The sequence below is a fragment of the Streptomyces sp. NPDC048197 genome (genome assembly GCF_043202395.1).
GTDB classification, from domain to species: Bacteria; Actinomycetota; Actinomycetes; order Streptomycetales; family Streptomycetaceae; genus Streptomyces; species Streptomyces siderophoricus.
Window position 1 is genome coordinate 1 of the sequence record NZ_JBIDAJ010000004.1, and the last position, 57,671, is coordinate 57,671.

48 protein-coding genes and 1 pseudogene are annotated in these 57,671 nt (G+C 71.0%); 34 read left to right on the forward strand and 15 right to left on the reverse strand.

Annotated features, from left to right (window positions below):
- Window positions 1–184 precede the first annotated feature (184 nt).
- A complete protein-coding gene (locus ACGF4C_RS07105; RefSeq protein WP_393563952.1) occupies window positions 185–931 on the forward strand; it encodes a phosphotransferase family protein in 747 nt (248 codons plus the stop codon).
- Between the two features lie 164 nt (window positions 932–1,095).
- On the opposite strand, the gene ACGF4C_RS07110 is transcribed toward ACGF4C_RS07105, so the two are convergent.
- Together ACGF4C_RS07110 and ACGF4C_RS07115 are read right to left on the reverse strand one after the other, a co-directional pair.
- Window positions 1,096–2,022 (reverse strand): AraC family transcriptional regulator, encoded by a 927-nt coding sequence (locus ACGF4C_RS07110; protein WP_393563954.1) that lies wholly within the window; start codon window positions 2,020–2,022, stop codon window positions 1,096–1,098.
- Window positions 2,023–2,120: 98 nt separating this feature from the next.
- Window positions 2,121–3,044 carry an NADP-dependent oxidoreductase gene (locus tag ACGF4C_RS07115; RefSeq protein ID WP_393563956.1) on the reverse strand — a complete coding sequence of 308 codons (924 nt, stop codon included), beginning with the start codon at window positions 3,042–3,044 and terminating at the stop codon, window positions 2,121–2,123.
- Between the two features lie 236 nt (window positions 3,045–3,280).
- Here ACGF4C_RS07115 and ACGF4C_RS07120 point away from each other — a divergent pair, with 236 nt between their 5' ends.
- From ACGF4C_RS07120 to ACGF4C_RS07165, 10 genes are all read left to right on the forward strand, one after another.
- Window positions 3,281–4,150 carry an LLM class F420-dependent oxidoreductase gene (locus ACGF4C_RS07120; protein ID WP_393563958.1) on the forward strand — a complete coding sequence of 290 codons (870 nt, stop codon included), beginning with the start codon at window positions 3,281–3,283 and terminating at the stop codon, window positions 4,148–4,150.
- A gap of 679 nt (window positions 4,151–4,829) precedes the next feature.
- Window positions 4,830–8,327 carry an amino acid adenylation domain-containing protein gene (locus ACGF4C_RS07125; RefSeq protein WP_393563960.1) on the forward strand — a complete coding sequence of 1,166 codons (3,498 nt, stop codon included), beginning with the start codon at window positions 4,830–4,832 and terminating at the stop codon, window positions 8,325–8,327.
- Window positions 8,324–9,694, forward strand: coding sequence for a lysine N(6)-hydroxylase/L-ornithine N(5)-oxygenase family protein (locus ACGF4C_RS07130; protein ID WP_393563961.1), 1,371 nt, complete (start codon window positions 8,324–8,326; stop codon window positions 9,692–9,694). The genes ACGF4C_RS07125 and ACGF4C_RS07130 overlap by 4 nt, the downstream gene beginning before the upstream one ends.
- Window positions 9,691–10,047, forward strand: a complete 357-nt coding sequence (locus ACGF4C_RS07135; RefSeq protein WP_393563963.1) for a cupin domain-containing protein — start codon at window positions 9,691–9,693, stop codon at window positions 10,045–10,047. Before ACGF4C_RS07130 ends, ACGF4C_RS07135 begins: the two co-directional genes overlap by 4 nt.
- Window positions 10,044–11,567: a class I tRNA ligase family protein gene (locus ACGF4C_RS07140; protein WP_393563964.1), complete on the forward strand. Its 1,524-nt coding sequence runs from the start codon at window positions 10,044–10,046 to the stop codon at window positions 11,565–11,567. The genes ACGF4C_RS07135 and ACGF4C_RS07140 overlap by 4 nt, the downstream gene beginning before the upstream one ends.
- Complete coding sequence (locus tag ACGF4C_RS07145) at window positions 11,561–12,388, forward strand: thioesterase II family protein (RefSeq protein ID WP_393563966.1); 828 nt, start codon at window positions 11,561–11,563, stop codon at window positions 12,386–12,388. The genes ACGF4C_RS07140 and ACGF4C_RS07145 overlap by 7 nt, the downstream gene beginning before the upstream one ends.
- Window positions 12,385–13,743 carry an MATE family efflux transporter gene (locus ACGF4C_RS07150; protein WP_393563968.1) on the forward strand — a complete coding sequence of 453 codons (1,359 nt, stop codon included), beginning with the start codon at window positions 12,385–12,387 and terminating at the stop codon, window positions 13,741–13,743. Before ACGF4C_RS07145 ends, ACGF4C_RS07150 begins: the two co-directional genes overlap by 4 nt.
- Before the next feature lie 237 nt (window positions 13,744–13,980).
- Complete coding sequence (locus ACGF4C_RS07155) at window positions 13,981–15,684, forward strand: cholesterol oxidase substrate-binding domain-containing protein (protein WP_393563969.1); 1,704 nt, start codon at window positions 13,981–13,983, stop codon at window positions 15,682–15,684.
- Between the two features lie 230 nt (window positions 15,685–15,914).
- A complete protein-coding gene (locus tag ACGF4C_RS07160; protein ID WP_393563971.1) occupies window positions 15,915–16,796 on the forward strand; it encodes a hypothetical protein in 882 nt (293 codons plus the stop codon).
- Window positions 16,797–16,966: 170 nt separating this feature from the next.
- Window positions 16,967–17,275 (forward strand): hypothetical protein, encoded by a 309-nt coding sequence (locus ACGF4C_RS07165; RefSeq protein WP_393563973.1) that lies wholly within the window; start codon window positions 16,967–16,969, stop codon window positions 17,273–17,275.
- 84 nt (window positions 17,276–17,359) lie between these two features.
- On the opposite strand, the gene ACGF4C_RS07170 is transcribed toward ACGF4C_RS07165, so the two are convergent.
- Window positions 17,360–17,701 carry a hypothetical protein gene (locus ACGF4C_RS07170; protein WP_393563974.1) on the reverse strand — a complete coding sequence of 114 codons (342 nt, stop codon included), beginning with the start codon at window positions 17,699–17,701 and terminating at the stop codon, window positions 17,360–17,362.
- 615 nt (window positions 17,702–18,316) lie between these two features.
- Here ACGF4C_RS07170 and ACGF4C_RS07175 point away from each other — a divergent pair.
- Window positions 18,317–27,658 carry an Ig-like domain repeat protein gene (locus ACGF4C_RS07175; RefSeq protein WP_393563976.1) on the forward strand — a complete coding sequence of 3,114 codons (9,342 nt, stop codon included), beginning with the start codon at window positions 18,317–18,319 and terminating at the stop codon, window positions 27,656–27,658.
- Between the two features lie 21 nt (window positions 27,659–27,679).
- On the opposite strand, the gene ACGF4C_RS07180 is transcribed toward ACGF4C_RS07175, so the two are convergent.
- Window positions 27,680–28,552 (reverse strand): NAD(P)H-binding protein, encoded by an 873-nt coding sequence (locus ACGF4C_RS07180; RefSeq protein ID WP_393563978.1) that lies wholly within the window; start codon window positions 28,550–28,552, stop codon window positions 27,680–27,682.
- 119 nt (window positions 28,553–28,671) lie between these two features.
- Between ACGF4C_RS07180 and ACGF4C_RS07185 the strand changes: the two genes are divergently transcribed.
- A complete protein-coding gene (locus tag ACGF4C_RS07185) occupies window positions 28,672–29,367 on the forward strand; it encodes a helix-turn-helix transcriptional regulator (protein WP_393563979.1) in 696 nt (231 codons plus the stop codon).
- Between the two features lie 146 nt (window positions 29,368–29,513).
- A complete protein-coding gene (locus ACGF4C_RS07190) occupies window positions 29,514–30,251 on the forward strand; it encodes a hypothetical protein (protein WP_393563981.1) in 738 nt (245 codons plus the stop codon).
- A gap of 69 nt (window positions 30,252–30,320) precedes the next feature.
- Here the strand turns inward: ACGF4C_RS07190 and ACGF4C_RS07195 are convergent, their stop codons facing one another.
- A complete protein-coding gene (locus ACGF4C_RS07195) occupies window positions 30,321–30,647 on the reverse strand; it encodes a hypothetical protein (protein WP_393563983.1) in 327 nt (108 codons plus the stop codon).
- Between ACGF4C_RS07195 and ACGF4C_RS07200 the strand changes: the two genes are divergently transcribed.
- The 3 genes from ACGF4C_RS07200 (at window position 30,634) to ACGF4C_RS07210 (ending at window position 33,060) form a co-directional block, all read left to right on the forward strand.
- Window positions 30,634–31,542, forward strand: coding sequence for a S8 family peptidase (locus ACGF4C_RS07200; RefSeq protein WP_393563984.1), 909 nt, complete (start codon window positions 30,634–30,636; stop codon window positions 31,540–31,542). The two genes, ACGF4C_RS07195 and ACGF4C_RS07200, sit on opposite strands and share 14 nt — an antisense overlap.
- Before the next feature lie 130 nt (window positions 31,543–31,672).
- Window positions 31,673–31,801, forward strand: a complete 129-nt coding sequence (locus ACGF4C_RS07205) for a hypothetical protein (protein ID WP_393563986.1) — start codon at window positions 31,673–31,675, stop codon at window positions 31,799–31,801.
- A 41-nt stretch (window positions 31,802–31,842) separates the two neighbouring features.
- The gene (locus tag ACGF4C_RS07210) at window positions 31,843–33,060 is read left to right on the forward strand and encodes a PP2C family protein-serine/threonine phosphatase (RefSeq protein ID WP_393563987.1); all 1,218 of its coding nucleotides are present in this window, start codon (window positions 31,843–31,845) and stop codon (window positions 33,058–33,060) included.
- A 33-nt stretch (window positions 33,061–33,093) separates the two neighbouring features.
- Here the strand turns inward: ACGF4C_RS07210 and ACGF4C_RS07215 are convergent, their stop codons facing one another.
- The 4 genes from ACGF4C_RS07215 to ACGF4C_RS07230 form a co-directional block, all read right to left on the reverse strand.
- Window positions 33,094–33,528, reverse strand: coding sequence for a hypothetical protein (locus ACGF4C_RS07215; protein WP_393563989.1), 435 nt, complete (start codon window positions 33,526–33,528; stop codon window positions 33,094–33,096).
- A gap of 39 nt (window positions 33,529–33,567) precedes the next feature.
- A complete protein-coding gene (locus tag ACGF4C_RS07220; RefSeq protein WP_393563990.1) occupies window positions 33,568–34,074 on the reverse strand; it encodes a hypothetical protein in 507 nt (168 codons plus the stop codon).
- Between the two features lie 96 nt (window positions 34,075–34,170).
- Window positions 34,171–34,719, reverse strand: coding sequence for an SRPBCC family protein (locus ACGF4C_RS07225; RefSeq protein ID WP_393563991.1), 549 nt, complete (start codon window positions 34,717–34,719; stop codon window positions 34,171–34,173).
- 75 nt (window positions 34,720–34,794) lie between these two features.
- On the reverse strand, window positions 34,795–35,391 hold the full coding sequence (locus ACGF4C_RS07230; protein WP_393563993.1) for a TetR/AcrR family transcriptional regulator: 597 nt from the start codon (window positions 35,389–35,391) through the stop codon (window positions 34,795–34,797).
- Window positions 35,392–35,633: 242 nt separating this feature from the next.
- Between ACGF4C_RS07230 and ACGF4C_RS07235 the strand changes: the two genes are divergently transcribed.
- From ACGF4C_RS07235 to infA, 6 genes are all read left to right on the forward strand, one after another.
- Window positions 35,634–36,050 (forward strand): hypothetical protein, encoded by a 417-nt coding sequence (locus ACGF4C_RS07235; protein ID WP_393563995.1) that lies wholly within the window; start codon window positions 35,634–35,636, stop codon window positions 36,048–36,050.
- Window positions 36,047–37,645: a caspase domain-containing protein gene (locus ACGF4C_RS07240; protein WP_393563997.1), complete on the forward strand. Its 1,599-nt coding sequence runs from the start codon at window positions 36,047–36,049 to the stop codon at window positions 37,643–37,645. Before ACGF4C_RS07235 ends, ACGF4C_RS07240 begins: the two co-directional genes overlap by 4 nt.
- A gap of 293 nt (window positions 37,646–37,938) precedes the next feature.
- Window positions 37,939–38,151, forward strand: coding sequence for a hypothetical protein (locus ACGF4C_RS07245; protein ID WP_030410179.1), 213 nt, complete (start codon window positions 37,939–37,941; stop codon window positions 38,149–38,151).
- A 34-nt stretch (window positions 38,152–38,185) separates the two neighbouring features.
- A complete protein-coding gene (locus ACGF4C_RS07250; protein ID WP_393563998.1) occupies window positions 38,186–39,877 on the forward strand; it encodes a DUF6895 family protein in 1,692 nt (563 codons plus the stop codon).
- Between the two features lie 231 nt (window positions 39,878–40,108).
- A complete protein-coding gene (locus tag ACGF4C_RS07255; RefSeq protein WP_393564000.1) occupies window positions 40,109–40,906 on the forward strand; it encodes a GNAT family N-acetyltransferase in 798 nt (265 codons plus the stop codon).
- An 86-nt stretch (window positions 40,907–40,992) separates the two neighbouring features.
- Window positions 40,993–41,217 (forward strand): translation initiation factor IF-1, encoded by a 225-nt coding sequence (infA, locus tag ACGF4C_RS07260; protein WP_030410176.1) that lies wholly within the window; start codon window positions 40,993–40,995, stop codon window positions 41,215–41,217.
- 126 nt (window positions 41,218–41,343) lie between these two features.
- On the opposite strand, the gene ACGF4C_RS07265 is transcribed toward infA, so the two are convergent.
- Window positions 41,344–41,553: a hypothetical protein gene (locus ACGF4C_RS07265; RefSeq protein WP_393564002.1), complete on the reverse strand. Its 210-nt coding sequence runs from the start codon at window positions 41,551–41,553 to the stop codon at window positions 41,344–41,346.
- A gap of 128 nt (window positions 41,554–41,681) precedes the next feature.
- Here ACGF4C_RS07265 and ACGF4C_RS07270 point away from each other — a divergent pair, with 128 nt between their 5' ends.
- The 3 genes from ACGF4C_RS07270 (at window position 41,682) to ACGF4C_RS07280 (ending at window position 45,285) form a co-directional block, all read left to right on the forward strand.
- Entirely contained in the window at window positions 41,682–44,600 is a 2,919-nt protein-coding gene (locus tag ACGF4C_RS07270) for a tetratricopeptide repeat protein (RefSeq protein WP_393564004.1), read from the forward strand.
- A gap of 76 nt (window positions 44,601–44,676) precedes the next feature.
- Window positions 44,677–44,958, forward strand: coding sequence for a hypothetical protein (locus tag ACGF4C_RS07275; RefSeq protein ID WP_393564006.1), 282 nt, complete (start codon window positions 44,677–44,679; stop codon window positions 44,956–44,958).
- Between the two features lie 108 nt (window positions 44,959–45,066).
- A complete protein-coding gene (locus ACGF4C_RS07280) occupies window positions 45,067–45,285 on the forward strand; it encodes an EF-hand domain-containing protein (protein ID WP_201808806.1) in 219 nt (72 codons plus the stop codon).
- A 79-nt stretch (window positions 45,286–45,364) separates the two neighbouring features.
- On the opposite strand, the gene ACGF4C_RS07285 is transcribed toward ACGF4C_RS07280, so the two are convergent.
- A complete protein-coding gene (locus ACGF4C_RS07285) occupies window positions 45,365–46,099 on the reverse strand; it encodes a sulfite exporter TauE/SafE family protein (protein WP_393564008.1) in 735 nt (244 codons plus the stop codon).
- A 463-nt stretch (window positions 46,100–46,562) separates the two neighbouring features.
- On the opposite strand from ACGF4C_RS07285, the gene ACGF4C_RS07290 reads away from it, so the two are divergent.
- Together ACGF4C_RS07290 and ACGF4C_RS07295 are read left to right on the forward strand one after the other, a co-directional pair.
- Window positions 46,563–48,152: an IPT/TIG domain-containing protein gene (locus ACGF4C_RS07290; protein ID WP_393564009.1), complete on the forward strand. Its 1,590-nt coding sequence runs from the start codon at window positions 46,563–46,565 to the stop codon at window positions 48,150–48,152.
- Between the two features lie 111 nt (window positions 48,153–48,263).
- Entirely contained in the window at window positions 48,264–48,773 is a 510-nt protein-coding gene (locus ACGF4C_RS07295; protein ID WP_393564011.1) for a hypothetical protein, read from the forward strand.
- A 119-nt stretch (window positions 48,774–48,892) separates the two neighbouring features.
- Here ACGF4C_RS07295 and ACGF4C_RS07300 read toward each other — a convergent pair whose 3' ends face one another.
- The 3 genes from ACGF4C_RS07300 to ACGF4C_RS07310 all read right to left on the reverse strand — a co-directional run bounded on the left by ACGF4C_RS07300 (window position 48,893) and on the right by ACGF4C_RS07310 (window position 51,528).
- Window positions 48,893–49,393 carry a DUF3291 domain-containing protein gene (locus ACGF4C_RS07300; RefSeq protein ID WP_393564013.1) on the reverse strand — a complete coding sequence of 167 codons (501 nt, stop codon included), beginning with the start codon at window positions 49,391–49,393 and terminating at the stop codon, window positions 48,893–48,895.
- Between the two features lie 31 nt (window positions 49,394–49,424).
- A complete protein-coding gene (locus ACGF4C_RS07305; protein ID WP_393564015.1) occupies window positions 49,425–50,132 on the reverse strand; it encodes a helix-turn-helix transcriptional regulator in 708 nt (235 codons plus the stop codon).
- A 154-nt stretch (window positions 50,133–50,286) separates the two neighbouring features.
- The gene (locus ACGF4C_RS07310; protein WP_393564017.1) at window positions 50,287–51,528 is read right to left on the reverse strand and encodes an MFS transporter; all 1,242 of its coding nucleotides are present in this window, start codon (window positions 51,526–51,528) and stop codon (window positions 50,287–50,289) included.
- A gap of 129 nt (window positions 51,529–51,657) precedes the next feature.
- Between ACGF4C_RS07310 and ACGF4C_RS07315 the strand changes: the two genes are divergently transcribed.
- Together ACGF4C_RS07315 and ACGF4C_RS07320 are read left to right on the forward strand one after the other, a co-directional pair.
- Window positions 51,658–52,629 (forward strand): LysR family transcriptional regulator, encoded by a 972-nt coding sequence (locus tag ACGF4C_RS07315; RefSeq protein WP_393564018.1) that lies wholly within the window; start codon window positions 51,658–51,660, stop codon window positions 52,627–52,629.
- Between the two features lie 90 nt (window positions 52,630–52,719).
- Complete coding sequence (locus ACGF4C_RS07320) at window positions 52,720–53,226, forward strand: carboxymuconolactone decarboxylase family protein (RefSeq protein WP_393564020.1); 507 nt, start codon at window positions 52,720–52,722, stop codon at window positions 53,224–53,226.
- Window positions 53,227–53,325: 99 nt separating this feature from the next.
- Here ACGF4C_RS07320 and ACGF4C_RS07325 read toward each other — a convergent pair whose 3' ends face one another.
- Entirely contained in the window at window positions 53,326–54,159 is an 834-nt protein-coding gene (locus ACGF4C_RS07325; RefSeq protein WP_393564022.1) for a dienelactone hydrolase family protein, read from the reverse strand.
- Window positions 54,160–54,327: 168 nt separating this feature from the next.
- On the opposite strand from ACGF4C_RS07325, the gene ACGF4C_RS07330 reads away from it, so the two are divergent.
- From ACGF4C_RS07330 to ACGF4C_RS07345, 4 genes and pseudogenes are all read left to right on the forward strand, one after another.
- Complete coding sequence (locus ACGF4C_RS07330; RefSeq protein ID WP_393564024.1) at window positions 54,328–55,359, forward strand: GlxA family transcriptional regulator; 1,032 nt, start codon at window positions 54,328–54,330, stop codon at window positions 55,357–55,359.
- A gap of 255 nt (window positions 55,360–55,614) precedes the next feature.
- Window positions 55,615–55,776, forward strand: a pseudogene (locus ACGF4C_RS07335) (FAD-dependent oxidoreductase); the annotation flags it as partial.
- 18 nt (window positions 55,777–55,794) lie between these two features.
- Window positions 55,795–56,961 (forward strand): NAD(P)/FAD-dependent oxidoreductase, encoded by a 1,167-nt coding sequence (locus ACGF4C_RS07340; RefSeq protein ID WP_393564531.1) that lies wholly within the window; start codon window positions 55,795–55,797, stop codon window positions 56,959–56,961.
- A gap of 422 nt (window positions 56,962–57,383) precedes the next feature.
- A complete protein-coding gene (locus ACGF4C_RS07345) occupies window positions 57,384–57,671 on the forward strand; it encodes a TetR/AcrR family transcriptional regulator C-terminal domain-containing protein (RefSeq protein ID WP_393564025.1) in 288 nt (95 codons plus the stop codon).

Below are 57,671 nucleotides of genomic sequence, written 5' to 3' on the forward strand. Positions count from 1 at the left end.
GGTCGGACGAACTCCCACTCAGCATCGGATAGTTCATGGCGACGTATCACCCGACCATGGTCCACCACCCGAGATCATTTGAAGACACCCCCTAGGCCGCCGGGTAGCGGGACGCGGTGGACCGCGCACTCGCGCGCAATCAAAACCGGCGACGTCGACGGTCAGCCCCGGGATACTGGGCGTCATGGATGAGGTCAAGGTCATCGTCGCCCATTCCGAGCGCGCGACCCTGCGCGTCGGCGACGTGTTCCTGAAGGTGGACGCCGATCAGACGCGCATCGACGTCGAGGTCGAGGCGATGGCTCTGGCGCCGGTCCCGACCCCGCAGGTCCTGTGGCGCAAGCCACCGGTGCTCGCGATCGCCGCGGTCCCGGGGAAGGCGCTCGGCCGCCTCGGCGAGCCGTCGACCGCGTCCCCGGCGGCGTGGGCCGCGGCGGGCGCCGCCATTCGGAAGCTGCACGACGCGCCGCTGCCGCCCCGGCCCGGCCGGGCCGGCCGGGACCTCGACGAGCTGGCGGTGGACCTCGACGGCGAGTGCGAACTGCTCGTGGCGAACGGCCTCCTGCCCGCCGACTTGGTCACCCGCAACCGCCAAGTCGCCGAGGCCGCGCTCCGACCGTGGCCTGCGGCGTTCACGCACGGCGACCTGCAGATCGCGCACGTGTTCATCGACGACAATGACATCACGGGCATCATCGACTGGTCCGAGGCGGGCCAGGGCGATGCCCTGTACGACCTCGCCACCCTCACGCTCGGACACGAGGATCACCTCAGCGACGTCATCGCCGGCTACGGCACCGACGTCGACCTCGACGTGATCCGCGCGTGGTGGTCGTTGCGAAGCCTGCTGGCCGTTCGCTGGCTGGTCGAGCACGGCTTCGACCCGTCCGCGCCGGGCTGTGAGGTCGACGTGCTGAGATCCCGGATGTGAGGAGCGTGGGCCCCACTGCTACCAGTGGTTGCTTCCCCGACCCAGCGGTACGCGCCCAGGCCGGAGCCGTGTCCGGTGCCGCGCCCGGCGATTAAGCTCCAACAAGGCCCACCAAGGTCCAACTGGCCCTCCAACGGCGCTCCTTCGCCCCTACCCAGGTGGCATCACGCGGCGCGTGTCTGGCGTCGATACATTCCGGGGGCGAGGCCGAATTCCCGCTTGAATGCCTTGGCGAAGGCGAATTCCGATCCGTATCCGGTCCGGGCCGCCACGGTCGTCAGTGGCGCGTCGGACTGCTGCAGCAGTTGCGCGGCCGTTGTCATGCGCCAGCGGGTCAGGTAGGCCATCGGCGGCTCGCCGACCAGTGTGGTGAAGCGGCGGGCGAAGGCCGCGCGGGACAGGCCGGAGCGGGTGGCCAGGGACTCGACGGTCCACTGCGTCGCGGGCGTTTGGTGGATGGCTGCCAGGGCGGGGGCGACCGCGGCGTCGCGCAGGGCGGCGGCCCAGCCCTGGGTGGTGTCCGAGGGTTGGTCGTCCAGCCAGGCACGCAGGATGTAGAGCAGCAGTGAGTCGATCAGGCTGGGCACGATGCCTTCGGAGCCGAGGCGCGGGTTGTCCAGTTCGGCGCCCAACAGCTGGACGGCGGCGCTGAGTTCGGGGTGGCGGCCGTGTCGCGTGGGCAGGTGGATGATCTCGGGCAGCCGTGTGACCAGGGGGTGTGGACGGCCCTGGTCCAGGTGGTAGTTGCCGCACAGCAGGCTGGTGCGCGGGCCGTCGCCGCCCAGCGAGACCGAGCCGATCGGCATGGAGTCGCTGAACTGCTCGGGGCGCGGCTCCTCGGCCGGTGTCGAGGGGTGGTCGGCGAGGATGTGGCCGCGGCCGTCGCGTACGAAGATCACGTCGCCGGGGGCGAGCGGGATCGGCGGGGTGTCGTCCAGCGGGACGAGCCAGCAGGTGCCGTGGAGCACCACGTGGAATCCCGCCCCCGCGACCGGCGGCAGCCGCAGTCCCCATGGTGCGCGGCCGTCGGTGCGGACGGACGCCGGGCTGCCGGTGCGCATGGAGGCCAGTGCTTCGGTAAGGATGTCCATCGCCGCTCCCCCTTCTACGATGACGCCTTCTTCGATGTCGAACGATGAATGACGAACGATACGGCCGCCCTCCAGGGAGAGAGCGGCCGGTATCGGTATCAGACCGTCAGTACGACCTTGCCCTGTACGCGTCCCGACTCGATCAGCTCGTGTGCCTTGCCGGCCTCGGCCAGGGGGAAGGTCTGCTCGACGTGGGGGCGGATCCGGCCGGCGTCCACGAGCGCGGCGATCGCCTCCAGGCTTGCGTAGTCCGGCTCCACGGAGATTCCGGCGAAGCGCCGCCCGGCCGCCGCGACGGTGGCCGCGAGGTCGGTGTCGCCGTGTTCGAGGATGCTGACCAGCACGCCTCCCGGGCGCAGTGCGCGCAGCGAACGTGCGCCTTGGGCGGTGGAATCGAAGACCACGTCCGCGTCCTGTACGGCTTGGGTGAAGTCGGTGGTGTGGTAGTCGATCACCTCGTCCGCCCCCAGGTTGGTCACGAACTCGTGCCTGGCGGCACTGGCGAGCGCGGTGACGTGCGCGCCGTGCGCCTTGGCGATCTGCACGGCGAGGTGGCCGACACCGCCGGCTGCGCGGTGGATCAGCACCCGGTCGCCCTCCTTGACGTGTGCCGCGTCCACCAGTCCCTGCCAGGCGGTGAGCGCGGCGAGCGGCAGGGCGGCGGCGTGTACGTGGTCGAGGGTGGTGGGCTTGCGGGCGACCTGCCGCGACGGGGCGGCGACGTATTCGGCGTATCCGGTGGCGGCGCGGGGGAAGAACGGCATCCCGTACACCTCGTCGCCGACCGCGAACCGGGCGCCGGGTCCCGCCTCTTCCACGACACCGGAGATGTCCCAGCCGACGCCGAACGGCGGTTCGCCCAGGAGCGGGAAGGCTCCGGATCTGACCGCGGCGTCGACGGGGTTGACCGCGCTGGCGTGGACCCGGATGAGTACCTCTCCGGAGAGCGGGCGGGGGCGTTCGACCTCGGTGACCTTGAGGACCTCCGGGCCGCCGAAGGTGTTCTGGATGACAGCTCGCATCGGGATCTCCCTGTTGATTCGGTGTGGTGCTGTCCACCATAGGGAGATCCAATGAGCGTCTGAATGGCTCACAGTCTCACTCACATGTCTCATCGTCTCGCGGGGCGAGCGCCTCACGGACCGGAGGAGGGAGCCCCCCGGGGCGGGGATTTTCCACGAGCCTCTTCAACCGACGTCAGCCATGTCGCCCGGCCGCGTCCGCGCTGGGTACTTAAGGTGGCGCCCGGAGGTGGCGGATGCGAGTGGGGTTGCACGCGCTGGGTATCGGCGAGGGTGCCCGTCCGGAGGTGATCCGTGCGGTGGCCACGGCCGCGGAGACACACGGTTTCGCGAGGCTGTGGTGCGGTGAGCACGTGGTGCTCGTGGACGCGCCCGCCTCGCGCTACCCCTATTCCGCGGACGGCCGGATCGCTGTGCCGGCGGACGCCGACTGGCTGGATCCGCTGCTCGCCCTGACCTTCGCGGCGGCGGTCACCACCCGGATCGAGCTCGCCTCGGGGATACTGCTGCTGCCTGAGCACAACCCGGTCCTGGTCGCCAAACAGGCCGCCACACTCGACGTGCTCAGCGCGGGGCGGTTCAGCCTCGGGGTGGGCGTCGGCTGGTCGGCCGAGGAATTCGCGGCGCTGGGGGTCCCCTTCGCCAGGCGTGGGCGGCGCACCGAGGAGTACCTCGCCGCGATGCGCGTCCTGTGGGCGGAGGATCCGGCGTCCTTCGCAGGGGAGTTCACGCGCTTCGAGGCGATCCGGGTCAACCCCAAGCCGGTGCGCGGCGGCCGGCTCCCGGTCGTGGTCGGCGGCAACAGCGATGCCGCCCTGCGCCGCGCGGCCACGCTCGCCGACGGCTGGTACGGCTTCAACGTTGCGGCGGCCGATGTGCCTGGGCGCGTCGCCGTTCTTGCCGAGGAATGCGCCCGCCATGGTCGCGCTAGGGAGGACCTGACGGTCGCCGTGGCACTGAGCGACGGCGTTCCCGAGCACCTGCCGGCGCTCAGTGCGGCGGGGGTCACCGAACTCGTCGTGGTCGGTGCGCCGCCGCCCGGTCCGGATGCGGCGGCCGCCTGGGTCGCGGAACTTGCCCGGACCTGGATTCGCCCGGAGAAATAGCCAGGGCCGGCGGAACGTCAGCGGCCTGCCCGCCGTGGCGAGACCTGCGGACGAAGGGTTGTGTGCACAAAACGGCCAATGTCTCTGCTTCCGCGCCGAAGTCGGCGCAGTCGAGCGGGAAGGAGGCCATCGCCGGAGAGCTGCCACACCGAGGGCCGCGGCCGCGCCCAGGCAGCGTTCACCACGTTCGCCCAGGTCCACGGCGCGAGGCTCCCCCGGGCCGGCAAGGAAATCACCGATGGTCAGGGCCAGTTGATGGCGTTGTGGAATGTTCCAGCCGTGCTCTGGGTCCCCTTGCGCACCACGGTCCCCATGGAGTCGTCGGCCTTCCCTACCGTTGGGCTGGGGACGGTGGTGGAGGTCGGCGGTGGCCCTGGCTCCCGCACTGCCGCGCTGGCCATGGGGTTCAAGGGTTTTCGAGGGTGTTCAAGCTCGTGGGGTCCGCCCGGGCGCGGGGCGGATGCTGCCTGGGGTCGGTGGGCAGGCAGACGTCCGATTCCTGCCCTTCCGCGTTTCTTGCGGGTCAATTAAACATGCCTGTGGCACTGGACCATGGCGCCGTCCCCACACTTCATCACGCGTCCAGCGCAGTCCCTCACGTATGCAGTGCAGTCCCTCACGTGTGCAGCGCAGTCCCACTCAGACCTTTCCGCGACTGGCGGAGATCGGTGGTTTCTCCATGCCGTTTCTGCACGATCTGCTGACCACTCAGGCACGGACGGACGGGGAAGGGATCGCCGCGCTCCTCGGCGAGGAAACCCGGTCCGCGGACACCCTGACCTTCGGGCAGGCCGAGACCGGTGCCGACCGGGTCGCGGCCGGATTGGCGTTGTTGGGCGTGCGGCCCGGTGACCGCGTGGGCCTGCATCTGACGCGGTCCCTGCAGTTGTGGCCGGCCCTGTTCGGTCTGCTGCGCGCCGGCGCGGTCTGTGTGCCCGTCGACCCGGAGGATCCGGCCGAACGGCGCCGGACGATCCTGGAGTTCTCCCGGGCCGGCGTCGTGCTCACCGAACGCGCCCTGATCGGTGCGCCCTGGCCGTCCGGTGTGCGTGCCGTCGCCGTCGAGGACCTGCTGCACGAGGCCGCGGCACCGCTCGCCGCACCCGTGCAACTGGCCGACGACGCCCTCGCGTTCATCTTCTACACCTCCGGCTCCACGGGCGTGCCCAAGGGCGTCATGCTCACCCACCGCGCCCTGCTCAGCGGACAGCAGTGGCTGCAGCGGACGTTCCCCCTGGAGCGCGGTGACCGGCATCTGCTGCGGACCACCCTCAGCATCACCAACCTGGTGCGGGAGGTCTTCTGGCCCATGCTCTCCGGTGGCACCGCGGTGGTCGTACCGCCCGGTGAGCACAAGGATCCGGACCGGCTCGTCGAATGGCTCGACGCGGGCCGGGTGACGACGCTGATGGTGGTGCCGGCGCTGCTCTCCGGCATGCTGGACAACCCCCGCTTCGCGTCCCTCTCCTCGTTGAAGTACGTCTTCTGCAGCAGTGATGCGATGCCCGGAGCGCTGCCGGAGGCGTTCTTCTCCGTCGGTCTGCCGGCCCGGCTGTTCAACGTCTACGGCCTGACCGAAGCGTTGTATGCCGGTTATTGGGAATGCCGGCCCGGCGTCACGTACGACGGTTTTGTGCCGGTCGGAAGGCCGGCCGAGCTCACCCCGCTGATCCTGGACGAGGACCTGCGCCCGGTCCCCGACGGCGAGACCGGGGAACTGTGCCTCACGGGCATTGGTGTGGCCGAGGGTTACGACCGCTTGTCCGAGCTGACCCGGGCGAAGTTCACCGACAGCCCGCACGGCCGGCTGTTCCGCACCGGTGACCTGGGCCGACTGGCGGCCGACGGGCGTCTGGAGCTCCTCGGCCGCCTGGACGACCAGGTCAAGATTGCCGGCTACCGGGTGGAGCTGGGCGAAGTGGAGGCCCGATTACGCGAGGTCCCCGGTGTGGCCGGGGCCGTTGCCGTGGGTCGCCGGGGCGCGGGCGGCCACCAGCGCCTGGTCGCTTACCTCACCTGCGACGGGACACCGCCGACCGCGGCCGACATCCGCGCCCGCCTCGCGGGACTGCTGCCCGACTACATGATCCCTGCCGCGTTCACGGTCGTCGACGCCATCCCGCTCACGCACAACGGCAAGGTGGACCGCCGGGCGCTGGCCGGCCAGGACGGGGTCCCGCTGGAACTGGCGGAGGAGTACCACCCGCCGCGCAACGAGCTCGAACGGTACCTGTGCGGGCTGTGGGAGGAGGTGCTCTCGCTGCCGCGGGTCGGCATCCACGACGACTTCCTCGCGCTCGGCGGCGACTCCATCCAAGGCTTCCTCATCAGCGCGAAGGCCAATACGCAGGGACTGGGGCTGAGCTCCACCCAGTTCTTCGCCACGCCTACGATCGCGGAGACCGCTTCGGTCGTCGAGGAACGGCGCCGTGACAGCGGCGACGTCGACGGCGCATTCGTCGCCGCGCCCTTCGCGGTGGCCGAGGAGGGCCTGGAGGTCGTACGGCGGATCGCCGCCGAGCCCGACGGCATCGCCACGGTGCACCCCGTCACCGAGATGCAGAAGGGCATGCTCTTCCACTCGTTGCTCGACCCCGACTCGGGCGTCTACGTCGAGCAGTTCCTCTACACCCTCGAAGGCGAGCTCGACCTCGACGCCTATCACCGGGCCTGGCAGGAGGTCGTCGGCCGGCACGAGATCCTGCGGTCGTGGCTCGCGGTGCAGGGTTTGGCGGAACCCTTGCAGGTCGTCCAGCGGCAGGCCGCGCTGGAGTGGACCGTTCTCGACTGGTCGAGCATGCCGGAGGGGCGGCAACGCGGCCTCTTGGACGTTCACCTCGCCGAGGACCGGCGTCGCGGCTTCGTCTACGAACAGGCTCCGCTTTTCCGGCTGGCCGTCATCCGCACCGGCGCCGACCGGCACCGGCTCGTCATGAGCTACCACCACCTCATCCTGGATGTCTGGTCGCTCTTCCTGCTGCTGCGCGACTCCCTGGAGGTCTACCACGCCCGCCGTCGCGGCGCCCCGCCCCATCTGCCGGCCACCCGCCCCTTCAGCGACTACGTCGCCTTCGTGCGCGCCCAGGACAGCCGTGCCTCACGGGACTACTGGACCGGGCACCTCGCGGGCTTCGAGGGGCCGACCACGATCGGCCGTACGGCCCGGCCCGGCCTGTCCGCCAGCCCCCAGGAGATGCACGCGGGCGCCGCCTACCCCGTCGGCACGGACCTGACCGACAGGCTGACCGCCTACGCACGGGCCCACCGGCTCACCCTCAACTCCCTGATCCAGGGCGCCTGGGCGACGGTGATCGCCGGGCTCAGCGCACAGCACGACGTGTGCTTCGGAATGACCATCACCCACCGGCCCGTGGGCCTGTCCCACATCGAGGACATGGCCGGCATCTTCGTCAACATCCTGCCGATGCGGCTCATCCTCGACCCGGCGCGGCCCGTGGCCGGCTGGCTCCACGATGTCCAGCGCACCCAGGTCACCGCCCGGGCCCACGAGCACTACCCGCTGCCGCTGATCCAGGAACACCCCGACGTCCCCAGCGGCCGCCCCCTCTTCGAATCGCTGCTGATCTTCGAGAACATCCCGCACGGCATCGGGTGGGCCGGCCGCGACGGCATCTCCGTACGGCACGAGCGCAATCTCGGCTGGACCAACTACCCCTTCACCATAGGGGTGATGGCCGAGGGCGAACTGACCTTCCAGGCCGAGTACGACCTCGCCCACTTCGACCGGGAGACCGTCGACCGCGTCATGGGCGCCTTCCGCGACGTTCTGGAGGCCATCGCCGACGGCGGTGGCGAACCCCTGGGCAAACTCCTCGACCGCGTCGCCGGCTGCCTGCCGCCCCGCCCCGCCCAAGAGACAGCACCCGCAGCCACGGCCCCACAGTCCCTACCCGGCGGGCCCACCGCCCCGCCCGGCACCCCGAACGAGGTGGCCCTGGCCGGTATCTGGGCCACCGTGCTGCGCACCGGCAGCGACGCGGTGGATGTGCACACCCCGTTCCTGGAACTGGGCGGCAGCTCCCTGGCGGCGCTCAAGGTCAGCTCGCTCGCCCGCGCACAGGGGTTCTCCTTCGCGCTGCGCGACCTGTTCAGCCGCAAGGGCACCGTCCATCACCTCGCCTCCTTCCGCGCCGACGAGGAGGGCCGATCCGCGTGACCGGCACCTCCTCGCGGCAGTACCCGCACTACGGTCTGCTCGGCGTGGGCTTCGGCCCGTCCCACCTGTCGCTCGCCGCCGTGTGCGACTCCACCCGCGCCTCGTCCGTACGGGCCCGCCTGCACTGCCTGGAAGCCCGGCCCGCCTTCAGCTGGCATCCCGACATGCTCCTGGACGGCACCCGGATGCAGATCGCCTTCCTCAAGGACCTCGTCAGCCCCCAGGACCCCACCAGCCCGTTCTCCTTCACCAACTACCTGGTCGGCAAGGGGCGGCTCGAACAGTTCCTCAACCTCGGAACGCTGCACCCCACCCGACGCGAATACGCCGACTACTTCGGCTGGGCCGCGGACCGGCTCGCCCACCACGTCTCCTACGGCTACCTCGTGGAAGGGGTCCGGCCGGTCACCGGTGCCGACGGCGGCGTCACCCACCTGGAGGTCGACCACCGCGACATCACCGGGGACAAGCACACCATCGCCGCCGACCACGTGTCCCTGGCACCCGGCGGCCGGCCCGTCGTTCCGGCCGGGGTCGAGCGCGACGCCCTCGACAGCGGTGTCACCTTCCACAGCAGCACTTTCCTGCCCAGCATCGACCGCTTCCACCAGCGCGGCAGCGACCTGCCCCACCGCTTCCTCGTCGTCGGGGCCGGCCAGAGCGCCGCCGAGGTCTTCCGCTACCTGGCCCGCGAATTCCCCTACGCCGACATCACCCTGGCCCACCGCGGCTTCGCCCTCGTCCCCGCCAACAGCAGCCCGCTGGCCAACGAGATCTTCGACCCGGCATCCGTCGACCTCTTCCACGCCGCCGACGCCACCCGCCGCCACACCATCCTGGCCGAGCTGCGCACCACCAACTATGCGGCCGTCGACGACGAGGACATCCGCGCCATCGCCGAGCTCCTCTACGACCAGCGCGTCCGCGGCGAGGACCGGCTGCGCCTGTGCCGGTTCACGGAACTGGCGGCCTGCCGGGCCGACGGCCCGACCGCCCTCGTCACCCTGCGCGCCCCCTCCAGCGGGGAGGCCCTCACCAGCCGGTTCGACGCCGTCGTCCTGGCCACCGGCTACGACTTCCGCGAGGCCGGTGACCTGCTGACCGGCCTCGAACCCCTGCTCCTGCGCGCCCCCGACGGCACCCTGCGCATCCGGCGTGACTACTCCGTGGAAACGACCGCCAACTGCCGGCCCCGCATCTTCCTGCACGGCGCCGCCGAACACTCCCACGGCCTGAGCAGCACCCTGCTGTCCGTCCTCGCCCACCGGTCCGCCCGCATCCTCGACTCCGTCTTCGGCCCCCGCCCGGATCCGGCCGGCCCCAGACAACTTCCCCTCTCCGACGCCCTCGAAGGAGCCGACGCGTGAGCAGCACCCCCATTCAGCGGCGGGCCGACGCCGCGACGACACAGGAGTACGGCTGCGACTTCCGCCGGATCCTGCCCTGGGGCTCGACGGGCCCGTCCGAGGCCGGCATGGGCGTGTGCACCGTCGCCCCCGCCGCCACCACCACGCCCCATTCCCATGCCGACCACGAGCACTTCTACGTCATCCGCGGCACCGGCCTGCTCCACCTCGACGGTGAGAGCACGGCCATCGGCCCCGGCGACGCCTTCGTCGTCGACTCCAACAGGACCCACCACTTCGAGAACACCTCCCCCGAGGAGGAACTGGAGATGGTGTCCGTATGGTCCATGGGCCCCTTCGGGGCGGCCCGATGACCGCCGAACGCACGGAGCGTCCCCGCTCCTTCCTCGTCACCGCCACGCCCCCGACCACCAACGGCGACCTGCACCTCGGCCACCTCTCGGGCCCTTACCTCGCCGCCGACGTCTTCTGCCGGGCCCAGCGCATGCTGGGCCACACCGCCCTGTACGTCACCGGCGGCGACGACCACCAGAGCTACGTGGTCACCACGGCGCGGCGACTGGGCGTCGAACCCACCGAACTCGCCGCACGCTGCAACCGCGACATCCGTGAAACCCTCCGCCTCGCCGACATCGCCGTCGACGCCTTCACCACCCCCGACCAGGCCCACCACGCCCATGTCCGCGACTTCTTCGCCCAACTCCACCGGGCCGGCCGCCTCGCCCGGCGCACCTGGACCTTCCCCTACGACCCGGCAAGTGGGCACCACCTCCTCGAAGGGTTCGCCGCCGGGCACTGCCCCGAATGCCTGGCCGAGACCTGCGGCGCGATCTGCGAGACCTGCGGCCATCCCAACGAGCCCGCCACCCTGCTGTACCAGACACCCAGCGGCGCCGCCGAGCAGACCGCCACCGAGCCCCGCCAGGCCGACATCCTCGTCCTGCCCCTGGAGGACTACCGGGACCGGTTCGAGGCCTACTACACCCGGCGCCGGGCCACCATGCGGCCGCACGTGTTGCGTTTCGTCGGGGAGATGCTGGCCCGGCCGCTGCCCGACTTCCCCGTGAGCTACCCCGCCGACTGGGGCATCCCCGTCCCGGTCGACGGCTTCCCCGGCCAGGTCCTCAACGTCTGGGCCGAAATGCTGCCCGGCCTGACCCACATGGCCGCCACCGCCCGCGCCGAACTCGCCCCGGGCCGGCCGGCACCGGATGTCTGGGCCCGCGACTCCGGATACGAAGTGGTGCAGTTCCTCGGCTACGACAACACCTTCTACTTCGCCTTCGCCCACCTCGGCCTGGGCTTCGCCCACGGCGGCCTGACCGAACCGGCCGCGATCCTCACCAACGAGTTCCTCCACCTGGAGGGCGCCAAGTTCTCCACCAGCCGGGGCCACCTCATCTGGGCCCGCGACCTCGTCACCAAGCACGGCGCCGACGCCGTCCGCTTCCACCTCGCCCTGGCCAACCCCGAACACCAGCCCTCCGACTTCTCGGAGAAGGACTTCCTCACCACCCTCGACACCCGGCTGCACCGCCCCCTCGCCGCCCTGCACACCGCCCTGACCGCCTACGACCGGCCCGCCCCACCCGACCCGGCCACCACCGAGGTCCTCGGCCGCTACCGCGACCGCATGCAACGCGCCTACGCCCTGGAGACCTTCAGCCTCCGCCAGGCCGCCGAGACCACCGCGCACCTGCTGGCCCTGCTCGCCGGCCGCGCCACCACCGACCCCGCCCTCGCCCTGCACGGCCTGCGGGCCCTCGCCACCTGGGCCGCGCCCCTGCTGCCCGGCCTCGCCGGTGAGCTACGGGAGCGCTACGGCACCACCGGGCAGGACACCGGGCGCGGGGAGGTGCCCGCCTCGTGGTGACGATCCTCCCCTCCCCCCCACTTTCCCGTCTGCCGCCGCCTTCGCCGCCGGGCGCCAGGCACACCCGGCACGCCGGGGCCACGGCCCTGGTGTGCCTGCCCGGTGCCGGCGCCTCGGCCGGCCTGTTCACCGGCTGGGAGGAGGACCTGCCCGCCACGATCGAAACCTTCGCCTACGAACCACCCGGCCACGGCCTGCGCACCGACGAGGAACCCCACACCGACCTCGACGCCCTCCTTGCCGACCTCATGGACGCCGTCCGGCCTCACACCGCACGACCCCTGGCCCTGCTCGGCCACAGCTTCGGCGCCGTCCTCGCCTTCGAACTCGCCCTCCGCCTGGAACGCGAGGGCACGCCCGTGAGCCACCTCTTCCCCATAGCCGCCCGCGCCGCGGCCGGGCGGACCGGATCACCACCGGGGCGCGAGCCCACCGACGCAGAACTCAAGGCCCGACTACGCGCCCTCGGTGGCACCCCGGCCCCCGTCCTCGACAGCGACGAACTGCTACAGCTCCTCCTGCCCGCCGTACGGGCCGACTTCGCCCTCACCGACACCTACCGGCACCGCCCCGGAAGCCGCCTCAACTGCCCGGTCACCGCTTTCGCCGGCGCGGACGACACCGTGGTGGCCTGGGCATCGGTCCAGGCCTGGGGGGCCTGCACCCGCGGCCGCTTCACCGCCCACCGCGTACCCGGCGGCCACTTCTTCCCGTTCTCGCACCGACCGGCCCGCGCCGACCTCCTGCGCACCCTCGCGGACGCACTGGACCGCCGCCCCGACACGGCCCCCGACCGGCCCGACACCCCGGAGCACGGATGACCGCATCACCCGACCAGGCCCCCACCCCCGCCTCCGAGAGGATCTCCGCGCGCGCCCACGACCGGGAGATCTGGCGCCTTGCCCTGCCGGCGTTCGGCGCACTCGTGGCCGAACCCCTCTTTCTCCTCACCGACTCCGCCATCGTCGGCCACCTGGGCACCGCTCCCCTCGGCGGCCTCGGTGTCGCCGGGCAGGCGATCGGCACCCTGGTGAACATCTGCATCTTCCTGGCCTACGGCACCACCGCCGCCGTGGCCCGACTGGTCGGCGCCGGCCGACTCGACCAGGCCATCCGCCAGGGCCTCGACGGCATCTGGCTGGCCGTCGGCATCGGCCTGCTGGTCATCCTCGCGGGCTGGCCACTGGCGCCCGCCATCGTCGACGCCTTCGGCGCCTCCGCGGCCGTCACCCCGCACGCCGAGACATACCTGCGCATCAGCCTCTTCGGCGTACCCGGCATGCTCGTGGCCCTGGCCAGCACCGGCGTACTGCGCGGACTGCAGGACACCCGCACGCCCCTGGCCGTGTCCGTCGCCACCTTCGCGGGCAACGCCGCGCTCAACGCCGCCTTCGTCTACGGCCTCCACTGGGGCATCGCCGGCTCCGCCTGGGGCACCGTGGCCGCCCAGACCGCCGGCGGCGCCGTCTACGTGGCCACGGTGCTGCGCGCCGCGCACCGCCACGGGGCCCCGCTGCGCCCCGATCTGGCGGGGCTCCGGGCCGCCGCGACGGCCGGGGTGAACCTGGTCGTCCGTACGCTCACCCTGCGCGTCGTCCTGGTCGCCGGTACGGTCGTCGCCACGGCGATGGGCGACGACGAGATCGCCGCCTACCAAGTGGCTTTCCAGGTGTGGTGGTTCCTCGCACTGGCCCTCGACGCCATCGCCATCGCGGGGCAGGCGATCACCGGCCGCTGTCTGGGCGCCGGCGACGCGCCCGCGGCCCGTGCGGCGACCTGGCGGATGACCCAGTGGGGCCTCGTCGCCGGCACCGGCCTCGGCCTCCTGCTCCTGGCCGTCCGCCCCTGGCTGCCCGCGCTGTTCGGCATGGCGCCGCACGTGCGGTCCCTCCTGCTGAGCGCGCTCGTCGTGGTGGCCGTCCTCCAAGTCGTGGCAGGACCCGTGTTCGTCCTCGACGGGGTACTGATCGGTGCCGGCGACATGCGCTTCCTCGCCGTGGCCGGCGTCCTGACCACCCTCGTCTTCCTCCCGGCGGCCGGCGCGGTCCACCTGGCGGGCGGCGGACTCGTGGCCCTGTGGCTCGCGATCGGGCTATGGATGCTCGCCCGCCTCGCCACCCTCGCCTGGCGCGCCCACGGCAAGGCCTGGCTGGTGACGGGGGCGGTACGAAGCTGACGGACTGCCGCCCCACGGCAGCGCGCCCTCGACGGTCACGACATGGCACGGCAGCGCACCCGCCGATCACGGCACGGCACGGCATCGCAGGCACGACATGGCACGGCCATTGCGTCTGACGGCCCGTCACCTTACACTCCCCGCACCCCCACCGCACCGGGGCGCTCGTACGGTCTCATCCCTACGATCCCGTGCGCGGTGCAGCGGGGCGGCGCGCCGCGTGCCGGAGGGACAGCCATGTCGGATGACAGCGCTCGAAGAACTTCCCTCACCCGCCGCACACTCCTGACCGCGACCGCCGCTGCCGGGCTGGCCGCGGCAGCCGGTCTACAGCCCTCGCATCGCATCCCCGCGGGCAGCGCCGCGGCCACCCTCACCCCACCGCCCGGCTTCCCCGCCGGGATCTCCCTCTCCCAACAGGCCTTCCGCAACTGGTCGTTGGAGATCGTCGTCGAGAATGTCTGGACCGCTTCGGCCCGTACCCCCGACGACGTGGTGACCCTCGCCAACTGGGCCCACGAGCAGGGTTACCGTCTTCGCGCCCGGGGCAAGGGCCACACCTGGTCGCCGCTGGTGGTACCCGCCGGCGCCGACGCCTCCCGCACCCTCATCGTCGACACCACCTCCCACCTCACCGCGGTCAGCGTCCGCGGCGGCAACCCCGGGAGCGTCACCGCGCAGGCCGGGGCGACCCTCGACACCATCCTCGCCCGCCTGGAGGAGGCGGGGCTCGGCCTCGCCGCGACCACTGCGCCGGGCGACCTCACCATCGGCGGGGTGCTCGCCATCGGTGGCCACGGCACCGGACTACCCACAGCGGGCGAACACCCACCCGCCGGCTCCGGCTTCGGCACCCTGAGCTCGCTGGTCACCTCTCTCACGGCCGTGGTGTGGAACGCGGCGGAAGGCCGCTACACGCTCAGGACCTTCACCCGCTCCGACCCCGATATCCGTGCCTTCCTCGTCCACCTGGGCCGCGCCTTCCTCACCGAAGTGACCATGACCGCCGCGGCCAACACCCGTCTGCGCTGCCGCAATTGGTACGACGTCAATGTCGCCACGGTCTTCGGTCCCCCGGGCACGGGCGGCCGGACGATCAGCTCCTATCTGGAGGGCGCCGGACGCGTCGAGGCGATCTGGTTCCCGTTCACCGACGTGCCGTGGCTGAAGGTGTGGAGTGTGGCACCGGCCAAACCCTGGCTGGCCAAACAGCTCGACGCGCCCTATCCCTACTCCTTCGCCAACCGTGTCACCGAGGACATGTCGAAGTTGCTCGGCGAGATCGCCGCCGGCGGGGGCGACAAGACGCCCGACTTCACCAAGCTCGCCATGTCCATCGTCGGCTCCGGGCTGATCGTCACCGGCACGTGGGACGTCTGGGGCTGGTCGAAGAACAGCCTGCTGTACGTCGAACCCACGACGTTGCGCATCGTCGAAGCCGGCTGGGCGGTACTGACCTCCCGGGCGAACGTGCAGCGAGTGGTGAGCGACTTCTACGGTCACTACAAGAGCGTGCTGGCAGCGCACCAGAGCCGTGGCTCCTACCCCGTCAACGGCCCGATCGAGCTGCGCATCACCGGCACCGACCCGCACGACGGCCCGCTCCTCTCGCCGGCCCTCGCCCGTCCCGACCATCCTGAATGGGACACCGTGGTGTGGCTCGACTTCGCCACCTACCCCGGCACTCCCGGCGCGGCCCCCTTCTTCCGCGAAATGGAGCAATGGATCTGGCAGAACTACACCGGCTCCTACGCGACCGTACGTCCGGAGTGGTCCAAGGGCTGGGCCTACACGGACAGCGGTCCATGGACGGACCCTGCCACGCTGGGCAACACGGTGCCGGCCGCGTTCAATGACTGGCGCACGGCCCAGAACACACTGAACTCCTACGATCCGGCACGGGTGTTCTCCAACGCCTTCCTCGACACGCTGCTGCCTTGAGCCACGGCTGCCGCACTGCGCGTACGGGTAAATGTGCGCGGTCCCGCCTACGCGCGTGAGCGTGGACAGCTCCCTACGTCCGAGCCGGGGCCGTTCCGAGCGCCGCCCCGGCTCGTCCGAACGCCCTCTCACGGCCGGACAACGATGCGCCTCTCCCTCTTCCCCGCTTGCCTCAACCTCCAAGTGGTGGAAACTGGCAGGTAGTTGATCGATCGCATTGAGGAAGAAGCATGGACCTGCCGCCAGTGCCCGCCAGCGTCACCACATTCATCATCTCCGGGAAGCTACCGCCGGAATTCAGGGCGCTTTTCACCGCTGCCGGCGAGCTGACCGACGAGACGGCCTGGTCCCACGTCGCGTCATCCGTGGACGCATATCTGGCGTCCGGCGGGGTGGACGAGGACGTGCGCGGTGCCGTGGCGCTCACCGGGGCATACGGCCTCCTGGCCTCCTATGAAGACTTCATGGACCCGGACGACATGCACGAGGACATCGAACGGGCCGCCGAGCTGCTACGGGCGGCCGAAGCCAACGGCGTCGCCGAGGAGGAGACTTCCGAGCTGTGGTGGTACTGCGAAGACCTGCGGAACCGCGCAGCAGAATTCAGGGAATACGAGGCGGAAATGCACGCCTATGTGACCAAGCACGGGGCGACGCCGTGGGGGCGGCTGAACGCGAAGTTGGGGCAGGCGCACGACCTTTACTCGGCCGGCGAGCGCGCCGCGGCCCTTGCGTTGTTCCGTGAGGTCGCGGAAGTCAGCCCCTGGGAGAGTGAGTTCAGCGGTTGTTCCGACCGCATCGGTGCCGGCTGGTGCCGTCTGCTGCACGACGCGGCCCATAATGACGGACCGGAGGCGGCACGGAAGATATGGCTGGAAGCCAGAGCGCATTACCGGGCGGCGAAGTTTCCCCACACGGATCACGCCTGGCAGTTGATCGAGATGCTGTTGGGCACAGGTTTGCCGGACATCATCGAGGTGATCCTTCGCGAGTGGGTGGAGGCCGCTGAGCAGGCCGGGACGTCGGACGTACCGGTAACCGAGGACCAACACCGCATCTTCCAGCTCGCCGTGGCCGAAATCGAGGGGTCCCCAAGCAACCCCGTCACTTGAGAAGGACCGCAGGCGGCCGGCGCCCCGGCTGCCTGCCCCGTCTTCACCGCCCGTCCCCTCGTGTCTCGTACGTCCCGCCCGGATCGCACACCGCCGATTTCGTTTAGTGATCGTTTATTGAGGTTCGGCAGGCTGTGCAGTGTCGGGAAGGATCCTTCACAGGGGACGGTATGGCCAAGCTGTATCTGGAGAAGCTCAAGTGCGTCACGACTGAGGGCTGGAGCGGCTTCGATGAGCCGAGGCTGGTGGTCCAGGACCGCGGCACCGTGTGGAACGGAACGGTGCTGGGCGACCGGATGTACACCGTCAAGTACGACTGCGACTTCACGGGCCGGATCGCTGTCTCCCTCTGGGAGGACGACGGCCCGGACGAGGATGACAAGCTCGGGAAGCACTGGATCACGGATACGCCTGGTGAGCGCAGTCTGCACTTCAAGGCGAACGGCGCCGAGTACAGGTTGCTCTATGCGGTGGAGTAGTGAGCTCCAGCTGTAGCAGCACGCCCCACAACACGTCGACCGGCCGCGGAGGATCCGCGGCCGGTCTTCGGCGATCTCCGGGTGTTACTGCCCCTGATAGGGCGGCTGTTGCTGCGGTGGGGCGCCGTACGGTCCGGGGTGCGGTGGCTGCCCGGGAGGGGTGACCGGCGGATACGCCTGCGCGCCCGGCTGCTGCGCCGGCGGGTACCCCTGGCCCGGCTGCTGGGCGGGCGGGTAGCCCTGGCCGGGGTACTGCGCGGGCGGATACGGCGCCTGGTTCGGCATGCCCGGGCCCGCACCCCAACCCCCGGGAGGGACCTGCGGCTGCGTGCTCCTGCCTCGCTTGCTCACCGCCACGGCGACGACCACCACGAGCACGACCAACACGGCCAAGACCACCAACAGCACCAGCAACGACAAGACCATCCGTGCCCCTCCCATGCTTCACGGCCCGTGCGGACACGCCACGGCGTTGACCCACCACGACCTTACAAGGGCAAGCACGACAGCAACCCTCCGCGTGCACCACTCGCCACGATCGGTGCGCCCGCGTGGCCGCGCCCTCGGCCGTGCGCCCGGGTTCGGCGCCGCCCGCCCGGAGCGCACGCTAGTCCTTTCGAGTGACATCGAATGCGGAGTGTTGCCACCGTCGTCACCGGAATGGGTTACTGAGACCGTCCGATTCCGGCGGGCCGCCCATCCTTTCCGGGGGAGTGGAAGGCGTCCTGCCCTTTTTTCGTTGCCTCGTGCTGACGAGACGTCCCGAGCGCGCTCCCCCGTTGAGGCATGCAGGTCAGGGCCGTTCGGCGCCCCCGCGTGCGCCGAGCGGTGCGACAGGCCCGCGAGCTGGCCTGGAGCCGTCATGCAAGCAGTCCGTCAGGTTCGCCCCGTGTCCCTCACCGGCCTGTGCCGCGCGGTCGTGACCGTGGTTGTCAGAGGCTGCCGGCTCCCGGTGTTGACCACCGCGCCTCCCATGGAGTTTCGCCCTGTGGGAGGCGTCGATGCGGTCGCCGGAGTGACGACCCGGGCGAGGACGGTCACATGCTGACGCCGGAGTGCCCGAGCGGGGCTTTTCTGATCACCGACCGGGACGGGAACTGCCTCGCCGTCATCGACCCGGCCTCCCGCAAGGTCGTGCCCACCCTGACCGCACCGGTGCCGTTCGCCGTGCGGGGCGCGGCCGACCAGTTGGTGCTGCGCACCGCCGCGGACCGCGCCGACCTGCCGCGGGCGCTCGACAGCGGCACCCTGCTGCACGGCCTGCCCGGGCTGCTGAACCGGCCGGCCGCCGCGTTGGCGTCGCTGCGGCGGACCGACCTCACCGGCGGGGCCGCGGCGCCCGGCCTGCAGAGCCTGTCCGGGGTCTTCCCCGACCAGGGACCGTACAGCGGCGGCACGTTGGTGACCATCGTCGGGCGCCGCTTCACCGGTACCACGGCGGTGTACTTCGGCACCCGACGGGCGGCGAGCTTCGCCGTGCTCGACGACCGGACCATCGTGGCGGTGACTCCCGCGGGCGCCGGCGCGGTCCCGGTCACCGTCACGACTCCCGGCGGCAGCGCCCGCATCGGGTACTTCTTCTACCTGTACTGGCCCAGCATTTCGCGGCTGATCCCCACCACCGGCCCGGTCGGCGGAGGCAACGTGGTGGAGCTGGTGGGCGTCAACCTGCGCACCGCGCTGCTGGTGCGTTTCGGGGACGCGGTGGCCTTCCCCACCGCGGTCTCCGACAGTCAGCTGCTGGTGACCGCTCCGCCCGTCGCCGGCCCCGGCACCGTCCCGGTCTCCGTGACCACCCTCGGCGGGGTGAGCAACCGGCTGCTCTACACCTATGTCGCGGCGCCCTCCGTGACCGGCATCAGCCCGAGCACCGGGCCGATCGAGGGTGGCACCACCCTGGTGGTGAGCGGCACCGGCCTCAGCCGGGTCACCGCGGTCACCGTCGACGGGGTGCCCGCGGTGTCCTTCCGGGCGTTCTCCGACACCCTGCTCCTGGTGGTGACGCCGCCGGGCACGCCGGGCCCGGCCGACCTCGTCATCACCACGCCGGGCGGCAGCGTGACCGTGTCCGGCGGCTACGGCTACCAGGCGTCCACCCGGACCACCGTCAGCTCCGCGCCGGACCCCTCCGTGGTGGGGCAAGCGGTCGCCGTCACCGCCGTGGTGACGGGGGTTCCGCCCACCACCGGCACCCCGTCGGGCACCGTCACCTTCGACTTCGGCGACGGCTCGGCACCCGTTCCGGCGGCCCTCACCAACGGCACCGTAACGGTCAACCACGTCTACACCGACGCCGCCGCCACCCCCTACCAGGTCACCGCCTCCTACGGCGGCGACGTCTTCTTCACCGCGTCCACCGGCACCGACACCCAGGTGGTCGGGGCGGCCTCGACCACCACCTCCGTGCGGGCCGCCCCCGATCCGTCGGTGGCCGGGCAGTCCGTCACCCTCGTCGCGCGGGTGACTCCCGTAGCGCCGGGGGACGGGGCCCCGAGCGGGACGGTGACCTTCGACTTCGGTGACGGCACCCCCACCGTCACCGCCCCGCTGGTCGGCGGGGTCGCCACGGTCGGCCACACCTACACCGACGCCGCCGTGGCCCCGTACGCGATCACCGCCGCCTACAGCGGGGACCCCGACTTCACGGCCTCCACGGGCAGCGACACCCAGACCGTCCAACCGGCCGCCTCCGCCGTCGGCGTGAGCCTCGGCCCCAACCCGACCGTGGCCGGCCAGCCGGTCACCGCCACCGCGACGGTCACCGCCGTCCCGCCCGGCGCGGGCACCCCCACCGGCACCGTGACCTTCGACTTCGGCGACGGCACCCCCACCGTCACCACCCCGCTGACGGGCGGAACGGCGTCCGTCGACCACGCCTACGCCGACGCGTCCGCCACCCCGTACACCGTCACCGTCACCTACAGCGGCGACGGCGACACCGCCCCCTCGACGGGGACGGCCACCCAGACCGTGGGCCCGGCCTCCTCGACGACGGCCGTCACCGTGACGCCCGATCCGGCGACGGTGGGCGAGCCGGTGACGTTCGGGGCGACGGTCAGCACCGTCCCGCCCGGCGCGGCCACCCCCACCGGTACGGTCACCTTCGACTTCGGCGACGGCACCCCCACCGTCACCACTCCCCTGACCGACGGGGCCGCCGCGACCTCGCACACCTACACCGGTGCGGCGCAGAGCCCGTACACCGTCACCGTCACCTACAACGGCGACGCCGATGTCACCCCGTCCGTGCGGACCGTCATCCTCGCGGTGCAGCCGGCCGGCACCACCACCGCCGTGGTCTCCGCGCCCGACCCCTCCACGGTGGGGCAGGAGGTGACGTTCAGCGCGGTGGTCACCACCGTTCCGCCCGGCGCGGGCACCCCCGTCGGGACGGTCACCTTCGACTTCGGCGACGGCACCCCCACCGTCACCGCCCACCTCACCGACGGCACCGCGGAGACCACCCACATCTACGGCGCCGCCGCGGACACCCCCTACCAGGTCACCGCCACCTACCAGGGCGGTGCCGACTTCACCGCGTCCACCGGCACCGACGCCCAGACCGTGGAGCCGGCCGACACCACCACGGCCCTGACGTCGGTGCCCGACCCCTCCTCGGTGGGCCAGTCGACGACCTTCGTGGCCGATATCGTCCCCGAGGCGCCGGCCGCCGGTTCGCCGACGGGCACCGTGACCTTCGAGTTCAGCGATGACACCCCGCCGGTGACGGTGCCGGTCGCGGGCGGCACGGCGATCGTCAGCCACACCAATCCCGAGGTGTCGGACAGTCCGTACACGGTCGCGGCGACGTACAGCGGCGACGACAACTTCAACCCCTCGGCGGGGGCGGACAGTCAGGTGGTCCTCAAGGCCGTCTCGATGACGACGGTCAGCGCGACACCGGCCCCGTCGGTGACCGGACAGACCGTCACCTTCAGCGCCACGGTGCAGGGCGTCCCGGCGTCCTCGGTCATCCCCACCGGCACCGTCACCTTCGACTTCGGCGACGGCAGCACACCCGTTACGGTGCCCCTGACCGACGGCACCGCCGGCACCGCCCACGCCTACACCAACGCCTCGCAGAGCCCGTACGCGGTGACCGTCAGCTACAGCGGCGACACCAACTTCACCGACTCCCGCGGGAGTTCGCTGCACAGTGTGGAGCAGTCGGCCACCGTCACCACGGTCACCGCCGCGCCCGACCCGTCGGTGACCGGTGAGGCCGTGACGGTCACCGTCTCCCCCGTCGCACCCGGTGCCGGCATTCCGACCGGCGAGGCCACCTTGGACTTCGGCGACGGCAGCCCGGTCCTCACCGCCCGGCTGGTCAACGGCTCTGCCACCGTCACCCACGTCTACACCAGCGTCGCCAACAGCCCCTACACCATCACCGCCCACTACAGCGGCGACGGCGACTTCGCCCCGTCGGACGACACCGTCGTGCACACCGTGGCCCCGGCCGCGACCACCACCACGGTGACCTCGTCGGCCTCGCCCTCGGCGGTGGGCCAGACCGTGACGCTGATCGCGCGGGTGACGCCGGTGCCGCCGGGCGCCGGTACCCCCACGGGGTCGGTCACCTTCGACTTCGGGGACGGCTCCCCGACCGTCAGCGCACCGGTCTCCGGCAATCTGGCCACCGTGACCCACGCCTGGACCAGCACCGCGGGCAGCCCCTACACGGTGACCGCGTCCTACGCCGGGGACGGGGACTTCGCTGCCTCGGTCGGCACGGCCCTGCAGAGCGTGGCGACGAGCGTCTCGACCACCGCCACGACGGTCAGCTCGTCGCCCGACCCGTCGGACGTCGGCGGGACGGTGACCTTCACCGCGGCGGTCGCGGTGGTCCCGCCCGCCTCGGGCACCCCGACCGGCAGCGTCACCTTCGAGTTCGGAGACGGCTCCCCGACGGTCGCGGTCCCGCTGGCCGGCGGTACGGCGACGGCCACCCACGCCTACACCGCCGCCGGTTCCTACTCGGTGACCGCGGTCTACAGCGGCGACGCCGACTTCGCGGGGTCGTCCGGGCTGGACACCCAGACCGTCGACCGGGCCGGTTCGACGACGCTGGTGTCCGCGCCGGATCCCTCGACGACCGGCGAACCGGTCACCTTCACGGCGACCGTCGCGTCCGCCGTGGCCGGCGCCGGCACCCCCGCCGGGTACGTCACCTTCGACTTCGGCGACGGCTCACCGGCGGTCCGGGCACCGCTCGCCGACGGCACCGCGATCGCCGTCCACCCGTACACCAGCACCGCCGGCAGCCCCTACACCGTCACCGCCACCTACAACGGCGACGCGAACTTCACCGATTCCTCCGGCACCGACACCCAGACGGTGAACGCCGCGGCCACCGCCACCACGGTGGTCGCCTCGCCCCACCCGTCGTCGGTGGGCCAGCCGGTCACCCTGACCGCGGCGGTCTCCACGGTCGCCCCGGCGACGGGGGAGCCGACCGGCACGGTCACCTTCGACTTCGGCGACGGCTCCCCGACCGAGACCACCGCCACGGTGGGCGGACTGGCGACCGTGGTGCACGCGTACACCACCACCGGAGGCAGCCCCTACACCGTCACGGCCACCTACAACGGCACCGGCGACTACCAGTCCTCCACGGTCACCCTCACACAGGCCGTGGTGCAGACCGCAACCACCCTCACGGTTTCCGCCGGCGCGGGCCCGTCGGTGGTGGGCGAGCCGGTGACCGTCGCGGTGACGGCCGCGGCGGTGCCGCCGGGAGCGGGGGTGCCGACCGGCACCGTCACCGTCGACTTCGGCGACGGCACGCCCCCGGCCACGGCGGCACTGACCGGCGGCTCCGCGCTGTTCACCCACACCTGGACCAGCAGCCTCGGCAGCCCCTACGCGATCAGCGCCGTCTACAGCGGCAACGGCGACTTCACCACCGCGGTGGCCGCCACCACCCAGACGGTCCTGCCCGCCGCCACCACGACCACGGTCGCCGCCGGACCGGAGCCGTCCGTCGCCGGCCAGCCGGTCACCTTCACCGCGACGGTCGCACCGGTGGCGCCGGGCGCCGGCACCCCGACCGGCACCCTGGCGTTCGACTTCGGCGACGGCACCACACCGGTCGCGGTGCCCGTGGTGGCCGGGGTGGCCACCGCCCGGCACGCCTTCGCCGGCACCGCCGGCAGCCCCTACACCGTCACCGCGGCCTACGGCGGCGCCCCGGACTTCACCGCCTCCGCCGGCACCACCGGCCACGCCGTCGGCCGGGCGGCGACCGGGGTGGTGATCACCATGGGGCCGGACACCTCGGTCTCCGGCCAGCCGGTCACCGTGACCGCGACGGTCACCCCGACCCCGCCGGGCGACGGCACCCCGACCGGCACCGTCACCGTGGACTTCGGCGACGGCACCGCACCGGTCGCGGTGCCGCTGGTCGGCGGGGCGGCGACCGTCACCCACACCTGGGCCGGTGCCGCCGGCAGCCCGTACGTCGTCACCGCGACCTACGGCGGGGACGCCGACTTCGGGCCCACCACGGCGACCGCCGGGCACACCGTGGCCCCGGCCGCGAGCAGCACCTCGATCGTCTCCGTCCCGAACCCGGCGGTGCCCGGCCAGCCGGTCGCCGTCACCGCGGCGGTCGCCGCGGTCGCCCCCGGCAGCGGCACCCCGACCGGCACCGTCACCTTCGACTTCGGCGACGGCTCCCCCTCGGTCACCGCCCCCCTGACGAACGGCACGGCGACCACCACCCACGCCTGGACCACCACCGCCGGCAGCCCCTACGCGCTGACCGCCACCTACAACGGCGACGCCGACTTCACCCCGTCCGGCGGCACCAGCACCCTGACCGTCGGCCCGGGCGCGAGCACCACCACCGTCACCGACCTCCCGGAGCCGTCGGTGACCGGCGGTCAGGTGTCGTTCTTCGCCCGGGTGACGCCGGATGCGCCGGGCGCCGGGGTACCGACCGGGACGGTCACCTTCGACTTCGCCGACGGCACGGCACCGGTCGTCGCGCCCCTGTCCCAGGGTCTGGCGACGACCACACACACCTTCACGGGGGCGGCCGGCCCGTACACGGTCACCGCCCACTACAGCGGCGACGACGACTTCACCGCCTCTGCGGGGGTCGAAATCCACACCGTGCAGCCGGCGTTGACCACGACGGTGGTCGACTCCTCGCCCGACCCGTCGGTGTCCGGTCAGCCGGTGACGGTGACCGCCACCGTCACGCCGGTGGCACCGGGCGCCGGGACGCCGACCGGGACCGTGACGTTCGCCTTCGGCGACGGCAGCGCACCGGTGGCGGTGCCGCTGACCGGCGGCACCGCCTCCGTCCCGCACACCTGGACCACCACCGCCGGCAGCCCCTACGCCGTCACCGCCAGCTACGGCGGTGACGGCGGGTTCACCGCGTCGAGCGGTACCGGCACCCAGACCGTCACCCCGGCGGCCACCGTCACCACCCTCACCTCCTCCCCCGACCCCTCGGTGCCCGGCCGGCCCGTCGACCTCACCGCCACCGTGGCGCCGGTCGCCCCGGGCGCGGGCACCCCCACCGGCACCGTCACCTTCACCTTCGGCGACGGCACCCCCTCGGTCACCGTGCCGCTGACCGGCGGCACCGCGACCACCCCGCACACCTGGACCACCACCGCCGGCAGCCCCTACGCGCTGACCGCCACATTCAACGACGACGACGGCGACTTCGACGCGTCCACCGGCACCGACACCCAGACCGTGGGCCCGGTGATCGCGGCGATGACGCTGTTCTCCTCCCCGGCCCCGTCCACCGCGGGGCAGAACGTCACCTTCACCGCGCGGATCTCCGCGGTTCCTCCGGGCGCGGGCACCCCGACCGGAACCGTCACCTTCGACTTCGGCGACGGCACCGCACCGGTCACCGCCCCGGTCCTGGGCGGGGTCGCGACGGCCAACCACGCCTACGCCACCACGGCGGGCAGCCCGTACCAGGTCACCGCGTCCTACAGCGGGGACCCCGACTTCACCACCGCCACCACCACCGCGCCGCACACCGTGACGGCCAGCGCCGCCACCACCTCGACGACGCTGACGTCCTCGCCCGACCCCACGGTGACCGGCCAGCCGGTGACCTTCACCGCCACCGTGGCCCCGACGCCGAACGGCGGCGGGGTGCCCACCGGCACCGTGACCTTCGACTTCGGGGACGGCACGGCGCCCCTCACGGCATCGCTGTCCGGCGGCGTGGTGACCGTCGCGCACCCCTACACCCGGGCCACCGGCAGCCCGTACGGCATCACCGCCCGGTACAGCGGCGACGCCAACTTCAGCTCCTCCTCGGGCACCGATACCCAGACCGTGCTGCCGGCGGCGACCACCACCACGCTGGTCACCACCCCGGACCCCTCGGTGACCGGTCAGCCGGTGACCCTCACCGCGACGGTGGCGCCGGTCGGTCCGGGGGCCGGCGTGCCGACCGGCACCGTCACCTTCGACTTCGGCGACGGCACCCCGACCGCGTCGGCGCCGCTGTCCGGCGGGGTGGCCCGGATCAGCCACACCTACTCCAGCCAGGGCGGGCCGTACACCGCGACCGCGAGCTACAACGGGGACACCAGCTTCACCGTGTCGACCGGCACCGACACCCAGACCGTCGGCAAGGCCGCCACCACCACCGCCGTGGTCTCCTCCCCCGACCCCACCGTCGTAGGCCAACCCACCACCCTCATCGCCACGGTGACCCCGGCCGCCCCCGGCACGGGCACCCCGACGGGCACCGTCACCTTCGACTTCGGCGACGGCACCCCCACGGTGACCGCACCCCTCAGCAACGGCCTGGCCACCACCACGCACCCCTACACCGCCGCGTCCGGAAGCCCCTACGCGTTCACCGGCACCTACAACGGCGACACCAACTACACGACGTCGACCGGCACCGACACCCAGACCGTCGGCAAGGCCGCCACCACCACCGCCGTGGTCTCCTCCCCCGACCCCACCGTCGTAGGCCAACCCACCACCTTCACCGCCACAGTGGCCCCGATCGCTCCCGGCACCGGCACCCCGACGGGCACGGTCACCTTCGACTTCGGCGACGGGACGAGCCCCGCCACGGCCACCCTCTCCGGGGGCGTCGCCACCATCGCCCACACCTACAACGGCACCTCCGGGAGCCCCTACACCCTCACCGGCACCTACACCGGCGACACCAACTACACGACGTCCCACGGCGCCGACAACCAGACCGTCGGCAGGGCGGCCACCACGACGGCGCTGGTGTCCGTGCCCGACCCCGGTGTGGTGGGCCAACCCACCACCCTCACCGCGGCGGTGGTGCCCCTCGCCCCCGGTGCGGGCACCCCCACCGGCACCGTCACCTTCACCTTCGGCGACGCCACCGGCTCCGCCACCGCCACCCTCTCCGGCGGCGTCGCCACCCTCACCCACACCTACGCCGGGACCTCCGGCAGCCCGTTCACCGTCACCGCCACCTACAACGGCGACACCAACTACACGACCTCCACCGGCACCGACACCCAGACGGTCAACAAGGCCGCGACCACGACCACCGTGACCTCCGCCCCCGACCCCTCCGTCGCCGGGCAGAGCGTCACGCTGACGGCCACGGTCGACGCGCAGGCCCCCGGGGCGGGCACCCCGACCGGCACGGTGACCTTCTCCTTCGGAGACGGCACGGGCACAGCCACCGCCACCCTCTCCGGCGGCGTCGCCACCCTCACCCACACCTACGCCGGGACCTCCGGCAGCCCGTTCACCGTCACCGCCACCTACAACGGCGACACCAACTACGCGACTTCCACCGGCACCGACACCCAGACCCTCAGCAAGCTCCCGACCACCACCACGGTGACCTCGACGCCCGACCCCTCCGTGTCCGGCCAGTCGGTCACGATCAGGGCGACGGTGTCCGCGACGTCCGGCACCCCCACCGGCACCGTCACCTTCACCTTCGGCGACGGCACCGGCTCCACCACCGCACCGGTGACCGGCGGGATCGCCACGATCACCCACACCTACAGCGGCACCACGGGCAGTCCGTTCACCATCTCGGCCGCCTACGGCGGGGACGCCAGCTTCGCCGCGTCGACCGGCACCGACCCCCAGACCGTCAACCGGGCCACCACCTCCACGGTCGTGGTCTCCACGCCGAACCCCTCGTCGACGGGCGACCCGGTGACCGTCACCGCGACGGTCACCGCGGTGTCCCCCGGTACGGGCACCCCCACCGGCACCGTCACCCTCGCCATCACGGGGCGCACCCCGCAGACCGTCTCCCTGGTCAACGGCCGGGCCAACGCACAGTTCAACCCCTTGCCGAAGGGGACGCACCTGGTCACCGGCAACTACAACGGCGACGTCAGCTTCGCCCCGTCCAGCGGATCCACCACCCAGACGGTCTCCAGCTGACCGCGAGCGTGCACGCCGTGGTCAGGCCAGCGCGAGGGTGAGGGTTTCGCAGGCCCAGGACCTCAGCGTCGTCGGGGTCGTGGTGGTCGGTGTGCGTGGTTGTTCGGGAGTGAAGTCCCCGCGCAGTCCGGTCGACATGCCCAGGACAGCATCGGCGAGCCGGGGCGGCATACCGGAAGCGGTGAGCTGTGCGTACATGGCCTCGTCAGTGATCCGCTCGGCCGTGATCGGACGCTCCAGCACGCTGCTGAGGATCCGGGCCACCTCGGACCAGGTGAGGTCGGCCGGGCCGTGAACGGCCTGCACATGCCGGCCGGACCAGGCAGGGTTGAGCAGCCGGGTCACGGCGACTTCGGCGATGTCTCTCGGGGCGACCCAGGCCATGGGGGCGTCGAGGGGCAGCACGACCTGCAAGGTCCCGGCGCGCAGCGCGTCGAGTTGGAGCAGGAGGTTGGTGAAGAAGTATCCGCAGCGCAGGTGCGTGACGTCGACGCCGGTGGCGTCCAGGGCGGTCTCGGTGTGGGCCAGACCGTCGATCTCGCCCGCGCCGTGACGCTTCTCCGCGCCGACACTGCTCTGGAACACCACACGTCCGATGTGGTTCTCGGTGACGGCGGCTACCACGCTGTTGGTGGCGCGCGCGTAGTCGGCGAGCGGGTCGGCACCGGCCGGAGTCGGGTCCACCCAGAAGAGTGCGTCGAGACCCCTGGTGGCACCGACGACCTGCGCGGCGTCGTACTGGTCGACTCCGGCGACGTCGACGAGACCCCGCAGCTCCGGGGCCAGCCGGTCCGGATGCCGCATCAGCAACCTGGGCCGTACTCCGGCCCGCACCAGGATGCGTACGACGTGTTGGCCGACGTTGCCGTTGGGTGTGGTGACGGCGATCTGCACGTGCGGTGCTCCTTTCGGATCGTGGGGATCGCCCACCACCGTAGGAGCAGAGGCGGCCTGATTCCGGCCTCCTTTCCTGCCAGGCTGGCCGTATGGACGCGGATCCGACAGTACGGACGTTGAACCTGCTCATACTGCTGCAGAGCGGGGCTGACTGGCCCGCCGCGAGCCTCGCCCAACGCTTGGGGGTGAGCGTGCGCACCGTCCGACGCGATGCCCAACGACTGCGGGAAATGGGCTATGACGTGCAGGCACGTCCGGGCCCGGGCAGCGGCTACCGGCTTCGCCCGGGCGTGAAGATCCCCCCACTGCTGTTCAGCGCCGATGAGATCTCCGCCGTCATCGCCGGTCTGCGCGTGCTGCAGACCTGGCTCCCGGAAGATCCAGTCACCGCCGGCGCGCTGCTCAAGCTGGACCAAGTCCTTCCGCGTCGGCTCCGGCAACGGGCCGCTGCCACCGACCTGGCCACCGAGGTCCTCCAGCAACCGACCACCGCCATCACCGCAACCTCCATCGGCGTGATCGCGGACGCAGTTGCCGACAACAGCAGGATCGAATTCCACTACACCGACCAGCACAACCGGTCCTCGACCCGCCTGGTCGAGCCGTACCGGCACATCCTGCGCACCGGCCGCTGGTACCTCATCGCTTTCGACCTCGACAGGGATGACTGGCGAACCTTCTGCATCGACCGCATGACCGAACTCACCCCGGTCCCCGGCACCTACCAGCCCCACGAGTTCCCCGACACCTCCATCGAGCACTGGCTCACCACCGACTTCGGGCGCGCGCCCCGGACGACGAGCAACCGATAGCAGTCAGGTGCGGGCGCGCTGGACTTCAGGGCCCCAGGCGGCGTTAGCCGGACGTCAGCGGAGCGACAGCCTGGCGATAGTCGCCCCGGTCAGAGTGGGTGACGTACCGAGGAAACAAAGACCGACTGCCCCGGGGGGACCCGACAATGAGCTCCACCACCACCGCCCGCACTGCTCGCCGCCGCACCCTGCGCATCGCCGCCGCGAGCCTGACCGCAGCCGCGGCCCTTACCCTGACCGCCTGCGCCGGCGCCGACGCCGCCGGGACGAAGGCCGCGAGCCACTCGGACATGGGCAAGACCGCTGCCGAGTCCAACGGCACGGGCTCCTCCGCCGCGGCGCAGGGGGCCCAGGCAGGCACAGGTGCCAAGACCGACGCCCAGGCGGGTTCCGGTGCCAAGTCCAACGTCGCAGCGGGCGCTGCGGGCAAGCAGTCGGGCGGCGCGCACAGCGGCGCGGCCAAGGGGGCCTCCCCGGTCCGTACCCAGCCTCTTCCGGACGGCAGCAAGGCCGAGATCTACCGGCTCGGCGCCCAGCACTACCGCGCCAAGATCGTCCACGGTGGTTCGGTCCTGGGCACGTTGGAGGCGAAGGAGCAGGATGCCGGGCTCGACGCCAACGACATGTTCATCGTGCTCACGCTGGACGGCCAGGTCCATTCCTGGATGGGCGGGGGCCACCAGGGGCCAGGCACGTTCAAGCTCGCGGGCGGTTGGACGGCCAAGGTCACCAAGCTCGGTGAACTCCGGTACCGCGCCCAGATCCTCGGCCACGACGGCGCGGTGTACGGCACGTTGGAGACGAACCAGCACGACACCGGGGTCAACGCCAACGGCGTCTACATCGTGCTCAGCAACGGCGGCGTGATCAGCGCCCACGGGTAAGTGCCCGCAAGGGCCCGCAGCTTCTGCTGGAACTGCTCAGACAAACAACGACCCGACCGCCGCCCGCACCTACCGCCGGAACCGCCCGCCGCCTGCGGTCGTCTTGTGCGCTGACTGTGTACGAAGCAGGGATATGGGGGACGTGGTGACGCGGAACGTGACGAAGGCCGGTCTCATGGTGGTGGCCATGGTGACGGTGCTCGGGGCCTCGGCCTGCGGCGGGGAAGCCGGCGCGGCGGCCGGCGGGAGCGGCGGGACGCACCCCGCGCACGGGAAGGCGAAGTCCATGTCGCCTTCCGGGGACGGGACGTCGTCCAGCGGGGACCGGGCGTCGTCCAGCTCGGCGCCGGTGTCGCCCGGCACCCTGGGGAAGTTGTCCGGGATGGCGCGGACCACGGCGTCGCCCCTCACCCGGCACGTCCCGTGGAACCTGGATATTCTGGACCAGCGGTCGCGGCCGCTGAACGGGAAGTTCACCACCACCGCCACGGGCAAGGGCGTTCACGTCTATGTGATCGACACCGGGATGGACGTCGCCCACAAGGAGTTCGGCGGACGCGCCCGCCTCGGCGCCGACTTCGTGGGCCCGAAGGACTCCGGTGACTGTTTCAGCGAGGCGGGGACGGGCCACGGCACGTTCGTCGCGGGCATCATCGGCGGGGCGCGGTACGGGGTGGCGCCCAAGGCGGAGCTCGTACGGGTCCAGGGCATCCAGTGCGAGAGCGAGGGCGGCGGTTCCCCGGCGGCGGCCGAGGCGGCCTTGGTGAAGTCGGTCAAGTGGGTGACCGCGCACGCGCAGAAGCCCGCGGTGGTGAACATGTCACTCAACCTCGACCACCGGTCGGCGGCCCTGGAAGCCGCGGTGAAGAAGATGGTCGATGCCGGGATCCCGACGGTGGTGTCGGCCGGCAACTTCCATGACGACGCCTGCAAGCACTCCCCGGCCGGCGTCCCCGGCACCATCGTCGTGGCCGCCGCCACCTCCAACGACCGCGTGTGGAGCGACGGCGGTTCCTACGGATCCGGTTACGGACGGTGCGTGGACCTCTACGCCCCCGGCCAGAAGGTGACCGCCGCCCTCGCCGGCGGCGGCACGACCACGGAGACCGACGGCGCGACGTCCTGGGCCGCGCCGCATGCGACCGGCGTGATCGCGCTGTACCTGTCGGCCCACCCGCATGCCACGGCCAACGAGGTCCACGTCTGGCTCGACCACACGGCCACCCGCGGTGTCGTGCGCGGCGTCCGCTCCGACACTCCCAACCGGTTGCTCAACACCGGCGGCCTCTGACCCGCCCCGGCCGCCCCGGTCGCACGGCCGCACGGTCACCCAAGGGCCGGCCTCACTGGAATGGCGGACGCAAGTTGCGCGGCCGGCCGGGCCGGCCCTCCCCAGTGCCTGATGACCTCCCCAGTGCCTGATGAGGACCGGCCAAGGGTGGCCGGCGCACGAGGTGTGCCCGGTCGAGCTCGGCTCACCGCCCCTGGCCCCCGCTCTCGCCCGCGCCCTCGCCCTCGCCGCGGCCCGCACCCGGCGCGATCATGCCTGACGTGAGAGATTGGGATCGGTGTGAGAGCGGGCACAGAAGGGGTGATCCCCGTGTCGGACCTACCGCACGCGTCCGCCGGTCCCGACACGGCCGTCGACGAGAACCAGCTGGAAGAACTGATCGTCGAGGCACAGACAGCCCTGCCGTTCGAACTGCCCGGCCTGGCGAACCGGTGCGCCTCGGCCCTCGGCCTGGACGCCGCGCTCCTCTACCTCGTCGACTTGCAACAACGGCTGCTCATCCCGCTCGACGAGGCCGCCGAGCCGCTGCCGGTGGACCGCTCGTCGGCCGGCTGGGCGTACCGTACGGTCTCCCCGCGGGTGGCCGAGGCCGACGACGGCGTGATCGTCTGGCTGCCTCTGGTCGACGGTGCGGAGCGGCTGGGCGTGCTGGCGGTGCGGACTGCCTCGCTCAACGGGGCGCGGATGCGCCGCAGCCGGATGCTGGCCCATCTGCTCGCCATGCTGATCACCTCCAAGCGCGCCTACAGCGACTGGCTCTCGGGCCTCGCCCGCACCGGCACCATGCGGTTGCCCACCGAGATGCTGCGGGCCTTCCTGCCACCCCACACCGTCGGCAGCAGCAGGTGCGTCTCGACCGCGGTCCTGGAGCCGGCGTACGACGTCGCCGGTGACGCCTACGACCACTCGGTGGTCAAGGACGTGCTGCACACCATGATCGTCGACTCCATGGGGCACGATCTGGTCTCCGGCCTGACCACCTCGGTCGCCATGGCGGCGGCACGGAACGCCCGCCGCGGCGGTGGCGACCTGTCCGACGTCGTCGGCTCCGTCGACCAGGCGCTGGCCCAGTGGCTGCCCGACCACTTCTGCACCGGCGTGCTGTGCCGGCTCGACGCGGTGACCGGGGTGCTGCAGTGGGTCAACTGCGGTCACCCGCCGCCGCTGCTGATCCGCGCCAAGCGGGTGCTCGGCGGCGTGCTGGACAGCCCCCCGCAACCTCCGATCGGTCTGGTCGGCCAACTCGCCCCGGCGGCCCGGAAGGTTTACGAGACGACACTGGAACCGGGCGACTGCGTCCTGCTCTACACCGACGGTGTCGTGGAGGCCCGCGACGCAGACGGTGCGGAGTTCGGCCTCGACCGGTTCACCGACTTCATCATCCGCTCCTCCGCCGCCGGTCAGCTCCCGGCCGAGGTGCTGCGGCTGCTCATCCACGCCATCCTCGATTACCAGCGCAATCAACTGCGGGACGACGCGACCATCCTGCTCTTCGAATGGCGCCCGCAGCACCGGTGACGCGGTGTTGCACCGAGCCTCGCACCGCCCCCGTCAGCAGTTGGGTACCCGGTCGGGGGAGACCGCGCCGCCGTCGCTCATGATGGACGTGCTTGCGTCGATATAGCCGGATCCACCGTCGTAGGAGATCTTGTACGTCGCGCCGTAGCCGAATCCGGTCGCATCCGTTTTGCCTGGCGTGTAGCACTCGACCGTTACCGGCGTGAGCGTGGTCAGATCGGCGATCGGGCTCTGGCCGCGGGGGTCAGCGTCCGGCCAGACGGAGACCTTGTCGTAGTTGCCGATCTTTCCGTCGACGCCGCACCCTGTCAGCACAGCCGTCGCCAACCCGGCTGCGGCAACCGACACCACCACGCTCCGTTTGCGATTCACTCGTGCCCCCGTTCTTCCGCCCGCGCGGAATCCGTTGCGTGAAACACCTGCGAGTTCGATGCCCTGCCCGTGGCAAGGCCGCACCTTGTCGTTCAAAGCCTGTGGCGAGTTCGAGGTCCGAGGGGGAGCTACAAGCTAGTCACCCCCTCCCCCGCCACAGGAGGAGCCGCACGAGGAGCCACACGACGAGCCACAGGACGGGGTGGTACAGCCGCCGCCCGGATGGGGCCGCCGCCGGCACCTCGCCCCCGTCGGGACCAGTGCGCTCGGCGGCACCGTCCACAGCTCCTTGTCCGCGCTGAACCCCGCCTCTTCGATCAGGGCCACGGTCCGCAGGTGTGCGCCCGGGTCGTGATCGGGGGCGTCCGGCCCGTCGGGGTGGTGGTGTACGAAGTGCCCGAGTCGGGCGCACAGCTTGGCGTACAGCGCCGTGTGCAGAATGAGGGCGTGCCATCCCTCGTCGACCAGGCGCGAAGGCCGGATGGACGTCGTCGGGAACTTCGTGGCGGCCACGACGAACTTGAGGGCTTCCTCCACGACGCACCTGGCCGTAGGTGCGTCCATGCCGGGGTTGTTGTCCATGACCGTTGCGACGACACCCCTGAACGCGTCAGGAGCGAGCAAGTCACGTACTTCGCGCATGTCGTGTCTTCCTTCCTGGTGTGTGTCCTCCGGTGCCCGCCTCGGCCGTTCGACCTGCCGGGTTGGATCCGGCCGGGGCGGGAGTCGCCTCCTGGGTCAGCCCACCGGCCGATCACTGCGCTGCGAGCTGTCCGCCACGCTGGGCCCGGGTGATTCCAGATGGTGTTTGAGGCGCTGCAGTGTGGTGCCGATGTGGGTGTGGTTGACGCCGATGCGGTCGGAGACCCCGGTGATCAAGACGGCGAGGGGAAGGAACCACAGGGGCACCCGCATCCAGGTGGTCTCGGTGACGGTGCAGCCCTTCGCCGTGGGTGCGATGTCGTACTGCCAACGGGAGATGGGGACTCCGAGCGGCGCCGTCACCTCGTAGGCGAAGCGCCGGCCCGGATCGGCATCCGTGATACGGCAGGTGGTGACCCAGCGACGCAGGCCGTTGCGGTTGTGGCCGCGGAAGCGGGCGCCCACCGCCGGTGCGGTGGCGCCGCCCAACCAGTGGACATGGTGGGCCTCTTCGGCGAGACGGATCATGACCGGCGGATCACTGACGACGCGGTACGCATCAGCCGGGGTCGCCCTGACGGCCACCGTGCCCGTGGCTGCGGGGTCCGGGAATCGCGGAATGCGCGACAGGCGCAGTACGGGCATCGGAGCCTCCTCGACTGATGTAATCATTGATTACATCAGTGCGCGGAGGGGCGGTCAAGGCCCCACGGAACGTGGTCAGTTGGCGATGCCGAAACCCAAGGTGTCCAGCACCTGCACGGCCAGCTGCTCCGCCTGATCCGGCGGCAGATACCCGTCAACGATCATCTGGGACAGGCCGTAGACGATCGCCTGACCCGCCAGACCCACGAGCGCGGGATCGCCGGGACGCAACACACCGGCCTTCTGGTCGGCGACGATGATGTCGGCGAAGGCCCGCTCGATGTCGGACAGACGCTGCTGCAGTTCGGCGGGCCGACTGGCGCCGAACACCCTGGTCTTGAGCAGCTCGAAGCGGCGCGGGTAGCGGATCGCGTAACGGACGAAGCCCAGGCCGAATGCGCGCATCCCAGAACCCTCGACGTCTGCGACCATGGCGAGCTGCCACCTCTCGAAGTCGGCCAGGATGCGGTCGGCGACCGCGGTCAGCAGCGCCTGCCGGTCCGCGAAATGCCGAAACGGCGCCCCTGGCGACACCCCTGCCCGGCGCGCGACTTCACGTACGGTCACATGCTCCGTCCCGCGCTCGTCCAGGAGCTCGATGGCCGCGGCGGTGAGCGCAGCGGGGAGGTCGCCATGGTGATAACCAGCGCGTTCAGTGGACTTGCCCTTCATGCACGCAGTGCTACCACACGCGTGCTCGCGACTGTCCGGCGCCCTGGTGTGGTGTGGGTTCACCGTGCCGGTGGCGGGCGGCGAGGCGGAGGTCCGGGGCGGGGAGAGGGAGCCGTCGGCGAGCGTCGACCGTGACGGGGAAACGGGACCTCGGCTCCCCCTGATCGTGCCAGGATGGCAGCGGCCACCTGCCGTGGCCACCGCTGTGCGGGAGACGGATGGGGCTGTGGGGAGATGCCGCCATGGGGGAACTGACACTGACCGTCCACGCGCCGGATACCGAGGCGTGCTTACGGGCGCTGCACCAGTGGCTGTCGGCCGAGCACGGGCTGCGCGGCCGGGTGCGCCGGCGGCACACTCCGCCGGCGCCCGGCCACATGGGCGGCAGCGCGGACGCGCTGACCGTCATCCTGGGCTCGGGCGGCATCGTGGGGCTGGTCGCCCCGCTGTGTGCCTGGCTCACCAGCCGTCGCAGCGACGTCGCCGTCACGCTGGAGGCGGACGACGGCCGTAGGGTCACCCTCGACGTCAAACGCGCCACCGACGAACGGGCGGTGATCCGCGAGGCGCAGGAGGTGTTCCGTTCGCTCGCCGAACGGCCCGAAGCGCACCCTGACGGGCAGGGATCCGGCGCGCACCCCGCGGGGCGCGGGGAATGAGCGGGCACACGGCCGGTCCGAGACTTCCGCACGGCCCCACCAGCCGGGCCGTGCTCATCGGAACCAGCCGCTTCAGCAGCGCCGACCTGCCCGACATGCCGGCCGTGGAAGCGAACCTCCGGGCGCTCAAGGCCGCACTGACGCACCCCGCGCACGGTCTGCTGGCCCCCGAACACTGCCGCGTGGTGTCCGACCCCGCGGACCAGGCGACTGTCGGCGCGGCGCTGAGCTGGGCGGTACGGGAGGCGGACGACCTCCTGCTGGTCTACTACGCCGGGCACGGGGTGTTGGACGACGACGGGCTGCTGCACCTGGGCCTGCGGCACACCGACATCGACCAGGCCGGCTTCTCCGCCGTCCCGATCGAGCTGGTCAAACGCAATGTGAGCGACGCGCGCGCCGCCTACCGGGTGCTCCTGCTGGACTGCTGTTTCTCCGGTCGGGCGATCTCCGCGATGTCCTCGCCGGCCGGACTGGCCCTCGGGCAGCTGGAGATGGCCGGTACGTATCTGCTGACGGCGTCCACGAAGACGACACCGGCCCACGCGCCCCAGGGCGCCGCCCACACCGCGTTCACCGGGTCCCTGCTGACCGCCTTGGCCCGTCCGGCCCCGTTGACCCTCGACGAGATCCACGCCCATGTCGACCGCGAACTGCACGGCCGGGGGCTGCCGCGGCCGCAGCGGCGGGCGGCCGGAAACGCGGGGTCGCTGGCGCTGGTGCGGGGCTGGTCGGAGCGGGCGGCGGGGCCACCGCGACCCGAGGCCCCGCCCCGGCCGTCCGCGCCGCCACCGCCACCGCCACCGCCACCGCGGCACGCCCCGGAGGCGGGAGTCTTCCACCTCGGCCCGCCGGCGCCCGCTCCCGTACGCCCCCGCCGCCGCGGCGCGGTGGTCGCGGCCGCCCTGGCCGGTGCGGCGACGGTGCTCCTTGCGGTGTCGCTGGTCAAGTGGCTGCCGGGCACTGTCGCGGACGATGACCACGGGGCCGGAGGCAAGGCGGGGCCGAAGGGCACTCCGACCACCCAGCACGGCAAGGCACCGTCGCCCGAGGGGGCCAAAACGCCGATCGCGGCATCGCCCAGCACCCAGCCGTCCCACCGCACACCGTCCGAGCCGAAGGCGGTGTACCGCAACAAGCGCCTGGTGGTCCCGGGCCCGTCGTGCGGCCTCGGCGGCGATCAACTCCTCGACCTGGACAACGCCACGGTGGCGAAGGGAGACCTCTACGGCGGTGCGAACGGCAACGTCGATCTGGTCTACGGCGGTTGTCTGGGCGAGGGCGGCGGCACCGCCGGCGGCATCAAACTCAACGACGCGTCCGCGGTGCCCCGGCTCGGCCAGGCCGACCCCGGCACCTCCACGGCAACTGCCTGCCGCGCCGCGGCCAACGAACGCGCCGTCCCCCTGCCCGTCTTCTCCAAGGACCTCGCCGCCGGGACGGTCTGGTGCCTGATCACCACGGACGGCCGAGTGGCCAAACTGACCATCACCAAGGCCGGCGTGCCGTATGGCCAGGGCTTCATCGGCAGCGGGGCGGGCAATCCCACGCTGGAGCTGATCGCTACGTTGTGGGAGAAGGCGGAGGGGGCGTAAACAATTCCGGCCTGCGACAGCCAGGTTCAAAGGCGATCAGCTCGGACGACCACACCGTCGGACGCCCGTCCTCGCCCGGCAGTTGGGACATTTCCGGATCCGCTGAAAACACCGACCGGCCGGTCACCCTTCGGGAACGTTGAGCCAACCGGGTGAATTCTCCGTGGGTTACACGTGACTTACCTGGACCTATCGAATCGTCCCTTTTCCGGGACAGCCAAAAGTCGTGACAAGTCCATCGTGTAAACGCGACACTCGTTATATCCATCCGCACCACTCCGAAGGAGTAACCCATGTCCTGTCCTCCCCCTCCGGTCGATGCCCGAAAGGCGTTAGATTTCCTGCGGACGAGCGGACTTGTCGACCTCCGCATTCCGCTGGAGCAAGTCGTCGACCAGGTCAGCCAACTCGACGACGTGGCCGGCTACGTACTCGCCTGGGAGCGATATGTCCTTGTGGTCGCCAACCAGGTCGCGGAGTGCGACGACGGCGCTGCGGGCAACTGAGCCATTGACTGCGCCGACCGCCGGGAGGCATCCGATGGACACGACGCACCCCGGTGACGGCTCGTCACAAAGGCGCGCGGTGGAGACCCGGGCAGTCGCCTGGCTCGCTGCGCGCCGGGGTCTCATCGATCCGGCCGAAGCCGCAGCCGGCCGGGTTCTCTTCGCCCGTAAAGCCCTTATCGAGACCGCATTCCTTGTGGGGCTTCGCGCGCGCCTCGACCCGGAGCCATTGGACGGTCACTACACGGCCCTGCTGGATCAGGTCGAGGAGATCGCGGCTCGTCCCTCCTATCGAGAGCTGATCGCCCGGGACGAAACTGCCCTTCTGCTGTACGCGGGGACCTATGCGGCACTTCGGCTCTGCGGACGCGACGACCCGGAGTTCCGGCAACTCCTCACTCAGGCCGCGGCCGGCGGATACGCGACGGTCTTCGAGCGCATCCCATACCGGCAGCTCGATCTGCTGCACACCCTGGAGCTGTGCGGTGTCCCGCACTCGCTGCCGGCCATGGACGAGGTCCTGCCTTTCACCTTGCTCTGCAACAAGCCGAATGTCGTCAAACTTTCCGACCGCGACATCTACGCCGTCACCCACACGATCTTCTACGCCACGGATTTCGGTCTGCGCGAGCCGCATTGGCCCTCGGACTTCGATCCGGGCGCGGCGGTGGAACTGCTCGAAGCACTCCTCGTTCTCACCCTCGACCAAGGGAATGCCGACCTGGTGGGAGAACTTCTGTGCTGCCTGTTGTGCCTCGGGGTGAGAGACTCCGCGGAGGCCCGCCGGGCATGGGAGTTCCTCGCGGCGGCGCAAGAGGCCGAGGGGCGGGTCAATGGGCCACCTGGCGTGGTCCACCCCGGACTTGCCGACGGCGACGAGGCGTACCGGCACTGGGCGACCGGCTACCACACCACCATCGTCGTGGCGCTGGCCGCGCTCCTGGACCGCAGCCCCAAGGTGCTGCGCAGGCAGCGACCGTCCGCACCGGCGCCCCGCCTCGACGTGGCGCAGCCGCTGCGGCGGGCAGTGGTGTGGCTGGCGGACACCGGTCGGCGCCACGACCCGGCCGGATGTCTGCCGGCCGCAGCGGCTGTCGCGCATGCGGCCGAGGCTCTTGGCGAACCCGAGCTCGCTCGGCCCCTGCTCCTCGATTTCTCCGAACGTCTCGCGGACGCGGAAGCGGAGGTGTGGCAGGGCCACGGGATGGAGGTGGTGGGTGAATTCGCGTTCGGCCTGCGGGCGCACGGCATCACCTGCCCGTCACTCGACAGCTTCTTCAAGTCCACCGCCGCCGCCGTCGAACTGCTCGACAAGGTCCCGCCACAGGCGGCCTGCAACGTCCGACGCCTCGCCGGTCTGGGCCTGATAGCTCCTCAGCGTGCGGCCGAACTGATCGACGCCGGAGCCGACGGGCCGCCCTCCTTGCCGGAGACGTCCGCCGCTGACTTGCTCGATGCCTGCAAGAAGTACCACCTGGGGCACATCGCCGGCATCGTCCGGGACGCGGCCCGTGCCGGGCGGGCAGAGCACCGCATCGCCCGCGACGCCCTCGCCTTCCTTCTTGCCCAGCAGAGCTCCTGCGGCGCCTTCGGCCGCCCGGCCTGCGACGATCCGGCAATCCGCGAACGCACGATGCTGTCGTGGACCCAGAGCATGGTCACCACCCTGGCCACCGTGCACACAGCCTGCGGTACAGCCGTCGCCGCACCCCAGAGCCGCACCTGACTGGGGCATCCCCATTGCTCGTCCGGTCCGGGCGGCCGACCGTGCCCCCGTAAATGGGTTGGGCCCCCCGAGCCCCGCTGGTACCGTCTGCGCAGCCGTGAAAGAACGCGAGGAGGTGAGACCCATGAAGGCTGTATCCGTATGGGTGCTCCCGCTTTTCGTCACGGTGGGCGATTGACGTAGGTGTCGCCGGGAGCGCCTCAGACAAGGCACTCCTGAGAGGCAACACCTATGAACATTGCGCATTCCACTCCGGGCCCGGACCACCACGCAGTCGTGGTCACGCGGGCTTCGGACATGCAGTGGCTGGCCGTGGAGGACGACCGGGAGGTCGGCCGCGGCGACGCTTCCCGCCGACCCGACGGCCGGCTCTTCATCAGCATCGACGCGTGGCACGGCGCGGTCTTCGACCGTATCGCCGACGCAATGCTGGCGGACCTGCCGACACCGCTGTACGCCGTCGTCGACGAGGCCGATCACGATTCGCGGTCCGCCTGGGAGCGGGCCGGCTTCGCCGCCGCACGTCGCGAGTGGGGCTACCGCGTGCCCACCGCCCCGGAGGTCACCGGGCTCGGCTCGGTGCAGCCCCCGTCCGGCGTGACGATCGTGCCTGCCGGCAAGGCGGAGGAGGGCCCGCTGCGCGCCCTGGACCGCATCGTCCGCGACGAGGTCGAGGCCGCCGTCGGATGGCAGACCATGCCGGCCGAGGTGCTCCCCCGCCCGGCGGGGACCACCCTGGTCGACCCGTCGAAGTACGCGGTGGCGCGGCACTTGGACCGGTACGTGGGATTGGTCCGGGTGGCGCCGCTGCCCCGGCAGCCACGGATCGGCCTGATTGCCGTCCGCGCCAACAGCCACCGTCGCGGCATCGCCCGGGCGTTGCTGGCCCACACGCTGGGTTCGATGCACCGCGCCGGGACCGCTTCGGCATGGGCCGAGGTGGACGAGTCCAACGCGGCGGCCACCGCCCTGTTCGAGAGCATCGGTGCCCGGCGCGCGGCCGGCACTCTGGAGCTCGTCCGCCGTTGAACTCCGCCACACCGCACCGCACTTGTTTCTACCGAATACCACGCCACAACCGAATACCACGCCACAGAAGAGAGAAGTGAGAGATCATGACGAAAACAGCAGGGGGCGTAGAAGTCGAAGGCACCGTCGTCGAGTGCCTGCGCAATGCCACCTTCAAGGTGGAGCTACAGAACGGGCACACGGTGCTCGCCCACATCAGCGGAAAGATCCGCAAGAACTACATCAAGATACTCCCCTACGACCGGGTGCTCGTGGAGCTCAGCCCCTATGACCTCACCCGCGGCCGGATCCGCTACCGCTACCGGTCATAGCGAAGAGGTCGGCCGGTTCGATCCGTAGCGACGCCCCGCGCGTCCGGACGGTCCAGCACCGTCCGGACGCGCGGCGGCGCGGGGGGGGACCGGTCCTGGTGCTGCGCGGCCGATGTTCTACGGCGGTCATCCGAGGAGGTCGCTGACGGTGGTCGTCAAGAGCGCCAGCAGCGACAGGGTGGCCGCGAAGGCCATCCCCGCCCGGCTCACGGCCGCTGCCGGGGATGCGCCTTCCCTGCGGGCGAGGAAGCCGGCGGTCACGGCCGTGAGCACGGCGATGATCACGGCAACGGAGACGGCGAGAACGGTGACCGCCACCACAACGGAAATGGGCACGGCAGGCTCCTTTTCGACTGCTTGTACCGGGGACCGATGCGGCGACTTTGCCCAATCGCCTGTGCAGCAGGGTTCAGCCGTACGAAAATGAACAGATCCGTACGGTGGCTCGGGGGGAGCGACGGGGAATGGCGGATGTTGAGGTGGCGGCCGACGACGGTGCGCAGGCGCTGGGCCGCCTGCGACAGATTCTCAAGGCCCGCATGGGTGCCCGCCGCGAGGGCCTGACCACCAGCACCCTGGCAAAGAAGGCGAAGCTGGGCAGGACGACGGTCAGCAACGCCCTCAACGACGGCCATCCGCCGCCGTCCTGGGACACGGTCGCGGCCATCGCGGGGGCGCTGGGCTTCAGTGACGAGTTCATCGAGGGAGACCTGTACGAGCTGTGGTCGAGCACGGCCTCCGCCAGAGCCACCACCTCACGGAAGCCTGATCCCACCGTCCCCGTCAGCAACTTGCGGGGTCTCAGTCCCGAGCCGTTCGTCGGGCGTGAGACGGAGCTGGTCCGCCTGGAAGCGTTTCCCTGTTCCGGCATGGGACTGCCGCCGGTGACCGTGCGCGGTATGGGCGGGGCCGGCAAGACCACGCTGGCCCTCCACCACGCGTGGGCGCAGAGGGTGGCCGGCCGGAACCCCGTGTGGTGGATCGACGCGATCGGCCCCGACGCGATCGAGGCCGGCCTGGCCGGGCTGGCCGGTGAGCTGGACCGGGACATCGGGCAGACGTTGCCGGTCTCCGAGGCGGCCGCGTGGGCGGCGCACTGGCTGGAGGCCCGAACCGACTGGGTGCTGGTCTTCGACAACGTAGCGGACAGCGCTCATCTCAAGCCGTGGCTCGGAAGATTGACGACCGGTCAGGTGCTGGTCACCACCCGGCACACCCTGGCCTGGGAGCGGGGCAGCCAATTCCTGGACCTCGGTCCTTTTGACTCCGAGCGTTCGGTGGCCCTGCTCAAGGAGCTCACCGGCCGCACCGACGAGGCAGCGGTCGCTGCACTGACCGAATTGGCCGTGGAACTGGGTGACCTTCCGCTGGCGCTCAGGCAGGCCGGGGCCTACATGGCGCAGACCGCGGTGAAGCCCGACGATTACCTCACCGAGCTGCGCAAGGGCCTGGCCGGGGTGCTGCCCGAGCCGCCCGTGGACGACGAGCAGCAGAAGACCATCGCCCTCCTGTGGTCGGTGACACTCCTCACGCTCCGGCTCAGCCACCCCGACGCGGTGCTGCTGCTGCGCGTTCTCGCCTACTGCGCACCCACCCCGCTGCCCCGCACCGTGCTCGACGGTGCCCTGCCCTCACGCCTGCGCGTGGCGGAGGCACTGGGCGTGCTCGCCGCCTACAGCCTGGTCACCCTGACCGCTGACGAGGTCACCGTGCACCGGCTGCTCCAGGCGGTCCTGCGCGCCGAAGCGGGCGGCCGCCGGCCTTCTCCCGACCCGACCAAGGCAGCTGACGCCAGCGCGCTTGCGGTCGCTCTGCTGGACGACGCGGCGCCCGCCGAGGCGACCTCGGGTGACGTCACCGGCTGGCCGCTCTGGAAGCGGTTGCTGCCGCACGTGGAAGCCGTCGTCGCCCACCGGAACGGTCTCGAACCGCTTCCCGAACTGGCCAACTTGATGGGACGGACGGGAACGTACCTCCACGCCCGCGGTCACCTCACCCTCGCGCTGGATCTGCGCCGGCGTGCCCTGGAACTCTCCCAGCGTCTCCACGGTCCCAGGCACCCCGACACCCTGACCCACAGGAACAACCTCGCGGTGACTCTGAGCGAGGCCGGCGAGTACGCAGAGGCCGAGCGCATGCTCCGGGAGACGTTGCTGATCAGCCAGGAGGTCCACGGAGAGCGGCACCTGAACACGGCGGCCTCACTCGGCAATCTGGGACATGCGCTGACTCATCTGGGCCGCCACAGAGAGGCTCTCGCCCCCTCCGAGACGGCCCTGGAAATCGTCCGTGACGCGTTGGGCGAGGACCACGTCGAGACCGCCTCCCGTCTGGACAACCTCGCCGTCGTCCACACCTCCCTCGGGCACTACCAACAGGCCCTCGAACTCGGACAGCGGGCCCTGGAGATCACCCGGACCACCCTCGGCGACGACCACCCCGACACCGCCATCCGCCTCGGCAACCTCGCCGCCGCCCACACCTCCCTCGGGCACTACCAACAGGCCCTCGAACTCGAACGGCGGGCCCTGGAGATCACTCGGGCCACCTTCGGCGACGACCACCCCGACACCGCACTGCGGATGAGCAACCTCGCCACGACCCTCCGAGCAATCGGGCACTACGACGAGGCCCTGGGCTATGCAGCGGACGCCGTGCGCATCACGCAGCAGGCATACGGGTCCAGCCACCTCGACACCGCCGTCCGCCTGGGCAATCTGTCCCTGCTGCGCACGGCCAAGGGCGAATACGAACAGGCGCTGGCCCTGGACAGGCAAGCGCTGGACATCACCCTTGCCGTGCTGGGCAAGGACAACCCCGACACCGCGCTACGGCTGTGCAACCTCTCGCAGAGCCTGCGGCGTACCGGAGAGCTCCAGAAGGCTCTGGAACACGGACAGCGGGCGATGGACATCGCCACGGCCACCATGGAACCCGAGCACCCCGAACTCCCCGTCTTCGCCAACAACCTGGCCACGACCTACGACGAACTCGGCCGACACGAAGACGCATACCGCCTGAAGACGGAAGCACTCAGCGCAGCCGAAAAAGCCCACGGCAGGGATCATCCCGTCTGCGCCAATTACGCCAGCAATCTCGTGTACTCGCTGCACCGACTCGGCAGATACGAAGAGGCGCTTCCGCACGCTCGACGCGCGGTGGCCCTCACCACGAAGGCCCAGGGCGTAAACCACGCAGAGCTGGCGGTACGCCTGCACAACCTCGCCCAGACCCTGCTCTCCCTGCACCAACGGCAAGAAGGCCTGGCTCTGGAGCGGCAGGCCCTGGAGATGGCCGAGACGGCCCTCGGCCCCACGAACCCCACGACTGCGCACATCCGCCGCAGGCTCGACGCCGCGACCGACGACGAACGAACGCCCTGAGACAGCACCGATCCACCGTCCGGGTTCCGGCCCCGTGCCACGCCCAGAGCACAACCCGGGTGCATACCCTCATGGGATGGACCGTTATGAGGGCCGGGCCCAGCTCGCTTGGTGGGCCAATCGCTCCACCTGCCTGGCACAGTTCCCCGTCCGGGTCGCTGCCGCACCCGACGGCGACGGCTGGACTGCTGTCGTCTCGCCGCCGCTTGAGCATGACGCACACGAAGCGCTACAACTGCTGTTGGAGAGCGATCCGGTCTGCACCCTTCGTACCTCAGACGGCTTCGTCACGACAGTCACGGCGGAGCACTCCGGCGACCTCACCCGTCTCCGCCTGAACACCTTTCCTGATACCTGACGAGTCGCTCCCGGCCCGCAACGGCTGGGCAGGTCGGGCGCCTCCCTGTTGCTCCGGGCGGACGGATAGTGTGGGTCCGTCAGTGAAGATCACAGAAGGGCGGAGCACATGGCAGACATCGTGGAGACGGCGGCGCGCAAGGTCTTCGAGCGCTACGACGTCGACGGGGACGGCCAGGTCACCGCCGACGAATACCGCAAGGTCGTCGCGGAGTTGGAGGGCTCGGAGATCACCGAGGCGCAGGCACAGGAGCTGATCGACTCGCTCGACACCAACGGCGACCGCCAGATGTCCTTCGAGGAGTTCTGGGCGGCCATGAATGGCTGACACTGCCGGGTCCGGCACACCAAGCCTGCCGGACCCGGTCCGTCACCCCAACCGCCGCGAGGGCCGACACCAGTGAGCGTCATGCCCTCTCCCACAGCCCTTTGACCAGCACGGAGAACCCACCGGCCAGGGCCAAGGCAAAGATGAGCCGACGCACCCCCCGCTCCCGGGCCCTCGGGGCAAGCGCCCGGCCGATGAGGGCGCCCGCCACCATGGCGGCCACGGCCACCGACCAGGCCGACCCACTCAGCCGTGGTACACCGTTGACGGCCACCGAGAAGACGTTCACCGCGATTCCGTAAAACTGCGCATTCGGCACGAATTCGCGGATCGACCATCCCGCGTTCATGGCGTACAGCGAGTACGGTGGCCCGCCGACGCCGACGGCGGAGTTCATGAAGCCACCTATGGCTCCCGCGGTCACGGCGCCCCGCGTTCCGATCAGAGCCGGTATGCGCGCGCCTGCCATCACGAGAGCCACGGCAAGCGTCACCAGCGTTCCGATGCCGGCCAGCAGTACCGGTTCGGGCAGCCGGGCGGCCGCCCATGAGCCCGCCGGAACCGTGCACGCGGAAGCGATGACCAAGGGAACCATGGCACCGATCCGTACCCGTCGCCACCCCGTGGCGAGTCCGCCGATGCTGATGACTAGGGCCGCGCAATTCGCGAGCACCACTCCCTGCGTCGGACCGAGCAACAGAACAAGTACGGGGACCGCGATGAGCGCGAAGCCCATACCGGTCAGCCACTGCACCGAAGCAGCCAACACGACCGTGCCACCGAGCAGTAGCTCGGCCACTCCTGCGCCAGCCACAGCAGACTCCTACCGTCACCCGGGTGATCGTGGCCATCCTCGACAGCGGACGGTCCCCAACGCAACGGCCTGGCAAGCAAGTTCCCTTCGGAAGCATCGGCCAGATCCCACCCGGCCGCCTCGCCCACCTCTCCGGTCCCACGTCGCCCGTCAAGCCACGTCGATCACGGCCGGATTCCCCACCCCCGCACCGTAAACCGATTATCGGAAATATCCCGCGACCTTTAAATGCTTTCCCGGGGACGCTATTCTCCGTTTGCGTGTGTATTCGCCGGCCCGAATGGCCGGTTGACTGCTCGCTGTTTGCCCATGCGGCGGAGCAGACATTTCCAGGTGCGGGATAAAGATCGTCCCGCCTGTTTTGGGGAGTGTCATGTTCGCCTTGGCTTTACGATCTCCGGAGCCTGCCCGGACACCCGGCTCGACATTGAATGCCGCGTTTGCTGCAGGTGCCGTCATTCCCGTGGGAAACACCCCCCAGGGAATCACCCTCTCCCCGGACGCGGCCCGCGTGTATGTGGCCAACCGGGGCTCGAACACCGTGAGTGTGATCGACACCGCCACCAACACCGTTGTCGACACTATCGCCACGGGGGCGGGTCCCGCCGACGTGGCGATCAACCCCGACGGCACCCGGGCCTACGTGACCGTCTTCGACGACGGTCTGGTCAGCGTGTTCGACCTCGCCTCGGACACCCTCGTCACGGACATCCCCGTAGGCGCCGGAGCGACCATGGCGGCGGTCACCCCGGACGGGACGCGCGTCTATGTGACGCGGCAGACCACTGACACGGTGAGTGTGATCGACACCGCCACCAACACCGTGACCGGCACCATCACGGTCGGGGCCGGGGCGACCGGTGTGGCCATCACCCCGAACGGGACCCGGGCCTATGTGGCGAGCTTCTCGGGTTCCGTCAGCGCGATCGACACCGCCACGAACACCGTCACCGACACGATCATCGCCGGCGACGTCCCCATCCTGCTGACGGTCAGCTCCGACGGGGCCCGCGTCTACGTCACGAACGCCGGCAGCTCCTCGGTGAGTGTGATCGACACCGCCACGAACACCGTCACCGACACCATCGGCGTCAGCGCCCAGCCACGCTTCCCGGCACTGAGCCCCGACGGCGCCCATCTGTATGTGGGCAATTCCGAACCGGACACGGTGAGTGTGATCGACACCGCCACCCGCACCGTCGTCGAGAACATCAGCGCGGGAGGCGGCCCCACCGGCATCGCCGTCTTCCCCGACGGGACACGCGCCTATGTGGGCAACGCCAATGCCGGCACCGTCGGGGTCATGATGACGACCGTGATCCCCGACCAGGGGCCCACGTCAGGCGGCACCACCGTCACCCTGACCGGTCATCACCTGGCCAACGCCACCGCCGTGCGCTTCGGCACCGCCAAGGCCGTCATCACCGCCAACACGGCGACATCGGTGACCTGCACCGCCCCCGCCGGCTCCGGTGCCGTACCCGTGACGGTCACCACCCCGGGCGGCACCGGCACCCTCGGCTCCTTCTACTACACGCCGGTGCCCACCCTCACCGGCATCAGCCCCGACGTCGGCCCGGTCTCGGGCAGCGACCAGGAGATCGTCCTCACCGGCCGCAATCTCGCCGGAGCGATCGACGTGTACTTCGGCACCACCCGGGCCGTCATCCAACGCGTCTCCGACACCCAGGTCACCGTCCGAGCCGCCCGCGCCCCGGCCCCGGGCGGCGTCGCCGTCACCGTGCTCACCAGCGGCGGGAGCGCCGACGGCCTGACCTACACCTACGTCGACCAGTCCACCGTCACGGGCGTCAGCCCCAGCACGGGACCGACCAGCGGCGGCACCGAGGTGACGATCACCGGCACCGGCCTGAGCCACACCGAACAGGTCACCTTCCACGGCAATCCGGCGCCCTTCGCGGTCATCTCCGACACCACCGTGACCGCCACATCCCCGCCCAGCGCCACCGAGGGCACCTTCGACGTCACCGTCACCACCCCCGGCGGTACTGCCTCCGGCGCGTTCACCTACGTTGCCGGGCCCGGCATCTGACGCAGGCCATGCCGACCGCCGCGCGCAATACCGGCTCCGGCAGGAAAACCCTCAGGACACCTTCAGGCACCTAGCCAGATGCATTTTCCTTCCAGTCCCACAGGAGAAATCGTGCGTCACTTCAACTTCAAGCGCATCACCCTGGTTGCGGCCACCGGATTCGCGGCCCTTCTGCTCTGCCCGCACCCGGCGTCGGCCGCGACCGGTACCGGCGGCGACCACTATCCTCCGAGAGAGGAAGTGTTCCAGCTGACCGCGCAGCAAACGCAGGGCAATTTCATCGACGTGGACGGGTCGTCCGGCCCCAGCCAGGGAGATGAGTTCGTCATCAGCGGGAATCTCCTGCGCGGCAGCGTCACGGTCGGCACCTACAGCGAGATCTGCACGCTGACCCGCACCGCCCCCGCCGACGAGTTCGACCTGCAGTGCGCGGGCGACCTCGCCCTCCCCTTGGGACAGCTCACCATTCAGGGCCGGTTCACCGTCACGTCTGCCGGCCCCGGCAACATCGACCTCGCCATCACCGGCGGTACGGGGCGCTACCGCACAGCGCACGGCACCGTCCACGGCGACAGCGTCAGCGACACGGAAACGCACCTCACCGTGCACCTGATCCGCTGACCGGGCGGAAGGCACAGGGCGGCCCCCGGGCAACTCCGGGGCCGCCCACAGGCATGGGGACTTCACCGGGCGCACCGATTCGACCTGCCGCTATGCCCTGAGGTCCTGCCAGTCAGTGCCTAGGGCTGTCCCTGCGGCACGGTCCGAAGGTGCTGGGCGGCCTCGGCGGCGGTGTAGGAGGTGGCGAAGGTGAACGCGCGCGGGGACGGCCCGTTGGCCCTCAGGTGCGCCAGCCGTTCCAGGGCCTCGTCTACGGTCGGGAGGTGGCCGGCGGGCACCCACCAGAGCACCAGGTGTGCCTCGACGTGCCGTCCGAACCATTCGCGGCGCCGCCGCATCGCCTCCAGGTGCCCGCTGCGGTAGGTGAAGTCCCACAGCGCCTCCGGGGTCTCCCACACCGTCAGGTTGACGATGACGTCCTCGCCCGCCGGGCGCAGGGCTGTTGCGTCGGCCGCGCCTTCCTCCACGAGCCGCCACACGAAGCCGGGCGCGCCGTCGGCGGCGGCGTGGACCGGGTCGAGCATCTCGACGAACGGGGCCATGCGCGGGTCGTCGAGGGGGAACAGCAGCTTGGCGATGTTGAGTTGGGCAAGGTGGGCGGCATGCGCGGATGCAGTCATGGCCACATCCCAGCACCGGCCCACTTCTATGTCAATCAATATTGTTTTTAGAACTCTCGACCACCACACAGCACTCCCCCGGCCGGGCGTCCATGCGGGCGCGGACCGGACCTTCGGCGCCGAGCAGCCCCTCCAACAGTGCGAGATTCATGCCGCAGACGAGCGGCGGAAAGCGCTCCGCGACGGCATGGAAGGGGCAGTTGCGCATCCGCACGACCGCCGCGGCTTCTCCGGCCGCCTCCTTGGCACCTTCGGCGCCCGGGATGCCCGCGGCGCGTTCCAGGTGTGGTTCGTAGCCCCGGGCGGCCAGCATCGCCATGGCCTCTTCGAGGTCGCCGCAGGGCGCCGCCGAGCCGCGCAGGGCCTCGCCCCGGCGGCGCGCGGCCGCGCAGAGCCCGGCGTCGAGCCCGGCCTGCTCGGCGGCCTCGGCAAGCAGTTCGGCGGCGGTGCGGTAGTCGCGGGCGGGCAAGGACACCGCCCGTTCAGCCCGCGCCCGGGTGTACACCTTGGCGGGACGGCCCGCCCCCGGCCCCGAGCGGCCCGTCAGCCGGCGGCTGCCGCTCTCCAGCAGCCCAGCCTCGGTCAGCCTGTCCAGGTGGTGCGCGGCGAGCGTGCGCGCCACCCCGGCCGCCTCGGCGGCCTCGTTGCGGCCGACCTCACGCCCCTGTGCCACTACGTACTCGTACAAACGGCGCCGGACCGGATCCTGCAACGCCGCGATCGCGTCGATGTCCTCCACCCGGCCATTCTAGGAACAACGCAGGTAGGAGATAGAAGGGCGGGGCACAGCCCTCTCCGGGCCGCACTCGACCCGCCGCAGGGCGAGCGGGGCCTTGCGAGGAATTGCAGTGAGATGCGATGAGTTGCGGTGAGATGGGGTGAGTTGCAGTGCGTCATGCGGCCGGAGCCTCTTCGGCCGGCACAGCGGATTCGGGGGCGGAGAAGTGTGTCCGATCGGGGAGCAGGAGCGGGGTGGCGAGCAGGAGAACGCCGGAGAGGGTGATCGCGGCGAGGGGGCTGGTGAGTGTGGCGAGGATGCCCCAGATCACCATGAGAGTGGCCTGTACGAGTTTGCTGCTGACACTCCAGGTGCTGAGGACCCGGGCGGCGTGGTCCATGGGAGTCCGTTGCAGGCGTTCGGTGGCGTAGATCGGGTTGAAGATGCCCATGCAGGTGATCAGCAGGCCCTCGACGATGATCACGGTGAGGAGGCCGGGGATGCCGGGACGGACGAACGCGAGACCGAGCGGGAAGATCGATCGCAGCCAGCCGGAGGCGGTCATGACCCGGTGCCGGCCGTAACGCTTCACGAGGCGTGCGGAGAGGCGGGCACCCACGAAGCCGCCGAGTGCCGGGATGCCGAAGGCAAGACCGTACTGCCAGGCCGGGAAGTGGTATGCGCCCAGCAGGAGCACGGCCAGGAGTGGGACGGTGGCCATGATGAGGCCGCTGACCAGGATCGAATTGAGGAACAGGCGGCGTAGTACACGGTCGCGGAGGATGATCCGCCAGCCGCCGAGAAGGTCGGCTGCGCGCAACTTGGTGGCCGGGTCGCGGGGTGCCGCGACGTCGCCGCCGCGGATGCGCAGGACCGCGAGCGCGGACAGCAGGTAGCTGAGGGCGTCGGCCATGACCGTGACGACGGGGCCGAGCAGCCCGACGAGCGCGCCGCCCAGGGGCGGGCCGGCCGCGGTCGCCACCCAGCTCGTGCCCTCGAACCTCCCGTTCGCGGCGAGGAGGTGTTCGCTGCGGACGAGGTATTTCAGGTACGCGCCGGATGCGGCGGTGAAGGCGATGCCTGCGGTGCCGGAGATGACCGAGACGACCAGCAGGTGGCCGTAGGACAGCAAGCCGAGGAAGTACGCGATCGGAACACTCGCCATCCCGAGGAACCGAGCCAGGTCCATCGCGATCATCACCGGCCGCTTGGCCCGGTGCTCGACCCACGGCCCGAGCGGGAACGCAACGATGGCCGCGACGGCAAGCCCGGCCGCCTCCAGAAGCGACACCGCGAACGCCGGCGAGTGCAGCACTCGAACCGCAATGAGCGGAAACGCTCCGAAGGCTATCCATGTGCCGTACGCGCTGACCGCGTACGCCGACCACAACCAGCCGAAACCGGACCCCGACTTCATGCGCACATCACTCCTCCGGAAACAACCGATATTTGGGCCCCTGCATCACATCGGCTACGGAGGACCAGGATCAAACAACCACCTTCCGTCGAGCCACAACGATCGGTTGGGTGGGCATAGGCTGGATTCATGGATACCGAGGCAGTGCGATCGTTCGTCCGGGCGGCCGAGCTCGGACAGTTGCAGCACGCGGCCGACGAGCTGGGTGTGACCCAACAAGCGATCTCGAAGCGGATCGCCACCCTGGAGCGCGAGCTGGCGGTCCGCCTGTTCACCCGTACCGCCCGGGGGGTCCAACTGACCCTGGACGGCCAGGCGTTCCTCTCGCACGCACGGAGTATCGTCACAGGCGTCGATCGCGCCGTCACCGCGGTCAGACCGGGCTCGCGAGCCCTTCGGATCGACGTTCTCGGCTTCCGGACCGCGCAGGCCGTCCTGCTGCACGACTATTGGCGGTCGCATCCCGAAACCGACCTCGACGTGGTGACCCTCAGGGTCAACGACCCGCACGAGGTGGCCGCCGCCGTCCAGGCAGGCGATCTCGACGCCTCGTTCCGCACCGTCACCGATCCGGCCACGCTGCCGCGCGATGTGCAAATGATCCGCGCCTTCGACTGCCCACTGGAACTCCTCGTCGGTCCCAGACATCCGCTGGCCTCCGCACGAACGCTGACACCGGCCCAGCTGCGCAAGCTCCGGATCTGGGTGCCGGGTATCGCACCCCGGAGCGAATGGGGCGAGTTCTACGACCAGCTCGCCACCGCATTCGACCTCCGCATCGACGCGGCAGGCCCGAACTTCGGTAATGAGGTGCTCCTCGACGCCCTCGCGGACTCCGCCGACGTGGCCACCCTCGTCAGCGCGCGCGACCGGTACATCTGGCCGACGAATTACGACCTACGCCGCATCCCGATCGTGAACCCGACGCTCGCCTACCCGCTCTCCCTCATGTTCCCCAGAACGAGTCCGCACCCGGGGCTCCGGGCGATCATCAACCACTTCGCAACCCTGACACCGGTCCCCGAGCCGGCCTGGCTTCCCTCCTGGGCACGACACCATGCCGCAGCGCCGACGACATCGCGCACACCAGACACTGAGTGAAAGTGAAGCAGGAGGTCTCCATCGGTCACATTTCTCTGCCGCGCTCCGTCAGGGCAGTGACAGCAACACGAAAGCCCTGAGGAGATGGTGATGGAAACACGTTCGATCATGGCGGAGATCCCGATGGTTCCGCGGATGACTGAGGACCCTGCGCAGCTCGTACCCGAGCTCGCGGCGGTGTCGGGGGCGCTGTTCAAGCTCACGGGCAACGGTTCGGTACCGCGCGCCACGATCAGTCTGGTCCAGCTGCGGGCAGGCCAGATCGTCGGCAGCACTTACCTGACGGTTCTGCACACGGGCTTCCTGCGCAAGGCCGGGGAGTCGGAGGAGCGCATCACGTCGTTGGCCTCCTGGCAGGACTCGCCGTACTTCACCGGTGCCGAGCGTGCCGCACTGGCACTTGTGGAAGCCGTGCTCCAGCCGTCCGCGCACGGTGAGCGGGTCTCCGACGAACTGTATGCCCAGGCAGCAGAACACTACGAGGCCAAGGCGCTCGCCACCCTGATGTTCGCGATCGGCCAGGTCAATTTCTTCATCGCCGTCGCCCTCATCGCCAAGCCGGTGCCCGGCCGGTCGTTCACCGACCCGTGGAATTGATACCGCCTGGGTAAAGGTGGCCCGTTCGGATCCCGTGCGGGATCCGAACGGGCCCACCCGCACCACCATGGAGCGCCGACCGGTACGTCATGGGCCCGGTCAGCTGGCGGGTAACGGTCGGTTCCCGTGCGGGTGCAGGCGGTCGGTGAGGAAGGCGAGGATCTCGTCGCGGGCCCGGACCGTGGGGTGGCCGGCTTCGTCGACGAGATGGGCGGTGACGGCGCTGTGCGGGGTGCCGACCAGGTCGGCGAAGAAGGGCGGCGGGGCCGGGTTGGCGGCGCTGTCCGGGAGGACGCGCCCGTCGAAGGCGTCGCCGAGCAGCGCGCGGTAGGCGGCGAAGCGCTGCCCCGTGCACCAGCGGTCGCCCTCGAAGCGGTAGGCCAGGACGGTGAGTCCGTCGCGGTCGAGCCGGTCGCGCACCGCGCGCGCGTCCGCCGGGTCGAGTTCGAGTCCGGCGGGGTCGTCGAGCGGCAGCGACGGGTGGTTGACCACCGGGGCGATCACCGCCGGCTCCAGGGCCATGGTGAGGGCGAAGTTGCCGGTGAAGCAGAGGCCGATCGCGCCCACCCCCGGCCCACCGCACGCGGCGTGGGCCTGCCGCGCCAGGCCGCGCAGCCAGAGCGTCACCGGGCTGGTGCCGCCCCCGGCGAAGGCGCGGAACTCCGCGCTGACACAGGCGCGGCGGACGACCTCCCGGCCGCCCTCGACCGTGGGGAAGGCGCCGTCCGTCCCGAACAGGGAAGGCACATGGACGGTGAAACCGGCGTCCCGCACCCAGCGCGCGAGCCGCAGGACGTCGGGGCTGATGCCCGGCATCTCGGGCAGCACCACGACCGCGGGACCGGCCCCGGCCACGTACACCGTCTTCTCCACCCCCTCCACGGCCACGCTCCGGCGGGTGAAGTCGGTGATCGCATCGTCGTCGTCGCTCATGGGGCCAGCCTCGCCCGGGGGCCGGCCGCCGGGTGAGGGGCCAGATCGCCAAGGCCAGGGGTAATCTCGCCACACGCGAGACAGGCCGGCGGTACGCGGTCGGCGACCCGGACACGGGGACGCGGGGACACAGGGACGGGTCCGGGGACACGAGGGGGTACGGGAGCGATGGCGGAGGCGGCGCGGCAGGTTGAGGACGGTGCGGGGCCAGGCGCCGGACCGGGTGCGCTGCGGGTCGGGGTCCTGGCGTACCCGGACTGCTTCGCGTCCGAAGTCTTCGGTGTCCCTGACCTGTTGACGATGGCCGGGCATGTCGCCGGACCGGGCGCGCCCCGATACCAGGTGTCGGTCGTCTCGCCCCGCCGCCGGGTCACCGCCTCGGGCGGCGCGAGCCTGGAGGTGCGTCCCTTGCGCGAGGTCGACGTCCTCGTGGTGCCGGGCTTCGAACTGCGACCAGGCACAGACCTCGATGCCCGGCTCGCCCGGCTCTCCCCCGAGATCGCGGCGATCCGTGCGCAGGCGGCTGCCGGCACCGCCGTCGTCTCCCTCTGCGTCGGTGCGTTCCTGCTCGCCGAGGCCGGGCTCCTCGACCGGCGCCGGGCCACCACCTCCTGGCTGCACGCCGGCGAACTGGCCAGGCGCTGCCCGGACACCGACGTGCGGCCCGAGCACCTGGTCGTCACCGACACCGGGGTGACGACCACGGCCGCCTTCAGCGCCATGTACGACTTCGCGCTGGATCTGATCCGCCGGCACAACGGTGCCCAGGTGGCCCGCACCACCGCACGGTTGGCGCTCGTCGACGACGCGCGGACCTCCCAGACCCCGTACGTCGACCCGCGGCTCCTCCCCCAGCCCGGCCGGGAGTTCTCCCAGCAGGTCATGCGGGCGCTCGACCAGACCGTCGCGGAACGGTACGACCTCGCCGCGCTCGCGGACACCTTCCGGGTCAGCACCCGGACGCTGCTGCGCCGCTTCGCCGAGGAGACCGGACGCAGCCCGCTGGCCCACCTGCAGGCCTCCCGGGTCCGCCGCGCCCGCCATCTTCTGGAGACCACCGACCGCACCGTCGCCGCCGTCGCCGCGGCCGTCGGCTACCAGGACCCCGGCACCTTCGCCGCCCTCTTCGCCCGCCACACCGGCCACCGCCCGAGCGTCTACCGGGCCGCCTTCCGCCGCAGGGCCCGGGCGTCCGACTGATCGCGCCGTTGCTGCCGCCCATGGGCGGTGAGCTTGCCGTTGCTGCCTCTCGTGGGCACGGGCGCGTGGCCAGTGGCGGGATCCCCGCCAGGTTTCCGCGCCGAAATGCCACCGCCGAGTTGACGGAATCCCCAACCGCCGGTTACGCAACGTCTTCAGTGGATCACTCCCCGTGGCATACCCATGTGCCGATCGGGGCAGGTAGGGCCCCGGAGCGGTGGGCTCGGCCCGCGGCAGGGAGGGAGCAGCAGGCCTATGAGTACTGATTTCCGGCACGCGGTGGTAATTGGGGCAGGCCTGGCGGGACTTGCAGCCGCCCGTGTCCTGGCCGACAGCTTCGAGGCGGTCACCGTCATCGAACGCGACAGGCTCCCGAGTACGTCTGCGCCCAGGGCCGGGGTTCCGCAGGGCCGGCATGTCCACGGCCTCCTGGCCATGGGTGCCGAGGTGTTCGAGGAATATTTCCCAGGCCTGCGCGCCGAGTTGGGACGGGCCGGTGCGCCGGTGTGGGACTGGGGCGAAGGACTGTGCGCCGTACTGCCCCACGGCACCCCACCACCCACACCGATGGGCATGCCGATCCAGACCTTCTCCCGCCCTCTCCTGGAACATGTTCTGCGCCAGCGCGTGACGGCGTTGGAGCCCGTCACCTTACGGGACGGGCTGACCGTGACCGGCCTGCGCACGGCCGCTCCGGGCAAGGTCAGCGGGGTGCACGTCAGGGACAGCGACGGCGCGGACGCGATCGTCGCGGACCTCGTGGTGGACGCCTCGGGCCGCTCCTCCCACCTGCCGCAATGGCTGGCAGCCTTGGGCCTGCCCACCCCCCGCACGCTGGCCGTCGATGCCCAGGTCGGCTACGCCTCACGTACCTACGCCTACCCGGACGGACAGTCCCGGCCCTCCTGGATGGGCGTGCTGCAACCCCTGCGGGCCCCCGACTTCCACCAGGGCTGCTACGCGATCCAGATCGAGAACGACACACTCCACGTCACCCTGCACGGAGCCGGCGGAACCCAACTCCCGCACGACGACGATGACTTCCTCGCCTTCGCCAACAGCCTGCGCGGCCCCATCGCCGATACCATCGCCTCCCTCACCCCCACCTCCGCCGTGCGCCGCTACGCCCGTACGGTCAACCGACAGATCGCCTACCACCGCATGGCCCGCTGGCCCGACGGATTGATCGCCCTGGGGGACGCGGTGTGTGCCTTCAACCCCGCCTACGGTCAGGGCATGACCGTCGCTGCCCTCGAAGCCCGCCTCCTGGCGCAGATGCTCCACAGCCGGCGCAGCCGCACGCCCCTCGACGGGCGGGACTTCCAGAAGCGGCTGGCCCGCCTCACTGCCTGGTCATGGCTGATGGCAACCATCCCGGACCGTGCCTGGGAACAGTCGCGGCCCCGCTGGACGGTCAAGGCCGGCAACTGGTTCATGAACCGCCTGATCGACACCGTCCCGCACGACCCGAAGGTGTACACAAGCTTCTCCAGCCTGTTCCACATGACCGCGGGGCCCCTGGCCCTGGCCGACCCACGCATGCTGGCCCGCATCCTCATCGGCCCCCGCCCAGCCGGAAGCCGACGCGTCGCCACGGCCTGATCGGCAGGCGTCGAGAGCCCCGCCCCTCGCCAGCCAACGCTTCTGATTGGCGCACCGGCCGATCCCCCGACCCCGCCGCCGGTGCTCGGAAGAAAAGCCGTCGAAGGAGCGAAGTCCCCGGCTGGACGGGGGTGGCCAGCCGGGGACTGACATTGCGTGTGCCCCTCCAGCGAGCAAGGAAACCCGCCGACTGCGTCACGGGATGACTGAACCGACCGTCTACAACCACCTGAACGACAAGGAGAGCCTCTTCCGCCACACCATCGAGGCGGCAGCCGACGCCCAGACGACGGAGAACCTCACGGTCATCGAGCGACTGCGCAACCACGCAGCGGACGACGACCTGCGGGCGGCGCTCGCGGACGCCGCCCAGCGGCTGCTGCGGATCTGCTGCAGCGAACGCGCCCGCTCGCTGCGCTGGATTGGCCTACGCCCAGGTGCGCGGGTTCCCCGACCGGGTCGAGGTCGTGCAGGAGCGCACCGCGCACCGCCCCCGCGCGGCACTCGCCGACCGGCTCGCCCGCCTCTCGCTCGCCGGACGCCTGCGCCCGTGCGACCCGGAACAGGCAGCCGAGCACTTCCTCGCCCTGCTCACCGGCCCGTTGGAGTCCCGCTCGGGACTGGGCACCCGCCGCGTCCCCATGGCCGAGCTGCGCGATCTGGCGGACGCGACCGTGGACACCTTCCTGCGGGCATGCGGCAACCAATGA

Bases quoted from the DNA above. Each gene is read 5' to 3' on its own strand.
- ACGF4C_RS07175 (WP_393563976.1), top strand. From the start codon at position 18,317: ATGCTGACGCCGGAGTGCCCGAGCGGGGCTTTTCTGATCACCGACCGG.
- ACGF4C_RS07250 (WP_393563998.1), top strand. From the start codon at position 38,186: ATGGACACGACGCACCCCGGTGACGGCTCGTCACAAAGGCGCGCGGTG.
- ACGF4C_RS07310 (WP_393564017.1), bottom strand. From the start codon at position 51,528: ATGAAGTCGGGGTCCGGTTTCGGCTGGTTGTGGTCGGCGTACGCGGTC.
- infA (WP_030410176.1), top strand. From the start codon at position 40,993: ATGACGAAAACAGCAGGGGGCGTAGAAGTCGAAGGCACCGTCGTCGAG.
- ACGF4C_RS07120 (WP_393563958.1), top strand. From the start codon at position 3,281: ATGCGAGTGGGGTTGCACGCGCTGGGTATCGGCGAGGGTGCCCGTCCG.
- ACGF4C_RS07140 (WP_393563964.1), top strand. From the start codon at position 10,044: ATGACCGCCGAACGCACGGAGCGTCCCCGCTCCTTCCTCGTCACCGCC.
- ACGF4C_RS07125 (WP_393563960.1), top strand. From the start codon at position 4,830: ATGCCGTTTCTGCACGATCTGCTGACCACTCAGGCACGGACGGACGGG.
- ACGF4C_RS07165 (WP_393563973.1), top strand. From the start codon at position 16,967: ATGGCCAAGCTGTATCTGGAGAAGCTCAAGTGCGTCACGACTGAGGGC.
- ACGF4C_RS07225 (WP_393563991.1), bottom strand. From the start codon at position 34,719: ATGCCCGTACTGCGCCTGTCGCGCATTCCGCGATTCCCGGACCCCGCA.
- ACGF4C_RS07270 (WP_393564004.1), top strand. From the start codon at position 41,682: ATGGCGGATGTTGAGGTGGCGGCCGACGACGGTGCGCAGGCGCTGGGC.
- ACGF4C_RS07315 (WP_393564018.1), top strand. From the start codon at position 51,658: ATGGATACCGAGGCAGTGCGATCGTTCGTCCGGGCGGCCGAGCTCGGA.
- ACGF4C_RS07320 (WP_393564020.1), top strand. From the start codon at position 52,720: ATGGAAACACGTTCGATCATGGCGGAGATCCCGATGGTTCCGCGGATG.
- ACGF4C_RS07255 (WP_393564000.1), top strand. From the start codon at position 40,109: ATGAACATTGCGCATTCCACTCCGGGCCCGGACCACCACGCAGTCGTG.
- ACGF4C_RS07240 (WP_393563997.1), top strand. From the start codon at position 36,047: ATGAGCGGGCACACGGCCGGTCCGAGACTTCCGCACGGCCCCACCAGC.
- ACGF4C_RS07325 (WP_393564022.1), bottom strand. From the start codon at position 54,159: ATGAGCGACGACGACGATGCGATCACCGACTTCACCCGCCGGAGCGTG.
- ACGF4C_RS07300 (WP_393564013.1), bottom strand. From the start codon at position 49,393: ATGACTGCATCCGCGCATGCCGCCCACCTTGCCCAACTCAACATCGCC.
- ACGF4C_RS07275 (WP_393564006.1), top strand. From the start codon at position 44,677: ATGGACCGTTATGAGGGCCGGGCCCAGCTCGCTTGGTGGGCCAATCGC.
- ACGF4C_RS07160 (WP_393563971.1), top strand. From the start codon at position 15,915: ATGGACCTGCCGCCAGTGCCCGCCAGCGTCACCACATTCATCATCTCC.
- ACGF4C_RS07170 (WP_393563974.1), bottom strand. From the start codon at position 17,701: ATGGTCTTGTCGTTGCTGGTGCTGTTGGTGGTCTTGGCCGTGTTGGTC.
- ACGF4C_RS07245 (WP_030410179.1), top strand. From the start codon at position 37,939: ATGTCCTGTCCTCCCCCTCCGGTCGATGCCCGAAAGGCGTTAGATTTC.
- ACGF4C_RS07115 (WP_393563956.1), bottom strand. From the start codon at position 3,044: ATGCGAGCTGTCATCCAGAACACCTTCGGCGGCCCGGAGGTCCTCAAG.
- ACGF4C_RS07280 (WP_201808806.1), top strand. From the start codon at position 45,067: ATGGCAGACATCGTGGAGACGGCGGCGCGCAAGGTCTTCGAGCGCTAC.
- ACGF4C_RS07110 (WP_393563954.1), bottom strand. From the start codon at position 2,022: ATGGACATCCTTACCGAAGCACTGGCCTCCATGCGCACCGGCAGCCCG.
- ACGF4C_RS07200 (WP_393563984.1), top strand. From the start codon at position 30,634: ATGGCGCGGACCACGGCGTCGCCCCTCACCCGGCACGTCCCGTGGAAC.
- ACGF4C_RS07155 (WP_393563969.1), top strand. From the start codon at position 13,981: ATGTCGGATGACAGCGCTCGAAGAACTTCCCTCACCCGCCGCACACTC.
- ACGF4C_RS07235 (WP_393563995.1), top strand. From the start codon at position 35,634: ATGGGGGAACTGACACTGACCGTCCACGCGCCGGATACCGAGGCGTGC.
- ACGF4C_RS07230 (WP_393563993.1), bottom strand. From the start codon at position 35,391: ATGAAGGGCAAGTCCACTGAACGCGCTGGTTATCACCATGGCGACCTC.
- ACGF4C_RS07150 (WP_393563968.1), top strand. From the start codon at position 12,385: ATGACCGCATCACCCGACCAGGCCCCCACCCCCGCCTCCGAGAGGATC.
- ACGF4C_RS07205 (WP_393563986.1), top strand. From the start codon at position 31,673: ATGAGGACCGGCCAAGGGTGGCCGGCGCACGAGGTGTGCCCGGTCGAG.
- ACGF4C_RS07105 (WP_393563952.1), top strand. From the start codon at position 185: ATGGATGAGGTCAAGGTCATCGTCGCCCATTCCGAGCGCGCGACCCTG.
- ACGF4C_RS07340 (WP_393564531.1), top strand. From the start codon at position 55,795: ATGGGTGCCGAGGTGTTCGAGGAATATTTCCCAGGCCTGCGCGCCGAG.
- ACGF4C_RS07190 (WP_393563981.1), top strand. From the start codon at position 29,514: ATGAGCTCCACCACCACCGCCCGCACTGCTCGCCGCCGCACCCTGCGC.
- ACGF4C_RS07220 (WP_393563990.1), bottom strand. From the start codon at position 34,074: ATGCGCGAAGTACGTGACTTGCTCGCTCCTGACGCGTTCAGGGGTGTC.
- ACGF4C_RS07330 (WP_393564024.1), top strand. From the start codon at position 54,328: ATGGCGGAGGCGGCGCGGCAGGTTGAGGACGGTGCGGGGCCAGGCGCC.